The organism is Nonomuraea sp. NPDC049607 (assembly GCF_040675375.1).
Classification (GTDB): domain Bacteria; phylum Actinomycetota; class Actinomycetes; order Streptosporangiales; family Streptosporangiaceae; genus Nonomuraea.
Genome location: NZ_JBFAOV010000011.1, coordinates 110,311 through 164,284, shown reverse-complemented (window position 1 = coordinate 164,284; position 53,974 = coordinate 110,311). Strand labels below are relative to the sequence as shown.

Below are 53,974 nucleotides of genomic sequence, written 5' to 3'. Positions count from 1 at the left end.
CAGGAAGACCTCGGCCGAGCAGACGGGACGCCCGTCGACGTATCCGACCAGGTACCGGGCGGGACAGTCGGCGGTCAGCGACCATGGCGCGGCGTCGGCGAAGAACCGGCGCACGGTGGCGGCGGGCGGGTCCCAGTTCGCAGCCAGAACCGTGGCGTGGTCAGCGAGCTGGGTGGGGGTGGTCGCCAGGCGGATGTCCAGGCCGTCGGCGTGCGCTTCAGGGAGCGGCGCGCGCAGGTCCTTCCACATGCCCGTCTCGGTCTCCGAGGCTTCGAGCCCGGCTGCCCTGAGGCGCTCGGCGAGGCCGGCCGGTGTGGAGGCCGGGCCCACCCACCAGGAGAACGGGCGGCCGGTGGCGGCCAGGGCGCGGACGGTTTCCGCGATGCGGGCCTGGACGGTGTCCGGGGTGAAGCGGGCCGCCGCGACGATGTTGAAGGTGTCGTCGTCCAGGCCGCTGTCGGCGATCAGCAGGTCGCCGGTCTCGGTGACGGACGCGCCTTCCAGGTTCCGGTGCAGGTGGCAGGCGTGCTCGGCGAGATTCTGCTCCATCGCGAGCATGAGCCCGGATTCATCGATCGACGGATTCGTGTCCACGACGATCATTTCAGCATGCCCGGCCCGCGGCGTGGAACTCGACGGCCTGCCGACAGTAGGTCGTGCGTTACGGCCGGTATTGGGGTGTTTCGTTGCTATGGTCGCGCGCATGCGATCGAGCTACCTCTCCTGGGACGATGCCGTTGACCTGTTCGAGCGGCGCGGCCTGCCGAAGGAGACGTACCAGAACCTGTACGAGGAGGAGTACATCCTCGTGCCCGGCCCCGCCGCGGTGACCGGCGAACTCCCCCTCGACGAGCACGGGCGCACGCCGTGGCGGGAGGACACCCCCGAGGCGGCGACCGGCTACATCATCGACGGCGACCTGGTCGTCGACGGGAACGTCACCGACGTGGACGACGGCTCCGCCGCGCTGATCGTCCTGGGGAACCTGCGGACGAGGAACATCTACCTGGCCGGCGACGCCAAGCTGATCGTGCAGGGCCACGTGACGTCCGAGACGTTCGTCGGCGACTGGACCGACAAGCTGGTGATGATCCATGGGGACCTGCGCACCACCGTCTCGATCTTCTGGAACGAGTTCTGCCCTGACCTGGTCGCCGGCACCCTTCACGGCAGGATCCTCGCGCCGGCCTACCTCGACCTGTCCGACGTCCCTGTCGGCGCTCTGGCCGACCCGTCACCGCCGGCCCCGCTCGGCGAGCTTCTCGTGCCCGAACTGCTGATCACCGGCGCCCCTGGCCCCGACGACCTCACCGAGATCGGCGTCCGCGGCGACGCCCTCCGCGACCGCCTGCTGTCCGGCCTCCCTCTCACGATCGCACCATCCACCCCGGACGTCGATCGCGCATGACGGGCGTTTCCGCCACACCGGCCTTGACCCCCAAACCACCCACGACCACAGGTCCCGGTCAGACATATTGACGACGTGCCTTCGACATGGGCCGCGGTTCACGCTTTGGAAGCGAAATCCGCGATCTACCGAAGGATGGTCATGTCATTCCAGCTCAGGAAATGCCGGAACTTACTGTCGGCGGCGGTCACCCTGACCGCGGTGACGGCGCTGACCGGCGCCGCCACCGCGCACGCCGCCACCGCCCAGGCCCCCACCCCTGCCGCTGCCGCCGACCAGAGCGTCAGCACCGTACGGACCGGTGACGGGTTCGACGTGCTGATCGGCGGCCAGGCACGCGTCCACCTCGCACAACCGGAGAAGTCGGACGGCGTCGTGACCGCCGCCGGCCCCGGGCACGTCGCCATCATCCCCGACCACGACGGCTCCCGCGTCGAGGTGCTGGGCCTGTCGGACGACGCGGGCGCGGCGTTCGTGGCCGCCTACCCCGACACGCGCGACGACCGGCGGTACGCGGCCAGTCTGCTGCGGGTCGCGCTCGCCGACGGCTCGGTGACGCCGCTCATCGCGAGCGACCCGGCGCACGGCCAGGTCTACGCCGACTTCCGCCTGGTGAACGGCGAGCGCCCGCTGGTCAGCTTCATCCGCCGTTCGGGGCCGTACCTGTGCTCGGGACGCTCCGAACTCGGGCTCGCCGACCTCGACGGCCGGACCGTGGCCACGTACGGCGACATCAACCAGGTCTACGACACGCGGGACGAGTTCGACGGCCGCGGCTCGTGCGGCCTGACGACCGCCGTCATGACGATGGCCGGCTACCAGCTCAAGGAGTGGGGGCTGTGGGTGAACTACGGCGGCCGCCACTACTCGCCCTACGGCCGCTACGTGACCGACGAGTACCCCTACAACAACACGATCTTCAACCGGACCGCGCCCGACTTCTCCGGCAACGGCTCGTGGATGGGGGCGCACGGCGTGGTCTACGACCCGAGGTGGGGCGCGGACTGGGAAGACATGCGCGACCAGGTGTACGACACCGCCTACCTGCGTCCCGTCCAGCTCTGGGGCAACTGACCCGGCCTGCCCGCCCAAGGTCGGGTTGCTGATATCTCAGCGCCCTCCTACTGTGATCCCAGTTGTTCGCGGACGGGATTCCACATCCCTCCGTCGCGAACGCCGGACACCTTGGACGGAGTATGTCGTGACCACTGCACTCATCATCGGCGACATCCAGCGGGGCATCACGGGCGGTTTCCCGTTCGCCCGGCAGGTCGTGCCACCGCTCACCGAACTGCTCCCCCGCGCCCGAGCCGCCGGTGCTCTCGTGGTGTTCGTGCACTTCGCCTTCCGCGCCAACGGGACCGACGTGCCACCCCACAGCGCGCTGATGAAGTCGTTCTTCGAGGCCGGGGACGCCTTCCACGAAGGGTCGGCCGGGACCGAGCTCGACCTGCCGGTCACCGAGCAGGACGTCGTCGTGCTGAAGCGCCGCGCCAGCGCGTTCGCGGGCACCGACCTCGACCTGGTGCTCCGCGCGCGCGGCGTCACCACGGTGGCCGTGGCCGGGGTCGCGACCAGTGCGATGGTGGCCGCGACGTGCTACGACGCCGCCGACCGCGGCTACCAGGTGTCCGTGCTGCGGGACGGCTGCGGCGACGCCGACCCGGCCATGCACGACTTCTTCATGGACGCCGTCTTCCCGAGCCGGGGCTTCGACGTGGTGTCGTGCGACGGATGGCGCCCGTCGGCCGAAGCCTGAGTGCGGACCTGACGCCGGTCGGGCTCGGGGGCGCGATTGCAAACACTTCTTCGCGAACGACTCTTTGCGAAGAAGTGTTTGCGGTCTAGGCTTCGAGGCATGACCGAACCTCCCGAGAGTGTGGTCGTCCTCGATGCCAAGGGCCTGCGGGCGCTGGCCCACCCCGTACGGGTGCAACTCGTGGACCTGCTGCGCAAACACGGCCCGTCCACCGCCACCCGCCTGGCCGAACGCCTGGGGGTGAACTCGGGCACGGCCAGCTACCACCTGCGCAGGCTCGGGGCCGCCGGGTTCGTGCAGGAGGACACCGAGCGCGGCAACGCCCGCGAGCGCTGGTGGCGTTCGGTCCACCAGGTCACCCGGCTCACCGATGACGAACTGTCGGAGCGGGAGCCCGAGGCGGTGCTGGCCTACATGCAGTCCATCGCCGCCCTGTACAACCTGCGCACCCAACGGACGCTGAACGAGCTGCAGACCATGCCGGCGGAGTGGCGGCGCGTGCTGGACCTCAGCTCCGTCGCGCTGCGCCTCACCCCGGAGGAGGCACAGCGGCTGCGCGGGGAACTGGCGGAGGTCGTCTCCCGCTACCGCCCCGACCTGCCCGGCCAGGACGCGCCCGAGGACGCCGCGCGGGTCTCGCTGATCACCCAGCTTCTGCCCGAGCTGCCCGAGGACGCGTGATGGGGCAGCGCGGGTCGTTACGCCCGATGGCCGGCCTGCTCGCGGCCATGACGGTCTCGCTGACCGGCACGCGGGTGTCGGCCATCGCCCTGCCCTGGTTCGTCCTGACCACGACGGGCAGCGCGGCGCAGACGGGGGTCGTGGCGTTCGCGGAGATGGCCCCGTACGTGCTGGTCAAGGCGCTGGCCGGGCCGCTGGTGGATCGGGTCGGGCCGCGCCGGATCTCGTGGGCCGGGGACGTGGTGAGCGCCACGGCGGCCGGGACGGTCGTCCTGCTGCACGCGCTGGACCTGCTGCCGCTGGGCGCGCTGCTCGCCCTCGTCGCGGCGGTCGGCGCGGCCCGCGGCCCCGGGGACCTGGCCAAGGAGGTCATGGTCCCCGAGGCGGCCGAGCGCGGACGGGTGCCGCTGGAGCGGGCCACCGGGCTGATGGGCGTGACCGAGCGGCTGGCCCAGACGGTGGGCCCCGCGGCCGGGGGCGCGATGGTGGCACTGCTCGGCCCGCTGACCGGCCTGGTCGTGAGCGTCGTCTGCTTCGCGCTCGGTTCGGTGATCGTGGCATGGGCGCTGCCGCGCGGCATGGGCCACAGCGCGCCGGCCCAGGAGGCGCGGGAAGGATACTGGCGGCGGTTCGGCCAGGGGTTCACGTTCCTGCGCGGCGAACCGCTGCTGCTCTCCGTGGTCGTCATGGTCGGCATCACGAATCTGCTCGACGCGGCCTTCAGCCAGGTGCTGGTGTTCGTCTGGGCGAGCGAGTCCGGCCAGGGGGCCGCCGTGGTCGGACTGAACAGCGGTGTGGCGGGGTTCGCGGCCGTCGGCGGCAGCCTGGTCGCGGCCGCCGTGGCGCACCGGATGCCGCGCAGGCCGGTGTTCTTCGTGGCGTTCCTGCTCGCCGGGCCGACGCGGTTCCTCATCCTGGCGGTGGACGCGCCGCTGTGGGTCATGCTGGCGGTGTTCGCGGTGGGCGGGTTCGCCGCCGGATTCCTGAACCCGATCCTCGGGGCGATCTCCTACGAGCGGGTGCCCCGGCACCTGCTGGGCCGGGTCAACGCGTTGCGGGACTCCCTGGCCTGGGCCGGTATCCCGCTCGGCGGGCTGGTGGGCGGGGCGGCGGTGGTGGCCGCGGGGCTGACGCCGGTGCTGCTCGCCGGCGGCGCGGCCTACGCGCTCACCACGAGCCTGACGGGGTTGCGGCCCGAATGGCGGCAGCTGGACGGGCCGCACCGCCAGGGCCCGCCCGCCGTGCCGGCGTCACCCGAAGGCGCCGACCGGGCGGGCGCGGCCGGCGCCGAACGTTCCCCCTGACCTGGAGCCCGTTGTCGCGGGTCAGATCCCCGCCGAGATCTTCAGGAGCACCACGCCGCCGATGATCGCGGCGAACGACGCGAGCTTGGCCGGAGTGATCTTCTCCTTGTAGATGAGGGCACCGAGGACGACCGTGCCGATCGAGCCGATGCCGGTCCAGATGGTGTAGCCGACGCCGACGTCGAGGGTCTTCAGCGCCAGGCTCAGGGTGAAGATGCCGCCGGCGGCCGCCAGCAGGGTGAAGACGGAGGGCCACAGCCGGGTGAAGCCATGGGTGGCGTTGGTGCCGAGCGCGAATCCGATCTCGAAGACGATCGCGATGGAGAGGTAGATCCAGGCCATGGTGACGTTCCTTAGGAAGTGGTGGGTGGTCAGACGGTGGCGGGCTTCGACGCGGACAGGCGGTCGGCGAGCTTGAGCCCGAGGACGCCGCCGATGATCAGGACGAAGGCCAGCGCCTTCCAGACGGTGAGCTCCTCCCCGAAGATCACCGAACCGAGCAGCACGGTGCCGACCGAGCCGATGCCGGTCCAGACGGTGTAGCCGACGCCGACGTCCAGGGTCTTCAGCGCCAGGCTCAGGAAGAAGATCCCGCCGGACGCCGCGGCGGCGGTCAGCAGGGACGGCCACAGCTGCGTGAAGCCTTCGGTGGCGTTGGTGGCCAGGGCGAAGACGACCTCGAAGACGGCGGCGACGAGCAAATAGATCCAAGCCATCTCGGACCTCTCCTTATTTGTATGTATGTGCAAACTTCTGGGCGACAGAGAGAAGCTTGCATGTGCATGTATGCTTTTGTCAATCCCGTCCGAGCGGCCGGGTCCTCAAAGAAGGAGGAGGCTTCCATGGCTCCGACGGCTTCCACCCCACCCCCGGCTCCGGCGCCCTCGGCGCTCTCCGAGGCTTGGAACGACGTCCTGCTGCTGCACGCCCGCGTGGAGAACGCCCTTGCCGTCGTCCTCCAGCGGCGGCACGGCATCGGCCTGTCGGAGTACCGGGCGCTCGGGCATCTCGCCACCTCGGCGGCCGGCGAGCTGCGCATGCAGGAACTGGCCGACAAGATCGGGCTCAACCAGAGCTCGGTGACCCGGCTGGTGACCCGGCTGAACACGGCGGAGTTCACGTACCGGGATGTGTGCCCGGACGACAAGCGCGGGGTCTACACCGTCATCACCGAGTCGGGCCGGACGCGCTACGCCGAGGCGAACGCCACGTACGAGGCGACGCTCAGGAACGTCCTGGAGGAGGCCGGACAGGCGGACCCGCGGCTCGTCCCGGCGCTGTCGGCCCTGGGCCTGCTGGACGGATGACCTGCCCCATGGCCCCGGCCGAACCGATATCGAGGAGTTGAACATGCGCACTGTTCGGATCACCCGCTTCGGCGGCCCGGACGTTCTGACGATCGCCGAGGCGCCCGCGCCCAGGGCACAGGAGGGCGAGGTGCTGGTACGCGTCGTCGCCTCCGCCCTCAACCCGGTTGACGACAAGACCCGTGAAGGGGCCATCGGCGAGGGCGCCCCTCCGCTGCCGATGACCTTGGGCTGGGAGCTTACGGGCATCGTCGTGGACAGCCGGGAGGAGTCGTTGCCCGTGGGTGAGCGGGTCTTCGGCATGTCCCACCAGCTTGACACCGCCCGGGGGACCTGGGCCGACCTCGTCGCCGTGCCGGTCGGCTCGCTGGCCGCCGCGCCGTCGGCGGTCAGCCTGGTGGAGGCGGCGACGCTGCCGTTGCCGGGGCTCACCGCCCTGCAGACGCTCGACTGGCTGGACCTGCGGGCGGGCGAACGGCTGCTGGTGGCGGGCGCGGCCGGCGCGGTGGGCGGGCTGGCCGTGCAGCTGGCGCGGGCGCGCGGCGTACGGGTGGACGCCCTGGTCTCCAGGCCGGCCCAGGTCGAGGCGGCCCAGGAGCTGGGGGCGGAGTGGGCCACGACCGACCCCGCGGATCTTCCGTCCGCCGCCTACGACGCCGTCTTCGACACCTTCGGCGCCTTCGTCACCGGGGCCGTGGCCGACGGGGGCCGCTACGCCTCCGTCGCCACCCAGGCGGGGCCGGTGCCGGACCTGTCCGGCCGGTCGGTCCGCACCACCGTCAACCAGGTGCGCGAGGACGGCCCGGGGCTCGCCGAACTGGCCAAGGCGGTCGACGCGGGCCAGGTCAAGGCCCGGGTCGAGGCCCAGTACGGGCTCCAGGACGTGCGGGCGGCGCACGAGCACTTCCGGCGCGGCCGGCTGACCGGCAAGATCGCCCTCGTGCTCTGAGGCCACGGCGCTCAGATCATGCGTCGCAGCGCGGTCTCCACGGCGTCGATCAGCGGATCGCCCTCGGTCCGCGGATGCCGGGCGAGGCCGAGCTCGACGTCCGGCAGGGCGGGCAGGGCGCCGGGGTCGTGGCAGGCCATGACCGGTTCGAGGTTGCCGGGCATGAGCGCCGCGACGCCGAGCCCGGCCCGCAGCGCGGCCAGCACGCCGGCCAGGCTGTTGCTCTCGAACACCGCCCGCCAGCGCCGGGCGGTGCCGTCCAGCGTCTCGACCACCGACCTGCGCCACGCGCACGTGCCGGTGAACAGCACCACCGGCAGCGGGTCGGCGGTCGGATCGACGCCCTGTCCGATCGCCCAGACCAGCGGGCGGCGCACGGTCCAGCGCGGCGGGCCGGGCAGGTCCGGCACCTCGTCGAGCACGAGCTGGACGCGGCCCGCGTCGTAGGCCTCCCGGATCGCGGGGCCGGAGAGGCTGAGCACCTCCAGTGTCGCGCCGGGGTGCAGCCGGGCCAGGTCGGCGAGGGCCTGCGGGAGGTGCGCCGCGGCCAGGTCCTCCAGCAGCCCGACGCCGCAGCGGCCGGTGAGCGCCCGCCCGGTCGCGGTGAGCGCCTGCGCGGAGAGCGCGAGGATGCGCTCGGCGTACGGCAGCAGCTCCTCACCCGCCCGCGTCAGCGAGACGCCGGACGGCGACCGGTGGAGCAGCGGGCGGCCGACGGCGCTCTCCAGCTTGCGCAACTGCTGGCTGAGCGCGGGCTGCGTGTGCCCGAGCGCGGTCGCGGCGCGGCTGATGCTGCCGGCCCGCACGGCGGTGACGAAGGATCGCAGCAACCCGGTCTCCAGATCTCTGGGCATAAGCATTCATTATGGCCCCTCCAACGAAACAACGACTTCCTATGGCCTGGAGGATGACCTAGCGTCGCCCGGGTGACCGGATACAGACAGGTTCTCGCCGTTCCCGGAATGGCCGCGCTGCTGGGCGTCTCGCTGCTCGCCCGTGCCGCGATCACCGCCGACGTGACGGCGCTGACCATGTACGTCGTGCTGGGCCTGGACCTGGGCTACGTGGCGGCGGGCGGCGTCGTGGCGGCCCTGACCGCCGGGGTGGCGCTGGGCGGGCCGCTGCTCGGCCGCCTGATGGACCGGCGGGGACTGCGCACCGTGCTGCTGGCGACCGTCGCCGCGCAGGTCGTGTTCTGGGCGAGCGTGCCGGTCCTGCCGTACGGGGCACTGCTGGGCGCGGCCGTCGTGGCGGGGCTGCTGATGGTGCCGGTCCAGGCGGTGACCCGGCAGGCGATCGCCGCGATGACGACGCCGGGGCAGCGGCGGCCCGCGTTCGCGCTGGAGTCGGTGCAGGGCGAGCTGTCGTACCTGGTGGGGCCGGCGGTGGTCGTCCTGTGCGCGGCGCAGTTGTCCCCCGAGGTGGTGGCGTGGGGGCTCGGCGCGGTGATCGCGACCGGCGGGATCGGGGTCGCGCTGCTCAATCCGCCGCTGCGGGCCGAGGGCGAGCCGGAGGCCGGTGCGCCCGGGCGTACGCGGCGCCGGGAGTGGCTGGGCGGCCGGATGATCGCCGTCCTGACGATGGGGTTCGGCGCCACGGCGCTGCTCAGCGGCATCGACCTCGCCATCGTCGCCACGCTCAAGGAGGCGGGTCAGGTGTCCTGGGCCGCCGTGGTCGTGGCCGTGTTCGGCGTCACCTCCGTCGCGGGCGGGCTGATCCACGGCGTGCTGCCCCGGTCGCTGCCCACGTGGGCGCTGCTCGGCCTGCTCGGGCTGGTGACGATCCCCGCCGGGCTGGCCCACGACTGGCGCTGGCTGTGCCTGGCCGTCGTCGGCGCCGGGCTGCTCACCGCGCCGACCCTGGCCACGGTGGCCGACGCGGTGAGCAGGCTGGCGCCGGCCGGTGTACGGGGGGAGGCGACGGGTCTGCAGGCGTCGGCGGCCAGCGCGGGCTTCGCGCTCGGAGCGCCGCTCGCCGGGCTGGCGGTGGACGCGTCCATGCCAGGTGGCGGCTTCGCGGCCGCCGGGCTGGCCGGCCTCGCCGCCGCCCTGGCCGGGGGCCTGCTGTCCCGCTCCCGGCGCCCGCGCGGCGGGCCCGGCGAACCGGGCTTCACCGACAGCAGCACCCCGGTTACAGTACGAGGGCCGACACAGGTCTCCTGAGGGCGTGATGCGATGTGATGCCCGACGGACGGGCGGAGGTGTCCCGCGCGGTCGACCGGCGCGTGGCCCTGGCCCGGGAGTGGGACGCGCTGGTCCGGCAGGTCCGCGAGCTCGACGGGTTCGGCGACTTCCTGCGGCCGCCGCAGCCGAGCAGTCTGCTGCCGGCCGCCGCGCACGGCCCGGTCGTCATGGTCAACCTCAGCCAGTGGCGCTGTGACGCGCTGATCGTGACCGCCGACGGCGTACGGGCCGTCCCGCTGCCCGGGGTGACGCTGACAGCGGTCGCCGAGCGGACCGGCGGCTACCTCCGCGTCCTGCGCGCCGTCGACCAGGCCGTCCACGACCTGTACGCCGCCAGGGAGCGCTACGACGACGGCGACCACACCCCGGAGGCGATCAGGCGCTACACCGGCGCCAAGCTCGCGCTCAACCGGGCCGCCGAAACCCGCGAGGCCACGCTCACCGAGCTGCTGGCCTGGCTCTGGGACGAGATCGCCGCGCCGGTGCTCGCCGACCTGCGCCTCACCGCCCCCGTGGCGGAAGGCACGCCCTGGCCGCGTCTGTGGTGGTGCCCGACGGGGCTGCTGACCCTCCTCCCCATGCACGCCGCCGGTCATCACGACGGCACGGGCCGCGCGGTGATCGACCGGGCGATCTCCTCCTACACGCCCTCCCTGCGCGCCTTACGCGCGGCCCGCCGGCCCCTCGACCCGAACCCCGGCGACGAGCGCATGCTGGTCGTCGCCCTTGAGCGGACGACCGGCACGACCCCGCTCACCGACGTGGCACGCGAGCGCGACCTGCTCGCCTCCCTCTTCTCCTCCAGGGCGACGCTGCTGGAGGGCGAGGCCGCCACCACCGGCGCGGTGCGCGCCGAGCTGCCCCGCCACAGGTGGGCGCACTTCTGCTGCCACGGCGGCCAGGACCTCGCCGCGCCCTCGCAGGGCGGCCTGCTGCTGCACGACCGCGTCCTCACCATCGCCGACATCAGCGCCGACCTCAGCGCCGAGCCGTACCGGGGCGAGTTCGCGTTCCTGTCGGCCTGCATGACGGCCACCGGCGGGGTGGACCTCCCCGACGAGGCGATCACGCTGGCCGCCGCCCTGCACCACACCGGCTACCGGCAGGTCATCGGCACCCTCTGGTCGGTGTACGACGACCTGGCGGCCGACGTCGCCGAAGCCGTGTACGCCGACCTGACCGCGTCCGGCCGGTTCGAGCCGGGCCGCGCCGCCCACGCCCTGCACCGGGCGGTCCACGGTCTCCGCGACGCGCGGGGGCTCCCGCCGAGCGCGTGGACGCCTTTCGTGCACCTCGGTCCCTGAAGGAGGATCCATGACGGCCAGCGTCCCTTCGCCGGAGGACGGCGAGCCGCTGCCCTACAAGGAGGTCACCGACGAGGCGTACGCCCGGCTCGCCGCCGGCAGCTTCACGGTGGAGGAGCCGCGTCCGGGCACGCTGATCCTGCGCGGGCCCTGCCCCCGCTGCCGGGCGCCCATCGAGATCCCGCTCGTCAGCGGCATCGTCCGGTCGCCGCGCGCCGCCGGCGAACGGCTGCGCCGCAGGCCGCGACCGCAGCAGCAGACGGTGGAGCCGATGATGTGCACCTGCGAGGACGACCACCCCAACCGGCCGGAGGGCCGCTACGGGTGCGGCGCCTACTGGACGCTCACCGTCTCGGCGGGCCCGCGGTGAGCCACGTCCTCTCCCCCGGTCCGGGCCCCGCCGGTCCGGCCCACCTGCTGGTCGCCCAGGACCGGGAGCACCTGCTCCGTACCGAGCTGCCCAGGGTCCGCGAGGCCGCGGTCGCCTGGCGCAACGGTCTCGGCGGGCTGCTGGCCGCGCTCGTCGGCTTCAGCCTGATCAAGGGCCGGACGGACGTCGGACAGCTCGACCGGGGATGGGCCGTCGTGGTCGGCGTGCTGCTGCTGATCGCGCTGGTCGTCGGCGCCGTGGCCGCGCTGCTGCTCATCCGCGCGGCGCACGGACGGCCCGCGGTCGCCCCGACCAGGACGCTGCCGCCGCGCCGCGCCGCCGACCACCTCGAAGCGCTCGACTCGGCCGCCGCCCTGCGCCGCGGCATCGCGCTGACGCTCCTGTGCGCCGCGCTCCTCGTCGCCGCGATCGGCGCTACCTGGTACGGCCCCGAGGCCGGCAGGCCGTCCCTGTCGGTGACCACCCCGGCGGGCACGACCTGCGGGGCCGTCGTACGCGTCGCAGCGGGACGCGCCGTCCTGCGGACCAGGGGCGGGGAGGTCACCGCCGACCTCGCCGCGGCCACGGCGATCGAGGCGGTCGAGGCGTGTGCGTGACCGTGACAGGAAGGACGCCGACCGGCTCGTCCGGGCCGTGTGGCGGCGGATCTCCCGGTGCGTCGACCGCGGGGACCGCGACGCCTTCGCCGGCCCGTCCGCCCTGGCCGAGACGGCCGCGCTCATGCGGGTCACGGCGCCCGGCGACCTCGGTGACGCGGCCCGGCAGCACCGGCTGGTCGAGACGCTGGGCTGGGCGTGCTGGTGTCTGTATCGTGTCGCGCCGGTCGAGCGGCTGCCGTACCTGCAGCTCGCGCTGGTGTACTTCGAGACCGCGGTCCGGCTCGGGGGCACCCGGCTTCCCGAGCCCCTGAGGTCGGGGTTCGCCGCGGGGGCCGGGCACGCGGCGAACCTGTGGGGAGACCGCGCCCACGCGACGCTGACCGGGACGGCCGAGCCTGACGGACCGGCGCTGGACGAGGCGGTCGAGCTGCTGCGGCTGGCCATCGCCTACGCCCCGGACCACGACAACCCCACGTACGCCGGCGACCTGGCGAACCTGGGCGCCGCGCTGAGCCTGCGCCACCACAGGCGCGGGCACCCCGGTGACCTGCGGGAGGCGATCGCCGTCCTGGAGCGGGTCGCGGCGCGTGACGACGCCGACCTGCCGTCGGTCCTGACCAACCTGTTCCACGCCCAGCTCCGGTCGGTCCGGCTGAACGGCGGGACGACCCGGTACGCGCTCGCCGACACCGCCCAGCGGCTGGTGGACAGCACCGCTCCCGACGCCCCCGAACGCCCGGAGAGACTGATCTACCTGGCCACCTCGCTGGGCAGGGCCGCCGAGCGCACCGGCCGGGTCGAGGACCTCGAACGGGCCATCGCGGCCGGCAGGGAGGCGATCGGCCTCTCCGAGCACCGGCCGGAGCTCCGGCCCGCGGCCTACGGCGCCACGGCGGGCCTGCTCCAGGACCGGTTCGAGTCGACCGGCGACCGGGCACACCTCGACGAGGCCGTGGAGCTCCTGCGCGCGGCCGGCCACATGCCGCCCGCCCCCGGCCTGGACGTCCAGGGGCTCCTGCGCGCGCTGGCCACACTGCTCGCCGACCGGTACCGCGACGGCCGGGCGTCCGCCGATCTCGACGAGGCCACCCGGCTGGCGCACCGGCTGATGGCCGAGGCCCCACCCGGCGGCGAAGACGCCCGCGAGGCACGCACCCTCATGGCGCGCGTCCTGGCCTTCCGCTTCGAGCACACCGGGGAGCTGGACAGCCTGCTGGAGGCCGTCCGCCTGATGCGCGAGGCCACCGGCGTGGCCCACAGCACCCCGGCCGACCACGGGCAACTGGCCGTCGTCCTGCGCAAGCTGCACGAACGCACCGGCAGCCCCGAGGCGCTGCGCGAGGCCATCGCGGCCCACCGCACGGCGATGGCCATGGCGCCCCAGGACGAGCACCGGGCGTCGTCCTCGTCCAACCTGGCCTTCGCGCTGCGCAACGAGTTCGAGCTCAGCGGCGACCGGCAGAGCCTCGACGAGGCGATCAAGGTCGCGGGCGACGCGGTCGAGGCCACTCCTGGGGACACCGTCGAGCGCGTCGACCACCTCGTCAACCTGGCCACCGCGCTGCAGACCCGGTACCAGCACTTCGGCGACTCGGCCGACCTGGAACGCGCGGTGGACCTCTACCGGCGATCACTGACCGGCCCCCTGCCCGGCACCGACCAGCAGGTCACCTGCCTGCTGAACCTGGCGCAGGCGCTGCTCGACCGGCACGCGGCGCGCCGTTCGGACGAGGACCTGGCCACCGCCGTCGCCCTCACCGAACGGGCCGCCGGCCTGCTGCCCGACGGCCATCCCCGGGTCCCGGCGGCCCTGGCCGGACAGGCCCTGGCCCTGGCCGCCCGCGCCTCGGGCCCTGACCTGCGCCGGGCGATCGGCCTGCTGGAACGGGCGGTGGACGGCCTGCCCGACGACGACCCGATGCGCTCGTTCCTCCTGTCCAACCTGGGCAGATTCCTGCGCGACAGGTTTTCCGAAGCGGGCGACCAGGCCGACCTGCGCAGGGCGGTGGAGGTCTCGGAGGCCGGGCTGGCCCACACCCCGCCCGAATCGCCCTTCCACTCGCAACTCCTGCTGAACCTGGGCAGCGCCCACGCCGACCTGTTCGGCCAGTCGGGGGCGTCCGCGTCCGCCGACCGGGCCCTGGACTGCTGGCGGCGCGCCGCCCTGTCCGCCACGGCGGCCACGTCGGTACGGATGACCTGCGCGATCGCCTGGGCCCGGATGTCGGCCCGGCTGTCACCGGGGTCGCCCGGCACGATCGAGGCGTTCGGCACCGCGATCGAGCTGCTGCCCGTGCTGACCTGGCCGGGCCTGCCTCGTGACGACCAGGAACGGATGTTGCGGCCGACGATGCTCCTGGCCGGGGACGCGGCGGGCGCCGCGCTCGACGCCGGTGACGCCGGCCTCGCGGTCGCCTTTCTCGACCAGGGGTGCAGCGTCCTGTGGTCGCACCTGCTCGCCACCCGCTCGGACCTGTCGGAACTGCGCGAGAGGGACCCGGCGCTGGCCGCCCGCCTGGACGCGGTCCGCCACCGGCTCTCCGGCTCCGAACCCGCCACGGGAGGAGGACTGCCGTGACGCGTGAGGAGGACGTACGGGCCGATGTGCCGCGTGAGGAGGAGGTACAGGCCGCCTTACGGCGTTGTCTGGACGTGGCCGGGGACTCCGGGGAGCTGGTCTCGCGGCTCGCCGGAGAGCCGCTGGCGGAGACGGCCGCGTTCGTCCGGCGGCTGCACGACCTGCTTCAGGGCGCCGGGCCCGACGCCGGGGCGGCGGCGACGGTCGTACGGTTGATCGACCGGCGCCGGTCGGCGATGGCCGCTCTGGGGATCGAGCACTCGTTCGGCGAGCATGTGCCCGACGGGGTCCTGGACGGCTGGGACGCGCTGGTCGACGCCGACGGTCTCGCGGCGGCCGCTGCGGCGGTGGTCGAGTTCTCGATGACGGCGCAGGAGGAGTTCGACTCCTTCGCGCAGGTGCTCGTCGCCGACGCGCTGGCCCGCCAGGACGAGGTCAACGCGGTGCGCTACCACGCGCGGTGGGAGCTGCTGCGCGAGTGCCGGGCGATCGGCGTACCCGCGACCCTCGCCCGGCGAAGCATCCCCGGCCTCACCGACGCACTGCACGCGATGACCGCCTACGTGGCAGCCACCCCGCCCCCACCTCCCACCGTGCCCCCGCCTCCGGTCGTGGCCCCGGCGCCGATGGAGGAGGTGCTTCCCCCGGTGGTGCGCGCCCTGCTCCAGGGCGCCGCCGCCCTGGCGCACGCGCTGCCCGAACGGGACGCGACCCCTCTCGACGGCGCCTCTCTGGATGCGGCTGTCGAGCTTGCGCGGTGGGCTCGGGAGGCGACGCCGGATCTGGCGCCGTACGCGCCGCTGCTCCGCGGCTTCCACGCGACACTGCTTCTTGTCCGGCACCGAAGGACCGGCGACAGGAACGACCTGGAGCTCGCCGCCGACGGCCTGCTCGCCGCGGTGGACGAGTCGGCCTGGATCGACCCGTACGCGCCCGTCCTGGTGGCGGCGGCGAACGTGTGCCTCGCCCGCCTCTGGAGGTCGGACGCCACGCACGACCGGCGACGCCTGGACGCCTTGATCGGCTGCCAGCGCGCCGCCGGGACGTTCGCCACGGGCGAGGCCGAGGCGGAGCTGTCGTGGTGGGCCGGCCGGATGAGGGAACTGGCCCGGTCCGGGACCGGATCGGTGACCGCCGCCAACGTCGCACGCCTGGAGAGGGCGCGCACCGCGCTCAGCACCCGCGCCGGACCCGGTGGCGAGCTGCCGATCCCCCTCCTGCCGGGCCTCCCACCGCTTCCCGGATGACCGACGCCCCCTTTCTGCGGAGGCCCGGTCCCGCTCCGCGGAGGCCCGCGAGTGGCCCGGCAGGTCGGCGACGAGCACGGGCGGCCCGGAACGCGGGCGATGACCGCAGGTGGGCCGGCAGACGGGTGCCCGTCTGCCGGCCCGATGGACCCACCGCTGAACCTAGGGACTGATCAGGAGGAAGGAGAAGTCCTGTTTCGTCCTGCGGTTCGGCGGGATGTCGATCTTGACCCGGCGGGCGATCTCGTCCCGGCTGACGCCCAGCCCGAGGCCGATGAGCCGATCGGGACGCAACGGCACGGGATCATCGAAGGTGACCATGACCCGAAGGGGCCACGGACTATCGGGGACGGCGGGCGCGCGGAGTTCCCAGCACCCGTCCCAGTCGAGCGCGTACCGGTTGCGGCGGGCGGTCAACGGGTCGAGAAGGACCTGCGCGGCGAGGGACGGCGAGTTGGCCGAGTAACCGGCCAGCAGGCGGGGGGCCAGCGACCGGACCGGAACCCGGTCGTGGACGGTGAGCTTGCCGGTCCGGTCACAGGAAAGGCAATTGACCAGGAGCCAGACGTCGAGGAGCTTGCCGTTGGCGTTGACCCGGAACCTGCCGTCACCGACGGTGGCGCGGTCGGACGGGCAGGCCACGCACCGCAGGACGAGCAGGGGCAGGCGGGTGCGCCGCACCACCCAGGGCAGCACGATATGAGGATGTGAAGACATGATCTCTCTGAAGACCTGACGAAGAGCACGGAAAACAGAGCCGACGGCGTCCGTCGGCGACCGATGCGCAGGAAGGTGTCAGGTCTAGAGAGCAGGCGGCGTCATGCGCGCGAAGTCCTCACGAAGGGATGGGGGCCGGTGGGGGCAGGGGCTCAGCTCAGGCGGGTGCGCAGCAGGCAGAACTCGTTGTCCTCGGGATCGGCCAGGACGCGCCACGGTTCTTCGCCGGTCTGGCCGACGTCGGCCGGGCGTGCTCCGAGCTTCAGCAGGCGTTCGAGTTCGGCGGCCTGGTCGCGGTCGGTGGCGTTGACGTCGAAGTGCAGTCGCAGCCTGCCTGTCTTGGGCTCGGTGGTGGGGCTGAAGACGAGTGTCGGCTGCAGCCCGCCGAACCCTTCCCGCGGCCCGATCTCCACCGCGCCGTCGTCCTCGGTGTCGAGCACGACGAAGTCCAGCACCTCGCACCAGAAGGCCGCGAGCCGGTGCGGATCACGGCAGGGGACGATCAGTTCGGAGATGCGGCTAGCCATGATCGGCACACTACCGGCGGCGGGTCGCACCCGGCCAACGCTTTACGGCCCGGGGTGACTCCCACGTGCGGCCACCTTCACGATCACTTTTGCTGTGACTTGATCACCGGAGTTCTCTCTTTGGGTACGTGAGCTGATACACCCAGTAAGGGGGAGCGATGACCGTGAGGATAGCCTGGGTCTGCGCGCTGTTGGTCGTGATCGCCGTGGTGGTCCCGACGGCGCTGAAGGCGAAGCCGCGCAAGCAGCCGTCCGCCGCCCGCCCTGACGTGTCCGGCGTCCCGTTCGGGGTGTTCCTCGCCTCAGACTGGCGCGGGCCGCACCTGATGAGCGCGTTCGAGGCGTGGCTGGGAGCGGAGGTCCGGGTGGGGCGGACGTACGTGCCGGGCGAGGCGTGGAACGCGCTGGGCGGGCCCGACTTCGTCCTGCAACCCTGGATGCGGTGGCGGGCCGCCGAGCCGTCGCGCATGCTCGTGCTCAACGTGCCGATGGTCATGCCGAACGAGGGCGACCTCCCGGACGACACGGTGTCGGTGCTGCTGAACGCCGGCGCGGACGGCGCGTTCGACCCGTACTTCGACCGGCTGGCCCGGACGCTGGTCGCCGGGCACGCGCCGGACACGGTGATCGTCCCGGGCTGGGAGATGAACGGCCTGACCTACTCCAGCCGCTGCTCGGCCGATCCGCAGGCGTGGATGGCGTACTGGAGGCGGATCGTCACCGTGATGCGGGCGGTGCCGGGGCAGCGCTTCCGCTTCGACTTCAGCCCCAACCGGGGCCCGGACGCCATCGGCTGGACCGAGTGCTACCCCGGCGACGACGTGGTGGACATCATCGGCATGGACAGCTACGACCAGGGCCCGGGCCAGCAGTTCTCCGACTACGTCGACCAGCCGTACGGGCTGGAGGCGCAGGCCGAGTTCGCGTCCTCGCACGGCAAGAAGATCTCCTTCCCCGAGTGGGGGCTGTTCCGGTACGGCGACCGGCCGGAGTTCGTGCGCGCCATGCTCGACTGGATCGCCCGGCACGACGTGGCCTACCACTCGATCGTGGACTACTGCCCGCACGGCGTCTGGCGTTGCCCGGCCAACCCGAAGTCGTCGCGGGTCTTCCGTCAGCTCATGCGCGACCCGGGCTTCCAGCCGGGGCCGTCCGCGCCGCCGACGTTCCCACCGACCTTTGAGCTGCCGACGCCCCCTCAGCCCAGCCCGGCCGTCTCCTCCGTGGCCGTCTCCTCGGCTGCGGACGTCCCCGCCCCGGCGGCCACGCCGGCTTCGGGCTGACCCGGCCGCGCCAGCCGCAGCGCGTGCGCGGCCAGCCGGTCGAGGGTGACGCCGAGGTCGAACTCGGCCGCCCGCGACAGCGCCGCCCGCTCCTCCTCGTGCCGCATGGCCGGGTCCGTCAGCCGGGCCACGATCGCCACGGCCAGCGCCGCCGGGTCCCGCGGCTCGACGAGCGCGCCGGTCTCCGGGGTGACCACCTCCGTGAGACCGGCGACGGCGGCGGCCACCACCGACCGCCCGGTGGCCATGGCCTCCAGCACGGTCAGCGGCAACCCCTCCCACCGGGACGGCAGCGCCACCAGGTCGGCGGCGGCGTACCAGGGCCGCGGATCGCCGCTCGCCCCCGGCATGAGGACGCCGGGCGGCGCGTCGCGGCGCAGCCGGCCGTAGTCGTCCCCGTCGCCGACGAGGGCGAGGCAGGCGTCCGGGACGCAGGCGGCGATCTGCGGCCAGGACTCGACCAGCAGGTCCTGGCCCTTCTGCCGGGTGATCCGGCCGACGCAGACGACCAGCGGCGCTCGCCGGGAAAGGCCCAGGTCACGGCGGGCGGCGAGGCGCTCGTCGGGCGTGGCGGGCGGGAAGCGGGCCAGGTCCACGCCGTTGCGGACGACGGTCAGCGGGCCGCCCACGCCCGCGTCCCGGGCCTGCCGGTACTCGCCCTGGCCGACGCAGAGCCCGAGCTGCGTCCACCGGGTGGCGACGCGTTCCCAGAGGGTGGACGCGGTGGCGAGCGTCCCCCGGCAGGCCAGCCAGGACCAGCCGTGCGGCTGGAACAGCGTCGGCACGCGGCCACGCAGCACCGCCCGGCCGACCAGCCCGGCCTTGGAGGAGTGCAGATGCACCACGTCGGGACGGAACCGGCGCACGATGCGCCTCAGGGCGACGGCGGCGGCCAGGTCGGCCGGATGCGGCGCCCGTGCGGCGGGCCACGGCAGGTGCGGCAGCCCGATCGCGGCCAGCCGCTCGCCGAGCCGCCCTCGCGGGGGTGCGGCGACGGCGACCGTCCATCCGCGCCGGCTCTGGTCGGCGCAGGCGCTCTCGACGTAGGCGGCGACGCCGCCCTCGGTGGGCTGGGTGACGTGGAGCACGCGCGGCGCCCGTGGGCCGTGCGGGACGAAGGACGTCATCGCGCCCTGCGCAGAACCCGGTCGAGCGCTTCCCACCGTCGGCCGAGCGCGCGGCCGCGCACCCGGTCGAGCGTCGCCCACCGCCCGCGGAGCGTCCGGCCGCCCACCCGGGCGCGGGCCGCGAGGGCGTAGGCCGTCGCGACGGGCGTCCTGGCCAGCAGGAGCCGGTGGCTGACCGCGCACTGTCCGCCCCATTTGGTCTTGTGGGACTCGGCTCCGCGCAGCAGCGACATCGTCGGGCGGCCCAGCTCGTGCGCGAGCCCGAGGTCGGTGCGGAGCAGCAGGGTCACGACGTCCACCTGGGCGCGCAGGTCGGGGTGGGTGCCGTAGAGGTAGCCGCCGACGAAGTCCTTGCCGACGATCACCAGGTCCACCGCGACGACCTGGCCGTCGAGGTGGTACTCGATCAGCCGCGCCTGCTGCTCGGCCACCAGCCGCCGGGCGGCGCGGGCCAGGTGGGCGCGGAAGCGCGGCTTGGTGTGCTCGACGTTGATGCCCCGGCCCTGCCACTGCAGGGCGTGCAGGTCGAGCAGGCGGGCGACGGCGTGCTCGGCCTCGGCGGCCGGGACGTCCCTGACCTGGATGGGGGCCTCGTCCACGCGTCTGAGCTCGCGGCGCAGCTTGTTCCCGTTCTTGCCGGGCAGCCCGGCGAGCAGCCGGCCGAGAGGGACGCCGGGCAGTTCGACGCACGTCGAGGCGGGCAGCCGCCAGGAACGGCCCGGCCAGGCCGCCGCGAGCCGTTCGGCGTCCGCGCCCGGCCGCACCTCGGGCAGGTCGAGCACGTCCCATCCGGGCAGCTCGGCGAGGGCCCGGCCGAGTGCCGCCGGGAGGTCGGGGTCCCCGTCCTCGATCAGGACGTCGGTGAAGTCGGACTGGTCGCCGCCGAGCGGCCGCAGGACGCGCAGCCCCGCCCGGCGCACGGTCATGACGGGGGCGGCGGCCACCAGCCGTCCCCGGCGGCGCAGCAGGACGGCGCTCAGGTTGGCGTTCCGGCCGTAGGTCTCCCACCACGACGACAGCCAGACGTGCGACTGGAACGGCGTCGCGGCCGGGGAGCGGTCGTGCAGGTCGGCCCACTCCCCCGCCAGGGCGCGCAGGCGGCTGGAGCCGGTCACGACCTCGGTGGCCAGGTCAGGGGTCTGCCGGGTCGTGGTCGTCATGCGGACACCGTGTCGGCCGGCCGGCGTGCGGGCGCGGCCTCCTGATCGTCCCGGCGCCCCCGGGCGGGGACCGCCATCCAGATCAGGGCGGCCAGCAGGAGCCCGGCGGCCGTGGCCACGGCGGTGGCGATCAGGGGCTGGGGTGAGCCGGGCGAGGCGGGCGGCACGGCCGGGGCGAAGCTGGACAGGCGGACGCCGGTGTCGGCGCTGTGCCGGTTGGCGTAGGCGGTGAGCGCGCTCGCCACGCTGTTGGCCCGCCTGGCGGCCTCCTCCGGGGTGCCGGCGATGGCGGCCAGCCGGATCAGCGGCGCGTCGGGCGAGGCCGACGCCTGCAGAGTGGTCCGCAGCAGCTCGCCGTCGGCCAGGTAGGCGTCGCCGTTCCCGGCGAGCAGGCCGGGGTGGACGGCCACCCTGGCGTAGGCCTGGGCGAAGTCGGCGTCCTGCGTGGGGACGCCCTGCCGCGCCGAGCTGACCACCGCGTAGGCGTCGGCGGTGTAGACGGGCTCCTGGACCAGCGAGTACGTCAGCCCCGTCCCCATGCCGATCAGCGGGAGCGCGAGCAGGGACCAGGTGCGGAGCGCGCCGGCGGCGCGCTGGACCGGGTGAGTCATGACAGCCTTTCCTGGTGGCGCCTGGCGAGCAGGCGGTCGTAGAGGTCGTGCAGGCGCCGGGCTTGCCGGCGCACGTCGTAGCGGTCCAGGGCGGGGGGTGGCGGCAGGCGCGTGCGGGGCGCGGCGAGGAGCGCGGCCAGCTCGTCGGCCAGCCGGTGTGACGGCACCCGGCGGGCACCGGGCACGGCTCCGGGCGGCAGGTCGTCGATCGCCGGGCACGAGCCGTACAGCACGGGCAGGCCCGCGGCGAGCGCCTCGACGACGGCCAGCCCGAACGTCTCCTCCTGCGAGGGGGCGGCCAGCACGTCCATGGCCGACAGCAGGGCCGGCACATGCGCGGTCTCCCCGGCGAACACGACGCGCCGCTCGACGCCGAGCCGCGCGGCCAGCCCACGCAGCCGGGGCTGTTCAGGGCCGGTGCCGACGAGCAGGAGCACCGCGCCGTCCAGCCGCGGCAGCGCCTCGACGAGCAGGTGGAAGTTCTTGCCCGCGACCAGGCGGCCGACCCCGCCGACGACGAACGCCTCCGGCGGGATCCCCAGGCTCAGCCTGGCCGGTCCGGCGGCCCGCGGATCGTGGCGGAAGGCGGACAGGTCGACACCGTTGGGGATGGTGACCACGCGTGCGGGCGGCAGGCCCCAGCCGTGCAGCCGGTCGGCCACGGCCGGGGAGACCGCGACGACGGCGTGGGTCAGGCGGGACGTCGTGCGGTAGAGCGTGCGGATCGGCGCGGTGACGGGCCGTCCCTCGATGTGCCGGGCCCCGGCCGAGTGCTCGGTGGTGACGACGACCGGCACGCGGGCCAGCCGGGCGGCGAGCGGCGCGTAGACGCAGGCCCGGTACAGGTGCGCGTGCACGACCTGGTAGCGGCCGGCGCGCATGAGGGCGGTGAGCCGGGGCAGCGCGCGCAGGTCCCGGTTGCCGCCCATGCCCACGGCGCGTACGGGCGTCCCGCCGGCGCGGATGGCGTCGGCCAGGGCACCGGGCCGGGTCAGGACGGCGACCTCGCTGGCGCAGTCCATGTGGGGCAGCAGGGTCCGCAGTTGCTGCTCGGCCCCGCCCGCGGCCAGCCCGGTGATGACGTGCAGGACCTTCATCGGGCCAGCCCCCAGCGCAGCCGGTGGCAGGCGTTCTTGGCGAGCAGCCGGGCGGCGGTGTCGCGGTCACCGACGTAGCGGCGCGGCAGGGCGTGCGCCCCGGCGAGCCTGCCCGGACGGACGGCGCAGGCGTGCTCGTACCCGGCCCGTCGGACGGCGGCGACCTCGCGGGCGGTCAGCTCGCCGTAGGGATAGGCGAAACCGGTGACGGGGGCGCCGAGCACGTCCTGGAGCATGAGCTTGCTCGTGGTCAGCTCGTCGGCGAGCTCGCCTGGGGCGGCGGCCGGCAGGTGGGGGTGGCTGTGGGTGTGGGAGCCGACCTCCATGCCGGCGGCGGCCACCCGGCGCAGCGTGTCGGCGTCCATCAGGGGGCGGGGGGTGACGTCGCGGTCCCAGGCGTTGTGGCCGCCGATCCGGCCGGCGACGACGTAGACGGTCGCGGTGAAGCCGTAACCGGCCAGCACCGGGACGACGTCGGTGGCGAAGTCGGCGTAGCCGTCGTCGAAGGTGAGCCCGACGAGCCCGCGCCGGTCGCCCGGATGGTTCAGCAGCTCGTGCACCGAAACGCCGCGCAGCCCGCGCCGGGCGAGCCAGCGGATGTGCGCGGCGAAGCGCTCGGGGGTGACGACGATGTCGAAGGGGTCCTCGTCGCGTTCGGCGACGGAGTGGTACATCCAGATGAGCGGCAGCGCGCCGATGCGCGTGCTCATACGCGCTCTCCTTCCCTGACGGTCGTGACGGCCCTACGGAACGGCGACAGGCCGAGGCGATGGAGACCGGCCAGCATGAGCGCGGCGGTCACGGTGATTCCGACGGCGTTGGCCAGGGCGATGCCGCCCTGCGCCATGCCGGGGACGAGCGCCACGGACAGCGTCGCGGTCAGGGTGAGGCCGGCGGCCATCGCCAGGGCCGGGTACCACAGCTCGCGCCCGCCCCGGGCGCAGAAGTAGGCCCTGCAGACCACGCTCACGACGGTGTGGCCCAGCAGGCCGATCGTGTACAGCCGCAGGACATGCTCGGTGGCGGCGGCGTCCTGGTCGTCGAAGGCGCCGCGGTGCAGCAGCAGGCCCACGACCATCGGTGCGAAGGCGACCAGCAGCGCGGCGGCGCCGACCGTGACGGCCGCCGCCGTCGCCAGGTCGCGGGCCAGCAGCCGCCAGGCCCGTACGGTGTCCCCCGCGGCGATGCTGCGGGCCAGGTGGGGGTAGGTGACGGTGGCCAGCATCAGCGAGACCACCATCGGCACCTGGGCGATCTTCTGGGCGTAGTTGAGATGGGAGATCGCGCCGGCGGGCAGGTCGGCGGCGAGCACGCGTTCGACCAGCACCTGCCCCTGCCGCAGCAGCGTGAAGGCGACGATGGGCAGCAGCGCGGCGACCGGCAGCACCAGGCGGCGGGGCATCCGGCGGGGCAGGCCGACGCGCCGCAGGTACGCCGGCGCCTGCATGCCGACCATGAGGACGGCGCCCACCGCGACCCCCCACGCGGCGGCCCGCACGCCGAGCGTGTCGTGCCAGACGACCAGGCAGCCGACGAGGGCCACGTTGTAGGCCAGGCCGGTGGCCGCGGGCGGGCCGAAGACGTGATGGGCCCGAAGGGCCGCGCTGGCGTATCCCGCCAGCGCGAACGGCAGGACGCAGCCGCAGCAGATCCGCCAGCACTGCACGGCCAGCCCGGCCTGCGGAAGGCCGGGGGCCAGCGCCGCCACCAGCCAGGGCGCGAACGCCGCGGCGCACACGGCGACGGCGGCGAGCGCGGCGGCCAGGGCGGGCAGCGTCCGCTCCACCAGCGCCGCCCGCTGTCCGTCCCCGGTCGCCGTGCTGAACAGCGGGATCAGCCACAGGGCCATCGCCCCTTCGATGAGCAGCGGCGCGGCGGTCTCGGGGACGGTCCAGGCGACCAGGAAAGCGTCGGTGTCGGCGTTGGCGCCGAACAGCGCGGCCATCAGCAGGTCGCGTACGTATCCGAGGGCCGAGCCCGCGCCGACGAGCATCGTGGTGAGGGCCGCGGCGCGCAGGTCGGCCGCGCCCCGGCTCAGCACGCGGGCCGCCGCGACGGGAGCGCGGCGTCGGCGCGTCCCATCGCCAGGCCCAGCATGACCGACATGACCAGGCTGGTCGCGCCGCCGATGTCGGCGTAGGCGAAGTCCACCGCCAGCCACGTCATGAAGCCGGCGGCGGCCAGCCCCGCCGGGCCGGACCGTCCGGGACGGGCGAGCGTGCGCACGAGCACCCCGCCCACGAGCAGCGCGAACGCCGACAGGCCGACGAGCCCCTGCTCGCTGAGCACCAGCAGGTACATGTTGTGCGGGGACAGCAGCGGCTGGCGGCGGTAGCCGCCGGTCGCGTCCTCGATGTCGCTGCCCGAGGACAGGGCCAGCGGCGCGTAGGTGTCACGCCAGGCGGCGAACCCCTTGGGACCGACGCCGGTGACCGGGTGGTCCTGCCACATGCGGGCCGCCGCCTGCCACAGCTGGTACCGGTCCGACACCGATCTGTCGGGCTGGACCACCGAGGAGGAGATGGAGGCGACGCGCTCGGCGACGATCCCGCCGGCGGGCGCGCCCAGGAGCGTCAGGAGCACGGCCCCGGCCGTGGCGGCGACGGCGGCACCCACGGCCGGCCGTGCGCCGCGCAGCACGAGCATCACCGCCACGGCGCAGCCGACCGCGACCCAGGTGCCGCGGCTGAGGGACATGACGAGCGGCGGGCAGAGCGCCGCCGCGGCGATCAGCGCGGCGACGCGCCGGCGAGGGCCGCCGGCGAGCGCGACCGCCAGGGCGATGATCAGTCCGAAGCTGACCATGCTGGCCAGCGCCATGACCTCGCCCGCGCCGAACGTGCCGACCGCGCGGATCGGCAGGCCCGCGTAGGAGGCGCCGCTGCCCGTGAGCGCCTGCCGGCAGCCGATCACGGCCTGGACGAGCGACACGGCGGCGACGGCGCCGCCCACCAGCAGCAGGTCCGACCGCTGCCGTACCGCCACCGTCACGGCGACGGGGACCAGGACGAACACCTGGAGGAACCGGGCCAGGCCGGGCAGCGCGAGCAGGACGTCGGACGCCGTGAGGGCGGCCGCCGTCGCCGCGAGCACCGCGGGTGCGACGAGCAGGGCCCACCTGCCGGGACGCGCACCGCCCCGCGCCAGGCTCACCACCACGGACACCAGCAGCGCCAGCGACATCAGGTCGGCGACCTGCGGCTGGACGACGTCCGCGGCGTGCGGCGCGGCGGGCACGCACACCGCGATCACCGTCAGCGCGGCCCAGAAGCTCGGACGGGCCGGCAGTCGGCCCAGGGACGGCAGGAACGTCCTGATCACGATCGTCCCGGCCACAGCAGGCAACCGACCGTCCGGATCATGATCTTGATGTCCCGGCGCAGGGACCAGGTGTCGATGTAGTGGTTGTCCAGCCGCGCCCGGTCCTCGATCGAGGTGTCGCCGCGCAGGCCGTGGGTCTGGGCCAGGCCGGTGAGGCCGACGGGCAGGCGGTGGCGGCGTCCGTAGTGGTGGTCGCCGCGCGAGAACAGCTCCACGAAGTGCGGCCGTTCGGGCCGGGGGCCGACCAGGCTCATGTCGCCGCGCAGCACGTTCCACAGCTGCGGCAGCTCGTCCACGGAACAGGAGCGCAGCAGCCGGGCGGACCGGGTCAGACTGGGGTCGTCGGCGATGCTCCAGCGGGTGTCGGACTCGCCGGCGCGCAGCGGGGCGAAGGTGCGGAGCTTGACGATCTCGATGGGCGTCCCGGCGATCCCCACCCGGACCTGCCGGAACAGCACCCCCGGTCCTCCCTGCCTGCGCAGCAGCAGCATGCAGGCGAGCAGCACCGGGGCGCTGACGACCAGCCCGGCCGCGGCCAGCCCGACGTCCAGGGCGCGCTTGAGCGGCCAGGACGCGCGCCGCTGCGGCAACGGCCGCATGCGCAGCACCGGGAACCCCCGGACGTGCTCCCCCACGGGGACGAAGTCGACCAGCACGCCGCCGGGCTGCGGCGCCAGGTACACCGGGTAGCCCGCCTGCCGGGCCTGCTGCGCGAGCCGGTGGGTCTGCTCCTCGCCGCCCGGGGGCGGGGCCAGGACCACCACGCGGGCCAGGTGCCTGCGTGCCATGGTGAGCAGGGTCTCCGGGTCGTCCACGATCGGCTCGTACGGGGCCTGGCCCAGCACGTCGCCGGCGCCGCCGACGGGCAGCAGGCCGTACTCGGTGTGGCGCAGCAGGGTCAGCGCGAGGTTCCTGGCGTGCGCGCCGGAGCCCACCACCAGCGTGGGCACCAGTGCGCCGCGGCGGCGGGCCTGGCGCAGCACCGCGTAGACCAGTCCGCGCCCGGTCAGCGTCAGCCCGAGGTAGGCGACGACGACCCGCGACGACTCGCCCGTCCAGGTGATCAGCGTCGTCTCGTGGTCCAGGGCCACGACGGTCAGCGCGCCGGCGATCGCGGTGGCGCATCCCCCTCGCCACATCCATCCGTCCATGACGGACGGCGACAGCCGGATCCGGTACGTGCCGCCCGCCAGGTTCAGCAGGACGAGCAGCCCCGCCGCCAGGCAGGCGAGCAGCACGCCGTACCCGGCGTCGAGAACGGGCGCGGCCAGCGCGACGGCGTCGACGCTCGCGTCGGCCAGGGAGCAGATGGTCCAGCATGTCACCGGACGCCGCCGGCCGGGGGCGCGGCGGGAGGCGCCTCGCTGCGACAGCAGCATGCCCTTTGACGGGGAGTGCGGGAAGGGTTCTTCTTCCCGAAGGGGTGTGACCATATCTGCTCCATTGCAAAAAGACAACGGCGATCCATAAAGAGTGCGATATCCACGAACAGGGGATGGATATGACTGTCCTACTTATCGCGAAAATTCGCTCATCTTTGGCCTCCATTCCGATAATCGCCCTGATTCGCGGGCAGCGACCAACTTACTTGGCGGGTTCACAGGTACGGCCGTGTGGACGGGATGGCGTCCCACAAAGATTGCGAATTTTCGGGTGTCGCGAAGCTAGGCCATTTGTCCCGGTTCGCCGTTCAGGTAGCGATGAAGATCTTTGCCGGGGCATGGCGACGGTATGACGCAACCGGACGGACGGGTTCAGGAGGCGGGTTTCGGGAGGTCCGCGAGGGTCCGCGCGCCGGCCGCCCGGCGGTGGCGGGCGGACCCGCTGGACAGTCCGAATGGGCATTACCGCCACACTTGGGGAGCCGGGCGGCTAGGCTCCCCAATCGCCACTGGCCCCCGTCCGCCGATTTCAGTACGTTCTCACTGGTCCCTACGGAAGCCCCCATGCCGTCATTACGTTCGCGTGAAGAGAACTCGCGCGACGGCGAGGACGACAGCTCGCCGCCGCGCCAGGACGCTCCGCGCGCCATCGCGGCCGAGACGGCGCTGAGCACTCTGGTGGGTGTGATCGTCACCCGGATATGGACGGATTTCACCGCTTTTGTGGAACAAATCCCCGGCGGCTACTACGTCGGGGTGTCTCTGCTCACCGGGGCGGTCTTCCTGACGATCTGGGCCGCTTCGAGACTGAGCCCGGCACGGGTCCGGGCCGCGGCCGCCGAGCGGGGCGCCCGCGCGTGGCGGTGGATCTGGCGGAAGACGCCTCGGGGTCTGCGCCGGGCCGCGCGGGTGTTGCGCCTCAACCGCGCGGTCCGGCTGCTGCTGGCGGTCTACCTGGCCGCCGTCGCGGGGGCGTGCGTGGTCGCCGTGGGCGCGGGCGGCGTGTGGGCGTACCGGCGGCTGGGTCTCGGACCGTGCGATCCCCCGCAGGAGCTGACCGTCATGACCGCACCGGAGAACGTGAGCGCGCTGCGGATCGCCGCCGAGGCGTTCGTCGGGAGCCGGTCGGAGCACGGTTGCGCGTTGCACCGCGTCTCGGTCTACCCGGAGGCGTCCGTCGAGGAGCTGGCCTACGGCTTCGACAACGACTGGCAGCGGGACGGCTACAACCAGAACGGCGACCCGTACACGCGGCTGCTCACCCCGCGTCCGGACCTGTGGGTGGCGACCACGGCGGCGGAGCTCGGCCTGGTGTTCGGCGGGGACGACCGGCTCAGGGCCGCGCCCGTGCGGATCGAGCCCCTGGGCGACGCGGGCGCCGACCGGCTGACGCTGGCGGTGTCGAGCTCCCGCTACGGCGTGCTCAACCAGATCCTGCCCGCGCGCGGGCCCGGCCGCGGTCTCGACGCGGCGCTGGCGGCCGCCCGGGGCCGGCAGCGGATGCGCCTGACCTACCCCGAGCCGAGCCTGTCGGTCGCCGGGCTGGTCGCCGCCGCGCGGGTCGTGGACACCGACAGCGGCAAGGAGATCGCCCGCAGCGCCGGCCTCGGGGGAACCGTCGGGGAGACCTTGTGCCGGTTCCGCACGGGGTCGAAGGACGAGCGCGACGACCTCGCCTTCCTCGTGCCGTCCCGTGCCGTCGTGGACCTCAACGCCGGCCTGCCGGGCTCCACCCCCTGCCCCGGCAGGCAGCTCAGCGGCGGCGACGCCCTCATGGACGTGAAACCCGAGGCCGGCACGCTGATCACGCATCCCGTCCACGGGGTGAGCTGGCCCGGGGACGCGCCCGCGCGCATGGAAGCCGTGCGCGACCTGGCCGCCTGGCTGTCCCGGACGCGCCCGCTCGACACCCGCCCCGACCCGGCCGGCAAGGCGACCCAGGACGACCTGGGCATGGTCCGCGAGCGGATCGCCGCCAAACTGCCGTCGGTGAGCGTCCAGGTGGCGCTGGACGGGTCGGGCTCGATGGCGGAGTCGCCCTCCTCCCTGCTGGCCAGGGTCCGGGACGCGCTCTCAGCCGTACGCGGCTCACTGGGCAACGACGACCGGCTGTCCGTGAGCCTGTTCCACCGGCCAGAGCAGGGCGGGCGGGTGGTCAGGTTCGAGCCCGAGGTCTACCACCGGCAGGACTGGGAGCGCCTGCAGTCGCGGCTCGCCGAAGCGCCGCGCGGAGCCAGGGACGCGCCGATCTCGCAGGCGTTGAGGGACCTGGGCCACGAACTGGACCCGCCCGGCAGGCCGGTCGTCGTGATCACCGACGGCGGTCCCTTCAGGTCCGACGAGAAGGACGACGACAAGGTGGCGCAGGCCCTCGAACGGGCGGCGCGCGACGCGGCCACCGTTCTGGACGTGCACGTCCTGGTGGTCGGCGACGCCGCCTGCCCGCCCGGACTCGGACCGGGGCCCGTCCCGGCCGGCGGGGTGACCTGCACCGCCGTGGCCCACAACAACCTGGAGGACGCCTTGCGCAACCTGATCTCGGTGATCAGGGGGCGGCCCTGATGTCCGGCCGGCCGGTCGCCGAACGGGTCGCGGCGGGCGTCGCGTTCGTGGTGACGGTGTGCCTGCTGGCGTACCTGCTGGTCGCCGACCGCACCGCCCGGCCGGACCGCGTGTGCCCGTCCCATCTCCAGGAAGGGCTGCGGGTGGCGGCGGGTGACGACATCAGTGCCAGCACCTACCGGCGCGAGCTGTTCGACGAGTGGAACGCCCACCACCAGCCCCGCGTGACGCTGGTGGAGATGGGCGAGACCACCGACGACGAACGCAAGGAGATGGTCACCGCGGCCCAGGCGGGGCGATGCGCGTACGACGTCCTGGTCATGGACGTGGCCTGGGTGCCGGAGTTCGCCCGCAACGGCTTCCTGCGGGAGACCCCGCTGACCCCGCAGGAACGCGCGGCCTTCGTGCCGCAGGCCCTGCGCACCGGCGAGGTGGACGGCACGCAGTACGCCGTCCCCTTCGGCACCAACGTCCCGCTGCTGTACTACAAGTCGGGCCTGCCCTACCCCCGCACCCTGGACGAGTTCCTGGACCTGGCCTCCCGGCACCGCTACGCCGCCCAGCTCGACGACTACGAGGGCGGCACGGTCAACCTGCTGGAGGCGATGCTCTCCGGCGGCGGCGAGATCATGCGGGACGACCGCGTGGTGCTGGACGAGCCGGGCAACGCGGACAAGGCGCGGACGGCGCTGGCACGGTGGAGCACGATGACCCGCGCCGTCCTGGAGGACCGGCCGCGGTACGCGAGTCTGCAGGAGCGTACGAGCATGCGCGAGTTCCGCCGGCCGGACGTCGGCTACCTGCGCGACTGGGCGTTCTCCTTCCACGAGCTGGCCGCCGACCCGGCCCTGCGCCCCGCCTCCGGAACCCTGCGCTTCAAGGTCGGCAAGTTTCCCACCCACGGCACCCTGGGCGGTTTCAACCTGGCCATCGCCAGGGACTCCCCGCACGCGAAGGAGGCTATGGAGCTCATCCGGTTCCTGACCGGGCAAAAGCGCCAGAGCAGGCTGTTCGCCTGCGGCGGCTACCCTCCGGTGATCGAGGCCGTGTACGCCGAGTTCCGCGACCGGCCGACGGCCTGCCGGAAGACGACCACGGACCCGCCCGGCGACACCGTCGGCCCCCGGGAGCTCAGCGCGCTGGCCGGGGCCGTCCACGCCGGTCTCCAGGACACCGTCACCCGGCCCGCCTCCCCGTACTATCCGGCGTTCAGCGAGGTGTTCCGGGGCTGTGTCCGCCAGGCGGTGCTGAAGGGCCCCGACTCACCGCCGATCGACTACCCGGCCTTCGCCGCCGCCCTCCGCGCCGCGCTGGACGGCCGTCCCGCCGACCGGAACGCCTGCTCAGGCTCCACCTGAGGGCGCCTGAGGCCGTCCGAACAGCCGTCCGAGCTGGTGTTCGACGAGCGCCGCGGCGTCCTCGGCGGTGTAGTGGCCGATGACGATCGGGTTCACCAGGCCCTGGGCGAAGGCGAACAACATGGCCGCCTCCTTGACGGCGTCGACGTCGGCGGCCACCTGACCGGCCGCCTGGGCCGCCCTGAGCTGACCGGCGTAGAAGTCGAGGACGATCGGCAGGCCCGCGCGCAGCAGCGCCGCCAGCGGCTCGGCCACCACTGAACGCGCGAGGAAGGCCAGCCCGACGCGCGCCTCGAACCGGCGCTCCTCGTCCAGCGGCAGGAGTTCCAGGAGCGCCACGCGCAGGAGGCCGAGGGGGGTGCCGTCGTGCGCGGCGGCGGCGACCCGGAGGCTGATCCGGGTGTTGAGGTGTTGCAGGGCGAGCGTGAGCATCTCGTCCTTGCTGGCGAAGTAGTGCTGCACCGCGCCCATGGACATGCCCGCCTCGGCCGCGACCTCGCGCAGGCTGACGCTGTCCATGCCCTTGGCATCGATGACGCGGTGCACGGCGTCGGCGATGTGCCGCCGGCGCGTCTCGTGGTCGACGATCTTCGGCATCGGTTCCCAGTTTTTGTCATGCGGTCGCATTGCGAAGCGAACGCCCGCCTTTTACCATGCGAGTGCATGATAAACGAGGGCGAGGTGGACGTCGTGCGCGTACTGATCGTCGGGGTGGGCACGCGGGGTGACGTGGCCCCGTACACGGGGCTGGGCGTACGGCTGCGGGAGGCCGGGCACGAGGTGGCCGTCGCCTGCCACCAGCCGTACGCCGACCTGGTGACCACCGCGGGTCTGGAGCATCGGGACATCCCGGGCGACCTGTTCCCCCTGCTGCCCGCGGGCAAGGGCGGCGCGCGGGTCTCCCCGGCCGCCAAGCTCGCCCTGTTCGCCGAGTACGGCAGGCAGGTCTCCGGCGGCATCGTCCGGGCCGCCGCGGCGGGGACCGACGTCCTGCTGCTCAACGTGGCCGCCTCGGCCGGGTACCACGTGGCCGAGGCGATGGGCGTCCCGAGCATGGGCGTGCACCTGCAGCCGGTGGAGCCCACGGGGGACTTCCCGCCGGTCATGAGCGTCGTGCGCCGCTCGCTCGGCCGGTGGGGCAACCGGACGGCGGCCCGCCTGGCGTTCGCGCTGCCCTCGCCCGCGCACGCCGGGTCGGCCAAGGAGTTACGGGCCGCGCTCGGGCTGCCGCCGATCGGCTCGCGGGAGGCGTACCGGCGGCGGGAGGCCGCGTGCTGGCCGGTCCTGCACGGGTTCAGCCCGTCGGTGCTGCCCCGACCGGCCGACTGGCGGGCGGGGCTGGAGGTGACGGGCTACTGGTGGCCGGTACGTCCGGCTGGCTGGCGGCCCGACCCGCGCCTGCGCGACTTCCTCGACTCCGGCCCGCCCCCGGTGTTCGTGGGCTTCGGCAGCCAGGCGGGCCCGCGCGCCGACCACTACACCGACCTGGCCCTTCACGCCCTGCGGCTGGCCGGCCTGCGCGGCGTGCTCCAGACGGGCGTGCCCGGAACGCTGAACGACGACGTGCTGGGCGTCGCGGACGTGCCGCACGAGTGGCTGTTCCCGCGCATGGCCGCCGTCGCCCACCACTGCGGCAGCGGGACCACGGGGGCCGGGCTGCGGGCGGGCGTGCCCGCCGTCGGCCTGCCCGCCCTGGCCGACCAGCCGTTGTGGGCGTCCCGGCTGGCCGCGCTCGGGGTCGGCCCGGCCGCCGTCCCCTTCCGCCGCCTGTCCCCGGAACGGCTCGCGGCCGCCCTGCGCGCGGCCGTGAGCGAGCCCTCGTACGCACGGCGGGCCGCGGAGCTGTCGGAACGCATCAGGGTGGAGGACGGGGGCGCGGCCGTGGTGGCGGCGGTGAACAGCCTGGCATGACCGCCCGCCGCATCCCGGCCTCCTGGCGGGCATAATGCGTTGATCGCCGCGAGGAGAGGCAGGATTCAGGATGGATCAGCCGAGTTTCGCCCGGACCGGCCGGACGATGGTGGTCGCCACCCTCGTGTCGAGGATCACCGGCTTCCTCCGGACGCTGGCACTGGTCGCCGCTCTCGGGCTGGGCACGCGGCTGCTCGACGCCTACACCGCCGCCAACGTCCTGCCCAACAGCATCTACGAGCTGGTGATGGGCGGAGCGGCCGCGAGCGTGCTGGTCCCGCTGCTGGTCCGGGTGACGGCCGACGACGACGTCGACGCGGACCTGTTCACCCAGCGGCTGCTGTCCCTGGTGTTCTACGGACTGTCGGCGGTCGTCGTCGTGACGATCTGCGCGGCCCCGCTCATCGTCGACCTGACCGTCCCCGGGTTCAGCTCCGCCCAGCGGGAGCTGGCCGTCGACTTCGCCCGGATCTTCCTGCCCCAGATACTCTTCTACGGCCTCGGCGCGACACTCACCGCGATCCTGAACGTCCGAGGCCGGTTCGCCACCCCCATGTGGGCCCCGGTGGCCAACAACGTGGTGGTCATCGCCACCGCCGGGACGTTCCTGCTCGCCGGCGGAACCGGCCACCTGGAGAGGCTGCCCCAGGGGCAGATGTTGCTGCTGTCGATCGGCACCAGCGCCGGGGTCGTCGCCCAGATGATCGTCCTGGCGGTCGTCACCCGCCGGGCGGGCCTCCCGCTACGGCTGCGCGCCGACCCGCGGGGCATCGCGGTACGCAGGATCCTGGCGATGGCCGGCTGGACGCTCGCGTCGGTGACCGCGGCGCAGATCGCGCTGATCGTCGTCAACCGGCTGGCGTCGCAGGCCGGGCCGGGGGCGGTGGGTGTCTTCTCCAACGCATACACCTTGTTCCAGCTGCCGTACGCGGTCATCGCGGTGACCGTGATCACCGGCCTGCTGCCCCGCATGAGCCGGTCGGCCGGCGAACGGAACCTGGCCCAGATCACCGCCGACCTGTCGCACAGCCTGCGGGTGACCGGCGTGATCCTGGTTCCCGTGGCCGCCGCGCTCGTGGCGCTGGGGCCGCAGCTGGCCATGCTGCTGTTCGCGCACGGGAACGCCTCTCCCCGCGCCGCTCATCTCACCGGTGTCGTGCTGGCCGCGTACGGGCCGGCGCTGGTTCCGTTCGCGGGCTACCAGATACTGCTCCGCGTCTACTACGCCCTCGGTGACACGCGCACGCCCGCACTGGTCAGCGTGATCGTCTCCGCCGCCCTGCTCGTCACGAGCCTGGTCGCCGCGCGCCTCTTCCCGGGCACGGACATGGTCGTCGCCCTCGCCGGCTGCACGGCCGTCGCCTACGCCTTGGGGTTCGTGATCGTCGCCCAGCTGTTGCGGCGCCGGATCGGCCGCATCGACGGCCATCGGCTGCTCAGCTCGTACGGGCGCATGTCGGTGGCCGCGGTGGTCGCCGCCGGTCTCGGGCTGGCCGTGGGGGCGGGGCTCGGCGGTCCGCTCGCCGTCGTGTCCGCCACGACCGTCGTCGGCGCCGGCCTTTACGTGTTGATCGCCCGCCTTCTCCGCATCAGCGAGTTCGCCGTCCTGACAGCCGGCCTGCGCCTCCCCCGCCTCTGACCAGGGCGCGGCCGCGGTCGTCACGCCGTTCTCCGTGTGGGAGGTGCTGATCGGCCACCGGCTGCTCGTACGGCCGGGCCGGGCGACGGGCGGCGCTGCGGGCACCACCAGGCAGAATGTCGGCCATGAAGGTCCTGACGGCCACGCGGGACGCGGCGCTCTTCCTGATGTCCGGGGCGGGCGCCGCGCTGCTCGCGCTGCCGCTGTTCTGGCTGGTCGGCTGCGTCGCGCTGCTGAGCCTGGCCGGGGTCGGCCTGCCCCTGATCCCACCGGTGACGCGGCTGGTCAGGCGGCTGGCCGGGTGGCAGCGCCGCCGTCTGGGGATCCGGGTTCCGCCGTACCTGCCGCTTGAGGGGACGCTACCGGTACGCGTGCGCGCGGCCGTGGGCGACCCCGCCACGCCGCGGGAGGTGCTCTGGCTTCTCGCGCACGGTCTCACCGGCAGCGTGCTCGGCTTCCTGGCGCTGGGCCTGCCGCTGGCGGCGCTCAACGCGGCCACCCTGCCGCTGTGGTGGTGGCTCCCGCCGGGCAGCCCGCCGTCGGTGCTCGGCTACGCCGTCGACTCCTGGCCGACGGCCCTGACGGGCCCGTTCGTCGCCGCGGCGTACGTGGGCGTGGCCCGCCTGGTCCTGCCGAACGCCGCCGTCCTGTCCGAACGACTCAGCCGACGCCTGCTCGAACCCGTCGGCCGGGTACGGCTGGCGCAGCAGGTGGCGATGCTGACCGCGGCCAGGGCCTCGGCGCTCGAAGCCCACGCGCAGGAGCTCAGGCGCATCGAGCGCACCCTCCACGACGGCACGCAGAACCGCCTGGTCGCCGTCGTCATGCACCTCGGCATGCTCGAACGTGCCCTGGGCGCCGCCCCCGAGAGCACCCGGCAGCTGGCCGTACGGGCCCAGGACGCGGCCTCCGACGCGCTGGTCAACCTGCGTGACGCCATCCGGGCCATCCACCCGCCCGTCCTCACCGAGCACGGGCTCGACGGCGCGCTCGCCGCGCTGGCCGCGCGCAGCCCGGTCCCCTGCGTCGTCGAGGTCGCCGGCTTCCCCCGCCTGCCGGCGGCCGTCGAGGCGGCCGCGTACTTCACCGCCGCCGAAGCGCTCACCAACGTCGCCAGGCACAGCCGTGCCGGCAAGGCGGCGCTACGCGTGCACCTGGACGGCGGCCTGCTGATCGTCGAGATCGAGGACGACGGGGTGGGCGGCGCCAGGAGCGGCGCCGGAAGCGGCCTGACCGGAATCGACCACCGGGCCGCCGCCTTCGGCGGCCGGAGCACCCTGACCAGCCCGCCCGGCGGGCCGACCGTGTTGACAGTGGAGTTGCCATGCGGGTTGTGATCGCCGAGGACGACGCGCTGCTGCGCGAGGGGCTGGCGCTGCTGCTGGCCGCCGAGGGCATCGAGGTGCTCGACGCCGTCGACAACGCCGCCGACCTGCTCGCCGCCGTCTCGGCCGAGACGCCCGACGTGCTCATCGTGGACGTACGGCTGCCGCCGGACTTCCGCGACGAGGGCCTGCGCGCGGCGATCGAGGCCAGGCGGACGCGGCCCGGGTTGCCCGTCCTGGTGCTGTCCTCCTACGTGGAGGACACCTACGCGTCCGCCCTGCTCAGCGAGGGCGGCGTGGGCGTCGGCTACCTGTTGAAGGAGCGCGTCGGCAAGGTGCAGTCCTTCCTGGACGCGTTGCACCGGGTGGCCGACGGCGGAACCGCGATCGACCCGGAGGTGATCGCCCAGCTCCTGGTGCGCCGCCGGGCCGGTGACCCGCTCCACGCGTTGACCGCCCGGGAGCGGGAGGTGCTCGCGCTCATGGCCGAGGGGTTGTCCAACACCGACATCGGCGTCCGGCTGGTGATCAGCGAGGGCGCGGTCAACAAGCACATCAGGAACATCTTCGCCAAGCTCGGCCTGCAGCCCTCCGACAGCGGCCACCGCAGGGTGCTGGCCGTGCTCGCCTACCTCAGGGCCTGACCCGCGGCCGGCCGTTGCCCGGCGCAGAGGGCGGTGTCGAGGAAGCGGTCGAGCCGCTTGTCGCCCTCCGCCGTGAGCGACTTCTCGGTCGCGGTGACGGTGGCCGAGCGGCCGCCCTCGGTGACGCCGCCGCGGGTCGAGTATCCGCCGACGTCACCGCTGTGCCCCCAGGCGAGGCCGCCGCAGCTCAGCGAGATCTTCGTCAGGCCGAGCCCGTACCCCCACCCGCGCGGGGCCCCGGGCACCGGGACGGTCCGCTTCATCTGCTCCAGCATGGCCGGCTTGAGGAGCCGGCCGCCGAGCAGCGCGCCCAGGAACCGGTTGACGTCCCGCGGCGTGCTGACCAGCTGCCCGGCCGCCCATCCCCGCGACGGGTCCATCTCCGACACGTCCACCGGCTCGCCGCCCGGCTCACCGGTCCTGGACTTGTAGGCCCTGGGGTGGGCGCCCCGGATCCGCTGCTCGCCGGGGTTGGGCCAGTAGGTGTCGCCGAGCCCCAGCGGCGTGATGATCCGGTCGGTGATCTCCGCGCCGATCGGCCGGCCCGTGACCTTCTGCACCAGCAGGCCGAGCAGGACGTACCCGGAGTTGCTGTAGCTCCAGCCCTTGCCGGGCGGGAACAGCGGCTGCAGCGTCAGCGCCAGGTCGACCAGTTCCCTCGGCTCGAAGTAGCGGTGCCGGTTGTCGAAGAACGTCCCCGGGATGGCCTTGCTGTGGTCCGGCAGGCCCGAGGTGTGCTGGAGCAGCTGCCGGACCGTGATCAGGCGGCCGTCGTGCCCGTTGCCGCGTACCAGCCGCGGCAGGTACCTCTCGACCGGCGCGTCCAGCTCGACCTTGCCCTCGCCGGCCAATTGCAGGACGACCGCGGCGGTGAAGGTCTTGGTGGTGCTGGCGATGCGTACCTGGCCGTTGACCGGCACCTTCGCCCGGGTGGCCAGGTCGCCGACCCCGGCGGTGTAGTCCCGGCCGCGTCCGCCGGGTTCTCTCACCGCGGCCAGCGCGCTCGCGAACTCGCCGCCGCCGGCCAGCTCGTCCAACGCCGACCGTACGGCGTCGCCCGGACGGCTGCGCGGAGCGGCGTCGGCGGCGGCCGGGGTCGCGGCCCCCAGCGCGAGGGCCAGCACCACCGCGGCGCTGCGGAAGGTGACGGCAGGATGCTGAGACATCCGGAAACTCCCTTGATGACGTGGTTGCGATGTCCTTCAGCATGTCGGCGCGACCGGCACACGATCGATCCCACGCGTGGGTGTCTCCGCACTACAGCCAGCACCACCCCGCCCGTCCTCGACCGCGCGGGGCGGGTCCTCCTCCGGGCGGGGTGCTAGGCTGCCGTTCGTCCGGTGTCGGATCAGTGCTGGAAGGGAGGTGAGGTTCGATGACCGCGGTGAAGACCGCTGCCATGGGCAGCGCCCGCGCCGACCTCACGTCCCGGGCCTCGGGCTGACCCACTTCTTCCCCCGGCCTTGAGCCATCCGGCTCGCCGGGCGGGGTGATTCCGCGTCTCACCCGCGCGCCACCTTCGGGTTCCGAGGCTCCGCGACGATTCACCCTTCACCAGCACTTCGGCCATGTCCCGCATCCGCAGAAGGACGAGGAGACGATCCCGACCATGACCTTTTCCTGGACCACCCGTTCCGAGAGCTCCGGCGACGTCGCCGCCATCCGCGACGTCAATCTCGCCGCCTTCCCCACCCCGTACGAGGCCGACCTCGTCGAGGCGCTGCGGGCCGACCCGGAGGCGTGGCTGCCCGGCCTGTCCTGGCTGGCCGAGTCCCCCGGCGGCGAGCTCGCCGGATACGCGCTGCTCACCCGCTGCACGGTCGGCGGCACACCCGCCCTCGCCCTGGGCCCGTGCGCCGTCAAGCCCGAGCACCAGCGGCGGGGCGCCGGTTCCGCGGCCATCCGCGCCGCCCTGCACGCGGCCCGCGAGCAGGGCGAGAACCTGGTGGTCGTGCTCGGCCACGCCGAGTACTACCCGCGCTTCGGCTTCACCCGGGCCTCCGGGTACGGCATCCGCCCGTCCTTCGACGTCGAGGACAAGTACATGATGGCGCTCGCCCTCGACCCTGAACGGCCGGTCCCGAACGGCGTCATCCGCTACGCGACGGCGTTCGGCATCTGATCCCCCGCTCCCGGAACGCGGCGAACGGCCCTCAGCGCGGCTGGGGGCCGTTCGACCGTGCGGCCTCACGAGCCCGCGAGGGCGCGTCAGGGGATCGTGATCTCGATCTGGGCGAGGTGGGCGGCGATGATCTCGTCGAACGCGGCGCGACGGTCGACCCCGAGGGGACGGATCTCGCGGGCGAAGTGGGACAGCGCCGGGAAGCGGTCGGGGTCGGCGCCGAGGACCGCGACCCGGAACTGCTCCATGCCCTGTTCGTACTCCTCGGGAAGGAGGGCGCCGACGCCGGCCTCGGAGGCGATCAGCGCGGTGACGAGGATCACGATCCGGTGGTAGCGGGCCGGGATCTCCTCATCGGGCAGGCCCGAGGCCCGCAGGGCCTGTAGCACCTCCTCCATGACCAGCCGGGAACCGGGGCCGCCGGACCCGTAGCGCCCCCAGATCGCGGCGACCTGGGGGTGCTGCCCGAACGCCTCCCGCAGGCGCAGCGCCGTGGCGGTGAGGCGCTCTTTCCAGCCGTCCGGGGGGCGGTAACCGTCCATCGCGGCTTCGAGGGTGCGGTCGGCGACCGCGCGCAGCAGCTCGGTCTTGTTGCGGAAGTGCCGGTAGAGGCTGGAGGAGTCGGTGCCGAGCGCCGCGGCGAGCTTGCGCACGCTGAACGACTCGGCATCGCTCGTACGCAGCAGTTCCGCCGCCGTGCCCAGGATCTCGTCCGTCGTCCAACGCCTTCGGCCTGTCATCGTGCCCCTCTCGTCCGCGTCCAGACTAGCACCAGCCTGTGCACTTGCTGTTGCACGCAGTGCGTGCATAATGGGGAGCCCACCGGCGAGAGACCGGCTCGGAGAAGGAGAGACGGGGACATGAGCGAGACCACCACTGTGCGACGGCCGCCGGAGCCGGACTTCCCGGCGCTGACGACCGAAGAGCTGATCACCTACCGCACCGAGGAGAATCGCTGGCGGGCGTCCGGCGCGGCGCGGGCGATCCTCGGGGAGCCCGACCCCGGGGCCGCGATCGAGTGGCAGCACCTCGCGCTGCCGGGCCGCGACCTGCCGGTCCGGGTGTACCGGCCGGTGTCGCACGACGACGGCGAGGCCGCCGCCCTGCCGCTCGTGATCCACGTGCACGGAGGCGGATTCGTGGGCACGGCCGCGCAGTGCGACTGGACCAACAGCCACCTAGCCGCCCGGCTGCCCGCGGTCGTCGTCTCGGTCGAGCACCGCCTCGTCGCCCCGGACAGCCCGATCGCGAACGCCGCCGACGACGGCTGGGACGTACTCCGGCACGTCATCGAGCACGCCGAGCAGTGGGGCGTCGATCCGGCGCGCACGGCCGTCTTCGGTGAGAGCTTCGGCGCGCTGATCAGCGCTCTGACGGCCCTGCGGGCCCGGGAGGCCGGGCTGCGGCTCAAGGCGCAGGTGCTGGTCAACCCCGTGGTCGAGGTTACCGAGACGATGTGCGACCACCCGTCCGTGGCCGAGTACGCCCACAGCCCGAGCCGCGCCCTGCCGCTGCTGCGGTTCCTGCGGCGGCTCGCCGTCCCGCCGGGGACCGACGCCCGCACGTTCTCGCCGTTGTACGCGGAGGACCTGAGCGGGCTCGCCCCCGCGCTGCTCGTGGTGCCGACCCAGGACGCGGTCGCCGACCACGGCCGCCGCTACGCCGAGCGGCTGTGGTCGGCGGGCGCGTCCGTGCAGGTCACCGAGTACCCGGGGGCGCGGCACGCGTTCCTCACCCTGCCGGGGATCGAACCGCAGGCCGGAGACGCCCGGACGGAGATCTTCGAGTTCCTCCGCACGGCCCTGGCCGGGTGACGGCGGCCGGTTCTCAGGACGGGGGTTCGTAGCGGGCGGCGAGCGCGGCGGCGCGGTCGCGCAGGGAGGTGCGCAACCACTGCGGGGCCAGGGCCTCGGCGTCCATGCCGAGCTGCCACAGCGCCCAGACGGCGTGTCTTCGGTCCTGGAAGGTCACCTCCAGCCGCAGCCGGCCGTCCGCGTCGGTCTCCTCGGCGAGGACGGCCAGCGCGGTGCCCAGCAGTTCCTCCCGCCGCGCCGGGTTCATCCGTACCAGCACGGCGACCTGGTCGCCGCCGGTGCGGAACCGGGTGCTGCGGTCCTGCCAGGCCCGGTCCAGGTCGACCCGGTCCGGCCGCTGCGCGGGTTCGGGCAGCTCCTCGGCGGCCGCGATCCGCGACAGGCGGTAGGTGCGGTCCGCGCCGGACCTCGTGGCCAGCAGGTAGCCCCGGTCGCGGATGGTGACCAGGCCGATCGGGTCGACCGTGCGCCACTCCGGGGCCTGGTCGGCGGCCGCGTAGTGGATCCGCAGCCGGCGTCCGGCGAACACCGCGCGCAGGACCTCGGCCGCGATGGCGTCGGGCACCTCCTCGGCGGACAGGCGGCGTGACAGCAGGTCGGTCTCCGGATCGATGAGCAGCCGCTCGGCCGCGCCGGCCGCGGTGTCCCGGTAGCTCTCGGGCAGCGCGTCGACCACCTTGAGCATCGCCGACGCGAGCGCCGAGCCGAGGCCGAACGCCTGCGCGCCGCGCCGCGATCCGGCGACCAGCAGGGCGAGGGCCTCGTCGGGGTTCAGCCCGGTGAGCTCGGTCCGGAAGCCGGGCAACAACGCGAAGCCGCCGTGCCGGCCGCGCTCGGCGTAGACCGGGACGCCCGCCGCCGACAGCGCCTCGATGTCGCGCAGCACGGTGCGGGTGGACACCTCCAGCTCGCGGGAGAGCGTGGCCGCGGACAGACGGCCGTGCTGCCGCAGCAGCAACACCAGCGAGACCAGCCGATCGGCACGCATTCGAAAACTCTACCGAAATACACGACACAGGATGTCGTGATTCGTTGGGAGGCTGATCACCATGACGTCAGAAATCGTGACATCGAATGGAGCTGATGTGGCAATGGAACGAACGGCGATCAACCCGGTGACGTGGTCGGTGGAGATGGGGTTCAACCAGGGAGAGCTCGTCACCGGGCACACCCGGACCCTGTACTGCTCCGGGCAGACCGCGACGGGCGATGACGGCAAGCCCCTGCATGACGGTGACATGGCGGCGCAGCTGGCACTGAGCCTCGACAACCTTGAAGCCGTTCTCGGCGAGGCCGGCATGTCCCTGGCGGACCTCGTCCGGCTCAACGTCTACACCACCGACGTGGATCTGCTCTTCCAGCACTACGGCGTGCTGGCCGCGCGGCTGGGCGGGGCCCAGGTGGCGCCGGCCACCACGATGCTCGGGGTGACCCGCCTGGCGATCCCGACCCTGATGGTCGAGCTTGAGGGGACCGCCGTCGCCTGACGTGATCGATCCGCCCCCGGCGGGCCGGGCAGGTGAGTCCCTCAGTCGAGGGACAGCCCCGCGGCCGGGGTCACCCGCGCGGCCTGCCGTGCCGGGACGCCGTCCACGGGGATGGCCCGTTCGACACCGGCGGTGTGCCGTACGCGGTCGAGGAGGTCGGCGGCGATCGTTCCCCCGGCGGAGGTCAGGGAGGCGTCGACGGGGTGCTGTCTGTCGCGTTCCGCCTCCAGCGCCGTGCTCGCCGTGGCCATCCCGGTGAGCACGGCGGACGTCACGGTGACGCCGACCAGCAGGGAGGCGGTGGTGGCGGTGGTCCGGCGCGGATGGCGGACGGCGTTCCTGGTCGCCGGCCGCCCGGCGGGGCCGAGCAGCGCGCCGGTGATCCGGATCAGGCGGGGAACGAGCACCGGACCGAGAAGGAGCACGCCGGTGAACACCGAGCCCCCGCCCGCCACCATGATCGGCGTGCTGTCCTGGACCATCGCCGCGCCGAGCAGGGCCGGCCCGACGACCAGCAGGAGCCCGGCGAGCGTCAGCCGCACCCGGCCCGACGACCAGCAGGAGCCCGGCGAGCGTCAGCCGCAGCCGGCCCGCGGCCGTGTGCGCGTCGACGGGCGCGTCCGGGCGCAGCGCCGCCAGCGGGCTCACCCGGACCACCCGGCAACCAGGACGCCACCATGGTGACCACCAGGCCGACGGCGAACCCCGCCGGCAACCAGGGCAGGGGCAGCGCGGCGGCGCCCATCGGGGCGGTGGGCGCGAGGCTGTTGATCAGGGCGATCAGCCCGTGGCCCAGGCCGAGGCCGACCACCTCCAGGTCGGCCGCCGTGGCGCCCTCGCCGATCCGGACCCGGTCGCCGACCGCGACCTGCCTGGCCCGGGCCAGCCACACGTCCACGACCGCCTCGCCCGTGGCCGCCGGGAAGCGGCCCGAGCCGAGCTGCTGCCAGCGCAACAGCGCCGAGGGGGCGACCGGCCCCACGGCGGTCTCCGGGTACGGACGGCCGCCCGCGCGCATCAGCAGCATGACCCGGCCGATCGCGGACGCGTTCTCGCCGTGCCGCTCGGCCGGCGCGATCGCGGCCTGAGTGCCCAGCCCGGAGATCACCTGGTCGGCCCCGCGGTACGGCGCCCCGAAGCCGTTCATCAGCTCGCTCCGGGCCCCGGACGTGAGCACGCCGACCATGACGACGAAGGCGACGCCGGCGCTGATCGCGATCGCCGCCGCGGCGTACCTGCGGACATGGTTGCGCAGCGAGGCGAGGAACACGGTACGCATCAGGCGATCCGCCCGTCCTGCGGGGTGATCACGTGGTCGGCGTAGGCCGCCGCGTCCCGCTCGTGGGTGACCATCACCACGGTCTGGCCGAGTTCGCGCGCCGAGCGGCGCAGGTGGTCCAGCACCTCCGCCGACGTGGCGCTGTCCAGGTTTCCGGTGGGCTCGTCGGCGAACAGCAGGTCGGGCTGGGTGATCAGGGCCCGGGTGATCGCGATCCGCTGCTGCTGGCCGCCGGACAGCTCCGCGGGGCGGTGGCCAGCCGGTCGCCTGGTCGAGGCCGGCCAGGCAGTGCATCAGCGTGGACTTGCCCGACCCGCTCGGTCCCATGATCGCCGTGAACCCGCCGCGTGGCAGGTCGAGGTCGATGCCGCGCAGGGCCCGCACCCGGGTCTCGCCCCGGCCGAAACACCCCGGCGGCGTCAGCCGGGGTTCGGCTGGGTGCGGCGGGCGTAGGCGCGGGCGGCGCGGGCGCGGTCACCGCATCTGGTGGAGCACCAGTGGCGGCGGCCGTGACGCAGCAGGTAGCGGTTGCAGGGAGGAGAGCCGCAGCTGGTGAGGCGTTCGGCGTCGGGGCCGGTGAGCAGGTCGGCGGTGTTGGCGGCGATGGTCGCGAGAGCGCGGTCGAGGATCTCGTTGGTGGGGCACGGCGCCGCGCGGTAGGGGCCGTTCCTCTCGTCCCAGTACAGCAGGGCGGCCGTGGGGGCCTTGCTCAGCGCGTCGTTGACGGCGGACAAGGCCGCGGGCAGGGCGGGCAGTCCGTCGACCTGGGCGGCGAACAACACCCTGACGTGCTCGCGCAGCGAGCGCAGCTGAGCCGCGCACATCTCCCGCACCCCGGCGTCGGCCGGCGCGAGGCCGCGTTCGGTGAGCCAGCGATTGGTCGCCGCGGGGGTGCCGAGGAGATCGACGAACTGCCCTCCCGGCAGCGCGATGGCGCTGTTGACGAAGTCGAGGGCGAGGTGGTCCGCCGCCCCCGGCGCGGGCGGCAGCACGGACTCGGCGGTCGGGGTCTCGCTCATATGTCTCATGGTACGGGTTGCGCTCGTCCGTGAGACACCGTTACCTTCATCACGGATAAACCGCTTCTCATCCGTGAGGTGTCTGAATGGCCAGTTCCAGTGCGACCACCGAGCAGCTCCCCGTACGCGTCTTCGGCGGTCCGACCGCCCTCTTCGAGTACGGTGGCCTGCGATTCCTGACCGACCCGACCTTCGACGCCCCCGGCGACTATCACGTGCCGGGCGGACGGCTGACCAAGACGGCTCCCGCCGCCGCCGTCCCCGCCGACCTCGGCCGGATCGACGTGGTCCTGCTCTCCCATGACGAGCACCCCGACAACCTGGACGACTCCGGCCGCGCGCTGCTCGCCGACGTCCCGCTCACGCTCACCACGCCCGGCGGCGGCCGGCGTCTGGGGGACGGCGCCAAGGGGCTGGCCGACTGGGAGCCGGTCGAGCTGGACCGCCGCGACGGCGGCACGATCACCGTCACGGCCGTTCCCGCCATTCACGGCCCCGGCCCGCGCGAGGAGGTCGAACCGCTCACCGGCCAGGTCGTCGGATTCGTCCTGACCGGGGAGGATCTGCCCACGATCTATGTCAGCGGCGACAACGCCTCGCTCGACGTGGTCAAGCAGATCGCCGACCGCTTCGGCCCGGTGGACACCGCCGTCCTGTTCGCCGGAGGCCCCCGGATCCCCGTGCTGTTCGGCGGCGAGCTGATCGTCCTCGACAGCGCGCAGGCCGTCGAGGCTACCGGGATTCTCGGCGCCCGCCGGGTGGTTCCCGTCCACTACGACAGCTGGGCCCACTTCACCGAGGGCCGCGACGAACTGGTCGCCGCCTTCACCGCCGCCGGCCTGCTCGACCGCCTTGACCTGGGCGTCCGAGGTTGACCACATGACCGGCCGGGCCGGCCTCCCTCCGGCCCGGCCTGCACGACAATCCGCGCCCGCCCACCGAAGCCCTCGGCGACATCTCCCCTTCCGAAAGAACTCTCGTGACGACCAATGTGCCTGTCCGGATACACGACGTCCCGCGCCTTCAGGCACAGCGCCGCTCCCTGACCGTTCTGGTCATCGCCCAAGTCCTCAGCGGCGTCGGGCTGGCGGCCGGCGTGACCGTCGGCGCCCTGCTCGCGCAGGACCTGCTCAGCTCCACCGGCCTCGCCGGCCTGCCCAGTGCCGTGGGCACCGCCGGCTCCGCCCTGGCGGCCGTCGCCGTCGGGCGCGTCTCCCAGGCCCGCGGGCGCCGGCCCGGCCTCGCCCTCGGGTATCTGGCGGGCGCCGTCGGCAGCTTCGGCGTCATCGCCGCCGCCGTCGCCGGTAGCCCCGTCCTGCTGTTCCTCGCCCTGTTCCTGTACGGCGCCGGCACCGCCACCAACCTCCAGGCCCGCTACGCCGGAGCCGATCTGGCCGCCCCCGAACGCCGGGCGGGCGCGGTGTCCGTCGTGCTGGTGGCCACCACCCTGGGCGGCGTGGTCGGGCCCAACCTCGCCGCCCCGACCGGCGGCCTCGCCCGCGCCTTCGGCATCCCCTACCTGGCCGGGCCGTTCCTGCTCGCGGGCGCGGCCTACGCGCTGGCCGCCCTGGTCCTGGCCGTCTGGCTGCGTCCCGATCCACTGCTGCTGGCCCGCGCCCTGGAGGACGGTCCCGCCGCCACACCGGACGCCGTCGGCCGGATGCCTCCGGCCGTCGCGCGGCGCGGGCCCGGCGTGCTGGTCGGCGCACTGGTCATGGTGATCACCCAGCTCGTCATGGTCGCGATCATGACGATGACCCCCGTCCACATGCACGACAGCGGGTCCGGGGCGGCCGCCGCCGGCCTCGTCATCGCCGTCCACATCGGCGCGATGTACCTGCCCTCGCCCCTGACCGGCTGGCTGGTCGACCGCTACGGCCGCCTCACGGTCGCCACCGCCTCCGGCCTGGTGCTCCTGGCCGCCGGACTGGTCGCGGCCGGCGCGTCCGACGACTCCGTCGCCGCGTACGCGGTGGCGCTCGCGCTGCTGGGGCTCGGCTGGAACCTCGGTCTCGTCGCCGGCACCGCGATCATCACCGACGCCGTCCCACCGGCCATCCGTGCCAGGACGCAGGGCCTGGTCGACGTCTCCATCTCCGTGTCCGGCGCCGTCGGCGGCCTGGTCTCGGGCCTGGTGGTCGCCGTGGCCGGCTACCCTCTCCTCGCCGTCGGCGGCGGCGTTCTGGCGCTGGTCGTCGTGCCGGTGGTCGTCGTCGCAGCCCGCAACCGGTGAGTGCCTTCCATCCGGACGGATCAGGTTCACCGGCTTGGGGCGCCCGCCCACCGCGTCAGGGCGTCGGCGAGGCCGGAGGCGTCGGCGATGGAACCGGCCCAGCAGACGTAGCCGTCGGGCCGCACCAGCACGCCGTCCGCGCCGAGCTCGGCCTTCACGTGCGCCCGGCCGACCCTGGCCGACCACGGCCCGGCGGCCTCGGCGAACGCGGCCTCGTCGGCGGTCGTCAGCAGCAGGCCCCGGCCGTCGCGCAGCAGCTCCGCCACGCGACCGGGCCCGGCCGCCGTCACCACGTCGAGGTCGGGGACCTGGCGTCCCAGCAGGTCGTGGCGGCGGCCGGGCAGGTCGTGGCGGACGTCCAGCCCCGAGATCATCCCGGCGACGATCCGGTTGGCCTCGGGCACCCGGACGAGTTGCTCGACGATGTCCCGCAGGGCCAGGTTCTGCTCGTCGTGCACGATCAGCACGGCCTGGGCGCGGGTGTTGGCGAGGACGCGCGCGCCGACCGGGTGCCGTTCGGAGTGGTAGGTGTCGAGCAGTCCCTCGGGCGCCCACCCGGCGATCTCCCCGGCCAGCTTCCAGCCCAGGTTGAACGCGTCCTGCAGACCGAGGTTGAGCCCCTGACCGCCCATGGGCGAGTGGATGTGCGCGGCGTCCCCGGCCAGCAGGACCCGCCCGTGACGGTACCGCTCGACCTGCCGCGAGGCGTCGGTGAACCGGGAGGCCCATCGCACGCCCGTGAGCCGGACGCCGGGGCCGAACTCGTTGTGCAGGGCCCGCTGCACCTCGTCCTCGGTGATCGGGGTGTCGCGGGACAACCGCTGCTGCTCGGCCCCGTAGAACAGGAACCGGTGGACGCCGTCGCCGATAGGAGCGATGTAACCCTTGCCGGTCTTGTCGGGCGTCATGACGGGCAGCGTCCAGGTCTCCGGCACGGCGCCGTCGGGGTCGGAGATCGTGATGTCGGCGACCACCGAGAGCAGTCTGCCGTCCAGGCCGGGAAAGCCGATGCCCAGCAGCTCGCGGACGGTGCTGCGGCCGCCGTCGCAGCCCACCAGGAAGCGGGCCGTGAGCCGTGACTCGCCCGCGGGCCCGAGCAGGGTCGCCTCGACCCCGTCGGCGTCCTGGGACAGCCCGGTCACCTCCTGCCCGCGCAGGACCTGAACGCCCAGCTCGCCGAGCCGTTCCTCCAGCAGCGCCTCCACGCGCCCCTGGGGGATGCCGATCGAGTACGGGTGCCGGGTGTCCCAGGCGGTGTAGTCCAGGCGGAGCCCCGCGAAGTGCCCGCCGGGCACCCGCTGGATCGCCCGGTCCATGAGGGGCTCCAGGAGCCCGCGTAATTCGAGCGCCTCCGCGGAGCGCGGCTGGATGCCGAGCGCCTTGGACTGCCCGCTGCGCCGCGCCAGCCGTTCGACGACCACGGCCCGCACCCCGGCGAGGCCCAGTTCCGCGGCGAGCATGAGCCCGGTCGGCCCGGCTCCGACGACGACCACATCGACGTTCATCACGGATGCTCCGTTCGACAGGGATCGGTGATGAGGTCACCGATCGCTGCGCAGACGGTAACGGCGGACGGGCCGGTTCCCGCAACGATAGTCACCCCGACAGGCTGTCCACTTCCGGATTTTTCTCCGGCACGGACGGATTTTCTCCGGCACGGATGTAGAGACCGGGACGGTCGCCACGACTCCACTGCGAAGCGCCCCACCAGGGGGCGGCCGACGGCGGGGAGCCGACATGGGAACGCTGGAGAAGAAGAGCGCACTGGTGACCGGCGGGTCGCGCGGAATCGGGCGAGCGATCGTGACGAGGCTGGCCCGCGAGGGCGCGACCGTGTTGTTCACCTTCAACCGCGACCAGGCCGCGGCCGAGGACGTGGTGGCCGAGGTGGCGGCCTTCGGCGGCCGGGCGATCGCGGTCCGGGCCGACCAGGGGCGCCTGGAGGACGTGAAGCACCTGTTCGGCGAGGTCGACCGATGCCTGGACGGTTTGCACGTGGTGGTCAACAACGCGGCGGTCAACCCGATGGGCATGATCTGCGACGCCACTGAGAGCGACTTCGACGACGTGATGGCCGTCAACACCAAGGGGCCGTTCTTCGTCATGCAGGCCGCTGCCGAGCGGCTCGGCGAGGGCGGCCGGATCGTCAACATCACCTCCGCCGGTGAGGCGCCGGGGCTGGCCCTGTACTTCGCCAGCAAGGCCGCGCTGGAGTCGATCACCGTGGTCGCCGCCCGCGAGCTCGGGCCGAGGGGCATCACGGTCAACAACGTGATCCCGGGTGCCACCGAGACGGACATGATGCGCGCGGCCGCCGGGGAGAACCTGCAGCAGGCCGTCGACCACGTCGTGACCATGACGCCACTGCGGCGGCTGGGCCGCCCCGAGGACATCGCCGACGTCGTCGCCTTCCTGGCCGGGCCCGACTCGCGCTGGATCACGGGCCAGAGCCTGCGCGTCTCCGGCGGCCTGATGATCTGACCGCACCGGACAGATCCTCAACGGATCCTCAACCGGCACCGGCCTAGCGTCCTTCTCGACAGGCACGACGGAGAAAGGGACGGTCTCATGGCTTCAGTCAGCACACGGCTCATCACCCTCATCGGCGTGGCCGGCGCGGCGTCCGCGCTGGTCGCGGCGCCCGGCTCGGCGACGGCGCGGACGACCCCCACCACCACGGCGGCGACCGCCGCCGTGGCGCAGAAGTGGAGCTACGCTCAGCCCCTGGCCACCCAGCCACGCACGGCGGCGGCCGGCGCCTCGGCCAAGCGCTGCCTCACGCTGCTGCGTCCCTGGGGAAGGTACGAGGGCGGCAAGTGGCGCATGTACGGCACCGTCCGGGCTCACTGCAAGGGCAGCAGGAACGGCGTGTGGTGGATGGCGCTGCAGAAGAAGACGAAGATCCTCGGCATCCCGCACTGGCAGCGGCTGGCCGGCAGGACGCTGCGCAGCGACCAGACGGGGGCCTTCCACGTCCGGGCGACGTGCAAGAGCATGAAGAAGAACACCTTCCGCGTGGTCACCAGCGGCACCACCGTGCTGAGCAGCCCCACCCTCACGGTCAAGTGCTGACCTCACCAGCTCACGGTGGATGATCGGCCCGCGCCGGCATGTGCGTCCTTTTACCTGGAACGCCGGGGGCGGCCGGGCCGATCATCTGGTGTGCTCCTCAGCAACCGGGCCGTCTTCGCCAGCTCCGACCTCGACGAGGTCCGCGGCGAGGTCGCCAAGGTGTTCTGCCCGCACCGGCTGGACCTGGCCGGGGACGCGAACCTGCTGTCGGCCAGGTTCAACTCCGTGCAGCTCGGCTCGGTCCGGGTCAGCTACCTGGACTACGGCGCCGACGTGCACATCGAGCCGGGCGACCTCGACACGTTCTTCCTGGTCATGATCCCGCTCGCCGGACGCAGCCTGATCCGCGCCGGCGACGAGGAGGTCGTCTCCAGCCCGTCCCTGGCCACGCTGCCCTCGCCGACCCGGCACCTCGACATGCGCTGGGCCGCCGGCTGCCCCCAGCTCCTGGTCAAGTTCGAGCGCTCCGCGATCGAACGCTCGCTGGAGCAGATGCTCGGTGAGCAGCTCGGCGGCCCGGTCGTCTTCGACCTCGGCATGGACCTGACGACGGGCTGGACCCGGTCCTGGCGCGACATGGCCGACCTGCTCGTCCGGGAGGCCGAACGCGACGACGGGCTGGCCGGCCACCCGCTGGCCGTCGCGCACCTGGAGAACGCCCTGATCACCCTGCTGCTGACCATGCAGCCCTCCAACTATCTGGAACGGCTGACGGCGCCGAGGCCGCCCGCGCTGCCGAAGGTGGTGCGCCGGGCGATGGAGTTCATCGAAGGGCACGCGCACCTTCCGCTGAGCACCACCGACATCGCGGGCGCGGTCGCGGTCAGCAGCCGCTCCCTCCAGGAGGGTTTCCGCGCGCACCTCGGCCTGTCCCCGATGGCCCACCTCCGGCAGGTACGGCTGGCGCGCGTGCACGACGAGCTCAGGACGGCCGACCCCGCCAGGGCCACGGTGACCACGGTGGCCGCCCGATGGGGCTTCCTGCACCAGGGGCGTTTCGCCGCCCAGTACCGCGAGAGGTACGGGCAGCCGCCGTCGAAGACGTTGCGAAGGGGTCCCGCGTCAGGCGGATGAGATCCGCGCTCAGCGGATGGCCCGGGCGGACCCACCGCCCGTACCGTTCTTGTCAGGCGCCGATCAGATCCCGTACCCGACACCCGAAGGACACCACCCATGCGCGACATCCTCGTCGTCGGCGCCGGTCAGGCCGGTCTCCACCTCGCCATCGGCCTGCTCCGGCACGGCTACGACGTCACCGTCGTCTCCAACCGCACCCCCGAGTCCATCCGCGACGGCCGGGTGATGTCGGGCCAGGCCATGTTCGGCACCGCGCAGGCTCACGAGCGCGAGCTCGGCCTGGACTGGTGGGCCGACGTCTGCCCGCCCATCGAAGGCATCGCCCTCACGGTCCCGAGCCCGGAGGGCGGCAAGGCCCTGGACTGGGCGGCGCGGCTGGACGTCCCGGCCCGCTCGGTCGACCAGCGGCTGAAGATGCCGGCCTGGCTGGGCGAGTTCGAGCGGCTCGGCGGCAAGCTCGTCCTGCACGACGCCACCCCCGAGGACCTGGAGAGCTACGCGGCCCGGTACGACCTGGTCCTGGTCGCCGCGGGCAAGGGCCAGATCGCCTCGCTCTTCGAGCGCGACCCCGCCCGCTCCCCGTACGCCACCCCGCAGCGCGCGCTCGCGGTCACCTACGTCAACGGCCTCGCCCCGCGGCCCGGCCACTCGGCGGTCTGCTTCAACCTGCTGCCCGGCGTGGGCGAGTACTTCGTCTTCCCCGCGCTCACGCACACCGGCCCCTGCGACATCATGGTGTTCGAGGGCGTGCCGGACGGTCCCATGGACTGCTGGAGTGACGTCCGCGGCCCCGCCGAGCACCTGGCCCGCAGTCGCCGGATTCTGGAGACCTTCTTCCCGTGGGAGGCCGAGCGCTGCGCCGGGATCGAGCTCACCGACGCCAACGCGGTGCTGACCGGCCGTTTCGCCCCCACGGTCCGCCGTCCCGTGGCCGTGCTGCCGTCCGGGGCGCCGGTGCTCGGCGTGGCCGACGTCGTGGTGCTCAACGACCCGATCACCGGGCAGGGCAGCAACAACGCCGCCAAGTGCGCCGCCACCTACCTGCGGGCCATCGTGGAGCGGGGCGACCGGCCGTTCGACGCGGACTGGATGCGGCAGACGTTCGACCTGTTCTGGACGCAGGCCCGGCACGTCACGAACTGGACCAACGCCCTGCTCGCACCGGCCGAGCCCCACCACCTGGCCCTGCTGGCCGCCGCCCAGCAGCGTCCGGAGATCGCCTCCCGGTTCGTCAACGGCTTCGACGACCCGGCCGACTACGCCGACTGGTTCATGGACGCCGGCCGGGCCGAGACCTATCTCGGCGGGGTGACGGCATGAGATCGCTCCGTGACGCCTTCGGGCAGTTCGCGACCGGGGTGGCGGTGATCACGACGGCGACCGCCGACGGGGAGCGGGCCGGGGTCACCGTCAACTCCTTCACCTCGGTCTCGCTCGATCCGCCGCTGCTGCTGTGGTGCCTGTCGAACCGGGCGCCCAGCGCTCGGCTCTTCCTGCGGGCCGGGCGGTTCGCCGTCAACGTCCTGGCGGCCGGGCAGGGGCACCTGTCCAGGCGCTTCGCCGCCCCCGCTGCCGACAAGTTCGCCGGGGTGGAGCTGGTGCCGGGCACGCCGTTGCCGGTGCTGGCCGGGACGCTGGCCGGGTTCGTCTGCCGTACCGAGCGCGTCCACGACGGCGGCGACCACCATATCCTCGTCGGAGCGGTGGAAGGCCACCAGCGGACCGGAGGCGAGCCGCTGGTCTTCCACTCCGGCCGCTACCGGGAGTTCTGGCCCGAGATGACCACCGGCGAGGGCCGCCTGCCCAGCCGCGTGTGACGTTCCCCCAGGCCACGCCGGGTCACTCCCGCCCGGGTGGCACGGCCGCGATCGGGCGCCGGCAGACGTACGTGCGGCAGGTTGCGCCAGACGGTCCTGGTCGTCAGCACCTCGTCGAAGGCCGCCCCAGCTCCGGCACGGTCGGCGCGCCGCGCTTGGGCACCACCTCGACCAGTTGCGCGGCCAGCGGCTCCCCCGTGGGGGGGCGAACGCGCCGATCACCAAGGGCCTGCGCCTTCAGGAAGACGCCGAGGTCAGATCGCATGCAATGACGCCAGTGACGCGGTGGTCCGGCCGACTCCTGCCTGGTGGCGATCTCCCGCCTCCGACCATCAGCCGGGCCCGGCGGCCTGCCCGGCGTGCCGGGTCCTCCACGCGGAGGACCGGTCCGGCCTGCCGGCCGCCCGTTCGCGGACGGGGGCGCGGGTGCTACGCGCCTCGCCCTGACTCCCGCGTCGCGGACCCGGCCGCTGCCGGGAGGGCCCCGGCGACGCAGTCGAGGACACGCTGGAGCCCGTGCCGGAACTGGTCGTCGCGGCTCAGGTGCGGCCGGCCCGCCTGCATCACGATCTTCGTGAAGATCGGGTACTCCCCGCTGTTCACCAGTTGCTCGATGCGCGGGCCGCTGCGCGCCATCCACTCCGACTCGCTGAGCCCGCTGCGGCGGAACTCCCCGGCCGAGCTGATCTCCTCGCGGACGGCGCCCTCGATGTAGCCGTTCAGCAGGGCCATCAGGGTGAGGTTCTCGTCGATGGGGACGTAGGCGTCGAGCACGCCCATCAGCCGTTCGATCAGGAGCACCTGGTTGGGGCCGAAGCTGGGGAGCGACCGCTGCACGGTGGCGACCCACGGGTGTCTCAGCCACATGGCCCGCAGCTCGTCGGCGTAGCGGGTCAGGTCGGCGCGCCAGTCGCCCGAGGGCAGGCCCGTGACGTCGATCTCGCCCGTCAGCCGGTCGGCCATGAGCTCGACCAGGTTGTCGCGGTTCGGGACGTACCGGTAGAGGGACATGGCGCCGGTGCCGATCTCGGCGGCGATCCGCCGCATGGTGGCGGCCTCCAGCCCCTCGGTGTCGGCGATCCGGACGGCCGCCTCGGTGATCTGCGCGCGGCTGTAGGCGGGCTTCGGCCCGCGGGCGGGGCGCTCCGGCCGCATCCAGATGTTGACGTACTCGGCGTCGGTCACCGTTCCACCTCCGTGTTGCGTACATCGTACCCAGTGGTTTAGCGTGACTGCCAGAAACCGCGTACAACGTACCCAGTGGAGGGGTTCATGCCTGATCCGATCGTGGTCGCCGAAGGACTGCACAAGTCCTTCGGCGACACCCATGCCCTGCGCGGCCTGGACCTGAGCGTCCCGGCGGGAACGGTCTGCGGCCTGCTGGGGCCCAACGGCGCAGGGAAGACGACCGCCGTTCGCATCCTGGCGACCCTGTCCGATCCCGACGCCGGGCACGCCCGCGTCGCCGGGCACGACGTCGTCCGCGAGCCCGACCAGGTGCGCGCCAAAATCGGGCTCGCGGGCCAGTACGCCGCGGTGGACGAGAAGCTCACCGGCCGCGGCAACCTGCGCCTGTTCGCGCGCCTGTCCCACCTGTCCCGGCGCGACGCGCACCGGCGGGCCGACGAGCTGCTCGAACGCTTCGGCCTGGTGGACGCGGCCGATCGCCAGGTCGCCGGC

Annotated in this window: 55 protein-coding genes and 1 pseudogene (2 of these 56 running past the window's edge); 31 read left to right on the top strand and 25 right to left on the bottom strand. The window is 73.6% G+C overall.

Features of this window, described 5'->3' with window-relative positions; translation table 11 throughout:
- On the bottom strand, positions 1-594 hold the 5' portion of the coding sequence (locus AB0J97_RS23105) for a GNAT family N-acetyltransferase (RefSeq protein WP_364091783.1). The gene continues 213 nt to the left of window position 1, outside the view; 594 of the gene's 807 nt are visible here — the first part of the coding sequence; its start codon is at positions 592-594; its stop codon lies off the left edge, out of view.
- Positions 595-703: 109 nt separating this feature from the next.
- On the opposite strand from AB0J97_RS23105, the gene AB0J97_RS23100 reads away from it, so the two are divergent.
- From AB0J97_RS23100 to AB0J97_RS23080, 5 genes are all read left to right on the top strand, one after another.
- Positions 704-1,408: a hypothetical protein gene (locus tag AB0J97_RS23100; protein WP_364091781.1), complete on the top strand. Its 705-nt coding sequence runs from the start codon at positions 704-706 to the stop codon at positions 1,406-1,408.
- Positions 1,409-1,549: 141 nt separating this feature from the next.
- Positions 1,550-2,482, top strand: a complete 933-nt coding sequence (locus AB0J97_RS23095) for a hypothetical protein (protein ID WP_364091779.1) — start codon at positions 1,550-1,552, stop codon at positions 2,480-2,482.
- A 127-nt stretch (positions 2,483-2,609) separates the two neighbouring features.
- A complete protein-coding gene (locus AB0J97_RS23090) occupies positions 2,610-3,167 on the top strand; it encodes an isochorismatase family cysteine hydrolase (protein ID WP_364091777.1) in 558 nt (185 codons plus the stop codon).
- Positions 3,168-3,266: 99 nt separating this feature from the next.
- On the top strand, positions 3,267-3,848 hold the full coding sequence (locus tag AB0J97_RS23085; protein ID WP_364091775.1) for a winged helix-turn-helix domain-containing protein: 582 nt from the start codon (positions 3,267-3,269) through the stop codon (positions 3,846-3,848).
- Positions 3,848-5,152, top strand: a complete 1,305-nt coding sequence (locus AB0J97_RS23080; protein ID WP_364091774.1) for an MFS transporter — start codon at positions 3,848-3,850, stop codon at positions 5,150-5,152. Before AB0J97_RS23085 ends, AB0J97_RS23080 begins: the two co-directional genes overlap by 1 nt.
- Positions 5,153-5,173: 21 nt before the next feature.
- Here AB0J97_RS23080 and AB0J97_RS23075 read toward each other — a convergent pair whose 3' ends face one another.
- Together AB0J97_RS23075 and AB0J97_RS23070 are read right to left on the bottom strand one after the other, a co-directional pair.
- On the bottom strand, positions 5,174-5,494 hold the full coding sequence (locus AB0J97_RS23075; protein WP_357708955.1) for a multidrug efflux SMR transporter: 321 nt from the start codon (positions 5,492-5,494) through the stop codon (positions 5,174-5,176).
- Positions 5,495-5,523: 29 nt separating this feature from the next.
- Complete coding sequence (locus tag AB0J97_RS23070; protein WP_357708957.1) at positions 5,524-5,868, bottom strand: multidrug efflux SMR transporter; 345 nt, start codon at positions 5,866-5,868, stop codon at positions 5,524-5,526.
- A 126-nt stretch (positions 5,869-5,994) separates the two neighbouring features.
- Between AB0J97_RS23070 and AB0J97_RS23065 the strand changes: the two genes are divergently transcribed.
- Positions 5,995-6,459 carry a MarR family transcriptional regulator gene (locus AB0J97_RS23065; protein ID WP_357708959.1) on the top strand — a complete coding sequence of 155 codons (465 nt, stop codon included), beginning with the start codon at positions 5,995-5,997 and terminating at the stop codon, positions 6,457-6,459.
- 43 nt (positions 6,460-6,502) lie between these two features.
- Positions 6,503-7,408, top strand: a complete 906-nt coding sequence (locus AB0J97_RS23060) for an NADP-dependent oxidoreductase (RefSeq protein WP_364091771.1) — start codon at positions 6,503-6,505, stop codon at positions 7,406-7,408.
- A gap of 11 nt (positions 7,409-7,419) precedes the next feature.
- Here AB0J97_RS23060 and AB0J97_RS23055 read toward each other — a convergent pair whose 3' ends face one another.
- The gene (locus tag AB0J97_RS23055) at positions 7,420-8,262 is read right to left on the bottom strand and encodes a LysR family transcriptional regulator (RefSeq protein WP_364091769.1); all 843 of its coding nucleotides are present in this window, start codon (positions 8,260-8,262) and stop codon (positions 7,420-7,422) included.
- A 72-nt stretch (positions 8,263-8,334) separates the two neighbouring features.
- On the opposite strand from AB0J97_RS23055, the gene AB0J97_RS23050 reads away from it, so the two are divergent.
- The 6 genes from AB0J97_RS23050 to AB0J97_RS23025 are packed head-to-tail and all read left to right on the top strand — an operon-like array spanning position 8,335 to position 15,710.
- The gene (locus AB0J97_RS23050) at positions 8,335-9,570 is read left to right on the top strand and encodes an MFS transporter (RefSeq protein ID WP_364091767.1); all 1,236 of its coding nucleotides are present in this window, start codon (positions 8,335-8,337) and stop codon (positions 9,568-9,570) included.
- Between the two features lie 17 nt (positions 9,571-9,587).
- Positions 9,588-10,895, top strand: a complete 1,308-nt coding sequence (locus tag AB0J97_RS23045) for a CHAT domain-containing protein (protein WP_364091765.1) — start codon at positions 9,588-9,590, stop codon at positions 10,893-10,895.
- Positions 10,896-10,905: 10 nt separating this feature from the next.
- Positions 10,906-11,265 carry a hypothetical protein gene (locus tag AB0J97_RS23040; protein ID WP_364091764.1) on the top strand — a complete coding sequence of 120 codons (360 nt, stop codon included), beginning with the start codon at positions 10,906-10,908 and terminating at the stop codon, positions 11,263-11,265.
- Positions 11,262-11,882, top strand: coding sequence for a hypothetical protein (locus AB0J97_RS23035; RefSeq protein WP_364091762.1), 621 nt, complete (start codon positions 11,262-11,264; stop codon positions 11,880-11,882). Before AB0J97_RS23040 ends, AB0J97_RS23035 begins: the two co-directional genes overlap by 4 nt.
- The gene (locus tag AB0J97_RS23030) at positions 11,875-14,463 is read left to right on the top strand and encodes a hypothetical protein (RefSeq protein WP_364091760.1); all 2,589 of its coding nucleotides are present in this window, start codon (positions 11,875-11,877) and stop codon (positions 14,461-14,463) included. Before AB0J97_RS23035 ends, AB0J97_RS23030 begins: the two co-directional genes overlap by 8 nt.
- A complete protein-coding gene (locus tag AB0J97_RS23025; RefSeq protein ID WP_364091758.1) occupies positions 14,460-15,710 on the top strand; it encodes a hypothetical protein in 1,251 nt (416 codons plus the stop codon). The genes AB0J97_RS23030 and AB0J97_RS23025 overlap by 4 nt, the downstream gene beginning before the upstream one ends.
- A gap of 162 nt (positions 15,711-15,872) precedes the next feature.
- On the opposite strand, the gene AB0J97_RS23020 is transcribed toward AB0J97_RS23025, so the two are convergent.
- Together AB0J97_RS23020 and AB0J97_RS23015 are read right to left on the bottom strand one after the other, a co-directional pair.
- Positions 15,873-16,406 (bottom strand): DUF1062 domain-containing protein, encoded by a 534-nt coding sequence (locus AB0J97_RS23020; RefSeq protein WP_364091756.1) that lies wholly within the window; start codon positions 16,404-16,406, stop codon positions 15,873-15,875.
- Between the two features lie 173 nt (positions 16,407-16,579).
- Positions 16,580-16,954, bottom strand: a complete 375-nt coding sequence (locus tag AB0J97_RS23015) for a VOC family protein (protein WP_364091754.1) — start codon at positions 16,952-16,954, stop codon at positions 16,580-16,582.
- 158 nt (positions 16,955-17,112) lie between these two features.
- Between AB0J97_RS23015 and AB0J97_RS23010 the strand changes: the two genes are divergently transcribed.
- Complete coding sequence (locus tag AB0J97_RS23010) at positions 17,113-18,237, top strand: glycosyl hydrolase (RefSeq protein WP_364091752.1); 1,125 nt, start codon at positions 17,113-17,115, stop codon at positions 18,235-18,237.
- Here AB0J97_RS23010 and AB0J97_RS23005 read toward each other — a convergent pair.
- Genes AB0J97_RS23005 through AB0J97_RS22970 form a run of 8 tightly spaced genes read right to left on the bottom strand, consistent with a single transcriptional unit; the run spans position 18,153 to position 26,986 of the window.
- The gene (locus AB0J97_RS23005) at positions 18,153-19,364 is read right to left on the bottom strand and encodes a glycosyltransferase (RefSeq protein WP_364091750.1); all 1,212 of its coding nucleotides are present in this window, start codon (positions 19,362-19,364) and stop codon (positions 18,153-18,155) included. The two genes, AB0J97_RS23010 and AB0J97_RS23005, sit on opposite strands and share 85 nt — an antisense overlap.
- A complete protein-coding gene (locus tag AB0J97_RS23000; protein WP_364091748.1) occupies positions 19,361-20,524 on the bottom strand; it encodes a GNAT family N-acetyltransferase in 1,164 nt (387 codons plus the stop codon). The genes AB0J97_RS23005 and AB0J97_RS23000 overlap by 4 nt, the downstream gene beginning before the upstream one ends.
- Positions 20,521-21,135: a hypothetical protein gene (locus AB0J97_RS22995; RefSeq protein WP_364091746.1), complete on the bottom strand. Its 615-nt coding sequence runs from the start codon at positions 21,133-21,135 to the stop codon at positions 20,521-20,523. The genes AB0J97_RS23000 and AB0J97_RS22995 overlap by 4 nt, the downstream gene beginning before the upstream one ends.
- On the bottom strand, positions 21,132-22,232 hold the full coding sequence (locus tag AB0J97_RS22990; protein WP_357708994.1) for a glycosyltransferase: 1,101 nt from the start codon (positions 22,230-22,232) through the stop codon (positions 21,132-21,134). Before AB0J97_RS22990 ends, AB0J97_RS22995 begins: the two co-directional genes overlap by 4 nt.
- On the bottom strand, positions 22,229-22,942 hold the full coding sequence (locus AB0J97_RS22985; RefSeq protein WP_364091744.1) for a polysaccharide deacetylase family protein: 714 nt from the start codon (positions 22,940-22,942) through the stop codon (positions 22,229-22,231). The genes AB0J97_RS22990 and AB0J97_RS22985 overlap by 4 nt, the downstream gene beginning before the upstream one ends.
- A complete protein-coding gene (locus AB0J97_RS22980) occupies positions 22,939-24,273 on the bottom strand; it encodes a lipid II flippase MurJ (protein WP_364091742.1) in 1,335 nt (444 codons plus the stop codon). The genes AB0J97_RS22985 and AB0J97_RS22980 overlap by 4 nt, the downstream gene beginning before the upstream one ends.
- Positions 24,267-25,568, bottom strand: coding sequence for an O-antigen ligase family protein (locus AB0J97_RS22975; RefSeq protein ID WP_364091740.1), 1,302 nt, complete (start codon positions 25,566-25,568; stop codon positions 24,267-24,269). The genes AB0J97_RS22980 and AB0J97_RS22975 overlap by 7 nt, the downstream gene beginning before the upstream one ends.
- Positions 25,550-26,986, bottom strand: a complete 1,437-nt coding sequence (locus tag AB0J97_RS22970; RefSeq protein WP_357709273.1) for a sugar transferase — start codon at positions 26,984-26,986, stop codon at positions 25,550-25,552. Before AB0J97_RS22970 ends, AB0J97_RS22975 begins: the two co-directional genes overlap by 19 nt.
- A gap of 513 nt (positions 26,987-27,499) precedes the next feature.
- Here AB0J97_RS22970 and AB0J97_RS22965 point away from each other — a divergent pair.
- The gene (locus tag AB0J97_RS22965; RefSeq protein WP_364091737.1) at positions 27,500-29,497 is read left to right on the top strand and encodes a vWA domain-containing protein; all 1,998 of its coding nucleotides are present in this window, start codon (positions 27,500-27,502) and stop codon (positions 29,495-29,497) included.
- Positions 29,497-30,855 carry an extracellular solute-binding protein gene (locus AB0J97_RS22960; protein WP_364091735.1) on the top strand — a complete coding sequence of 453 codons (1,359 nt, stop codon included), beginning with the start codon at positions 29,497-29,499 and terminating at the stop codon, positions 30,853-30,855. Before AB0J97_RS22965 ends, AB0J97_RS22960 begins: the two co-directional genes overlap by 1 nt.
- Here the strand turns inward: AB0J97_RS22960 and AB0J97_RS22955 are convergent.
- Complete coding sequence (locus AB0J97_RS22955; protein ID WP_364091733.1) at positions 30,841-31,452, bottom strand: TetR/AcrR family transcriptional regulator; 612 nt, start codon at positions 31,450-31,452, stop codon at positions 30,841-30,843. The two genes, AB0J97_RS22960 and AB0J97_RS22955, sit on opposite strands and share 15 nt — an antisense overlap.
- A gap of 66 nt (positions 31,453-31,518) precedes the next feature.
- Here AB0J97_RS22955 and AB0J97_RS22950 point away from each other — a divergent pair, with 66 nt between their 5' ends.
- The 4 genes from AB0J97_RS22950 (at position 31,519) to AB0J97_RS22935 (ending at position 36,374) form a co-directional block, all read left to right on the top strand.
- A complete protein-coding gene (locus AB0J97_RS22950; protein WP_364091731.1) occupies positions 31,519-32,766 on the top strand; it encodes a glycosyltransferase in 1,248 nt (415 codons plus the stop codon).
- A gap of 70 nt (positions 32,767-32,836) precedes the next feature.
- Entirely contained in the window at positions 32,837-34,405 is a 1,569-nt protein-coding gene (gene murJ / locus AB0J97_RS22945; protein WP_364091729.1) for a murein biosynthesis integral membrane protein MurJ, read from the top strand.
- Positions 34,406-34,530: 125 nt separating this feature from the next.
- Positions 34,531-35,742: a sensor domain-containing protein gene (locus AB0J97_RS22940; protein WP_357709255.1), complete on the top strand. Its 1,212-nt coding sequence runs from the start codon at positions 34,531-34,533 to the stop codon at positions 35,740-35,742.
- Entirely contained in the window at positions 35,730-36,374 is a 645-nt protein-coding gene (locus tag AB0J97_RS22935) for a response regulator transcription factor (protein ID WP_364091726.1), read from the top strand. Before AB0J97_RS22940 ends, AB0J97_RS22935 begins: the two co-directional genes overlap by 13 nt.
- Here the strand turns inward: AB0J97_RS22935 and AB0J97_RS22930 are convergent.
- Complete coding sequence (locus tag AB0J97_RS22930) at positions 36,359-37,540, bottom strand: serine hydrolase domain-containing protein (RefSeq protein ID WP_364091724.1); 1,182 nt, start codon at positions 37,538-37,540, stop codon at positions 36,359-36,361. The genes AB0J97_RS22935 and AB0J97_RS22930 overlap by 16 nt on opposite strands.
- Positions 37,541-37,983: 443 nt before the next feature.
- Between AB0J97_RS22930 and AB0J97_RS22925 the strand changes: the two genes are divergently transcribed.
- Positions 37,984-38,496 carry an N-acetyltransferase gene (locus tag AB0J97_RS22925; RefSeq protein WP_364091722.1) on the top strand — a complete coding sequence of 171 codons (513 nt, stop codon included), beginning with the start codon at positions 37,984-37,986 and terminating at the stop codon, positions 38,494-38,496.
- Between the two features lie 86 nt (positions 38,497-38,582).
- Here AB0J97_RS22925 and AB0J97_RS22920 read toward each other — a convergent pair whose 3' ends face one another.
- Positions 38,583-39,236 (bottom strand): TetR/AcrR family transcriptional regulator, encoded by a 654-nt coding sequence (locus AB0J97_RS22920; protein WP_364091720.1) that lies wholly within the window; start codon positions 39,234-39,236, stop codon positions 38,583-38,585.
- Between the two features lie 120 nt (positions 39,237-39,356).
- Here AB0J97_RS22920 and AB0J97_RS22915 point away from each other — a divergent pair, with 120 nt between their 5' ends.
- Positions 39,357-40,310: an alpha/beta hydrolase gene (locus tag AB0J97_RS22915; protein ID WP_364091718.1), complete on the top strand. Its 954-nt coding sequence runs from the start codon at positions 39,357-39,359 to the stop codon at positions 40,308-40,310.
- Between the two features lie 13 nt (positions 40,311-40,323).
- On the opposite strand, the gene AB0J97_RS22910 is transcribed toward AB0J97_RS22915, so the two are convergent.
- Positions 40,324-41,298 (bottom strand): WYL domain-containing protein, encoded by a 975-nt coding sequence (locus AB0J97_RS22910; RefSeq protein WP_364091716.1) that lies wholly within the window; start codon positions 41,296-41,298, stop codon positions 40,324-40,326.
- Positions 41,299-41,401: 103 nt separating this feature from the next.
- Between AB0J97_RS22910 and AB0J97_RS22905 the strand changes: the two genes are divergently transcribed.
- The gene (locus AB0J97_RS22905; protein ID WP_364091964.1) at positions 41,402-41,797 is read left to right on the top strand and encodes a RidA family protein; all 396 of its coding nucleotides are present in this window, start codon (positions 41,402-41,404) and stop codon (positions 41,795-41,797) included.
- A 41-nt stretch (positions 41,798-41,838) separates the two neighbouring features.
- Here AB0J97_RS22905 and AB0J97_RS22900 read toward each other — a convergent pair whose 3' ends face one another.
- The 4 genes and pseudogenes from AB0J97_RS22900 to AB0J97_RS22885 form a co-directional block, all read right to left on the bottom strand.
- Complete coding sequence (locus tag AB0J97_RS22900) at positions 41,839-42,339, bottom strand: hypothetical protein (RefSeq protein ID WP_364091714.1); 501 nt, start codon at positions 42,337-42,339, stop codon at positions 41,839-41,841.
- Positions 42,330-43,076 carry an ABC transporter permease gene (locus AB0J97_RS22895; RefSeq protein WP_364091712.1) on the bottom strand — a complete coding sequence of 249 codons (747 nt, stop codon included), beginning with the start codon at positions 43,074-43,076 and terminating at the stop codon, positions 42,330-42,332. Before AB0J97_RS22895 ends, AB0J97_RS22900 begins: the two co-directional genes overlap by 10 nt.
- Positions 43,076-43,499 (bottom strand): annotated as a pseudogene (locus tag AB0J97_RS22890) (ABC transporter ATP-binding protein). The gene AB0J97_RS22895 and the pseudogene AB0J97_RS22890 overlap by 1 nt, the downstream one beginning before the upstream one ends.
- Positions 43,496-44,095: a CGNR zinc finger domain-containing protein gene (locus AB0J97_RS22885; protein WP_364091710.1), complete on the bottom strand. Its 600-nt coding sequence runs from the start codon at positions 44,093-44,095 to the stop codon at positions 43,496-43,498. The pseudogene AB0J97_RS22890 and the gene AB0J97_RS22885 overlap by 4 nt, the downstream one beginning before the upstream one ends.
- Before the next feature lie 86 nt (positions 44,096-44,181).
- On the opposite strand from AB0J97_RS22885, the gene AB0J97_RS22880 reads away from it, so the two are divergent.
- Both AB0J97_RS22880 and AB0J97_RS22875 read left to right on the top strand, forming a co-directional pair.
- Positions 44,182-44,970, top strand: a complete 789-nt coding sequence (locus tag AB0J97_RS22880; protein ID WP_357709209.1) for an MBL fold metallo-hydrolase — start codon at positions 44,182-44,184, stop codon at positions 44,968-44,970.
- 104 nt (positions 44,971-45,074) lie between these two features.
- Positions 45,075-46,328, top strand: coding sequence for an MFS transporter (locus AB0J97_RS22875; RefSeq protein WP_364091707.1), 1,254 nt, complete (start codon positions 45,075-45,077; stop codon positions 46,326-46,328).
- Between the two features lie 26 nt (positions 46,329-46,354).
- Here the strand turns inward: AB0J97_RS22875 and AB0J97_RS22870 are convergent, their stop codons facing one another.
- The gene (locus AB0J97_RS22870; protein ID WP_364091962.1) at positions 46,355-47,833 is read right to left on the bottom strand and encodes an FAD-dependent monooxygenase; all 1,479 of its coding nucleotides are present in this window, start codon (positions 47,831-47,833) and stop codon (positions 46,355-46,357) included.
- A gap of 232 nt (positions 47,834-48,065) precedes the next feature.
- On the opposite strand from AB0J97_RS22870, the gene AB0J97_RS22865 reads away from it, so the two are divergent.
- The 5 genes from AB0J97_RS22865 to AB0J97_RS22845 all read left to right on the top strand — a co-directional run bounded on the left by AB0J97_RS22865 (position 48,066) and on the right by AB0J97_RS22845 (position 52,294).
- Positions 48,066-48,809 (top strand): SDR family oxidoreductase, encoded by a 744-nt coding sequence (locus AB0J97_RS22865; protein WP_357709203.1) that lies wholly within the window; start codon positions 48,066-48,068, stop codon positions 48,807-48,809.
- Positions 48,810-48,896: 87 nt separating this feature from the next.
- Positions 48,897-49,400: a hypothetical protein gene (locus tag AB0J97_RS22860; RefSeq protein ID WP_364091705.1), complete on the top strand. Its 504-nt coding sequence runs from the start codon at positions 48,897-48,899 to the stop codon at positions 49,398-49,400.
- A 90-nt stretch (positions 49,401-49,490) separates the two neighbouring features.
- Positions 49,491-50,474 (top strand): AraC family transcriptional regulator, encoded by a 984-nt coding sequence (locus AB0J97_RS22855; protein WP_364091703.1) that lies wholly within the window; start codon positions 49,491-49,493, stop codon positions 50,472-50,474.
- A gap of 99 nt (positions 50,475-50,573) precedes the next feature.
- Complete coding sequence (locus AB0J97_RS22850; RefSeq protein ID WP_357709194.1) at positions 50,574-51,797, top strand: styrene monooxygenase/indole monooxygenase family protein; 1,224 nt, start codon at positions 50,574-50,576, stop codon at positions 51,795-51,797.
- Complete coding sequence (locus AB0J97_RS22845; protein ID WP_364091700.1) at positions 51,794-52,294, top strand: flavin reductase family protein; 501 nt, start codon at positions 51,794-51,796, stop codon at positions 52,292-52,294. Before AB0J97_RS22850 ends, AB0J97_RS22845 begins: the two co-directional genes overlap by 4 nt.
- Before the next feature lie 103 nt (positions 52,295-52,397).
- Here AB0J97_RS22845 and AB0J97_RS22840 read toward each other — a convergent pair whose 3' ends face one another.
- Together AB0J97_RS22840 and AB0J97_RS22835 are read right to left on the bottom strand one after the other, a co-directional pair.
- Positions 52,398-52,559 (bottom strand): hypothetical protein, encoded by a 162-nt coding sequence (locus tag AB0J97_RS22840; RefSeq protein WP_364091697.1) that lies wholly within the window; start codon positions 52,557-52,559, stop codon positions 52,398-52,400.
- Positions 52,560-52,723: 164 nt separating this feature from the next.
- On the bottom strand, positions 52,724-53,479 hold the full coding sequence (locus AB0J97_RS22835; protein WP_364091695.1) for a TetR/AcrR family transcriptional regulator: 756 nt from the start codon (positions 53,477-53,479) through the stop codon (positions 52,724-52,726).
- 87 nt (positions 53,480-53,566) lie between these two features.
- Here AB0J97_RS22835 and AB0J97_RS22830 point away from each other — a divergent pair, with 87 nt between their 5' ends.
- Positions 53,567-53,974: the beginning of an ATP-binding cassette domain-containing protein gene (locus AB0J97_RS22830; RefSeq protein ID WP_364091693.1), read on the top strand. 537 nt of this gene lie beyond the right edge of the window; only the first 408 of its 945 coding nucleotides appear in the window; it begins with the start codon at positions 53,567-53,569; its stop codon lies beyond the right edge, outside the window.

Coding starts and splice junctions, on each gene's coding strand:
- AB0J97_RS22970 (WP_357709273.1), bottom strand. CDS start 26,986: ATGGTCACACCCCTTCGGGAAGAAGAACCCTTCCCGCACTCCCCGTCA.
- AB0J97_RS23085 (WP_364091775.1), top strand. CDS start 3,267: ATGACCGAACCTCCCGAGAGTGTGGTCGTCCTCGATGCCAAGGGCCTG.
- AB0J97_RS23005 (WP_364091750.1), bottom strand. CDS start 19,364: ATGACGTCCTTCGTCCCGCACGGCCCACGGGCGCCGCGCGTGCTCCAC.
- AB0J97_RS22995 (WP_364091746.1), bottom strand. CDS start 21,135: ATGACTCACCCGGTCCAGCGCGCCGCCGGCGCGCTCCGCACCTGGTCC.
- AB0J97_RS23095 (WP_364091779.1), top strand. CDS start 1,550: ATGTCATTCCAGCTCAGGAAATGCCGGAACTTACTGTCGGCGGCGGTC.
- AB0J97_RS23070 (WP_357708957.1), bottom strand. CDS start 5,868: ATGGCTTGGATCTATTTGCTCGTCGCCGCCGTCTTCGAGGTCGTCTTC.
- AB0J97_RS22950 (WP_364091731.1), top strand. CDS start 31,519: ATGATAAACGAGGGCGAGGTGGACGTCGTGCGCGTACTGATCGTCGGG.
- murJ (WP_364091729.1), top strand. CDS start 32,837: ATGGATCAGCCGAGTTTCGCCCGGACCGGCCGGACGATGGTGGTCGCC.
- AB0J97_RS22985 (WP_364091744.1), bottom strand. CDS start 22,942: ATGAGCACGCGCATCGGCGCGCTGCCGCTCATCTGGATGTACCACTCC.
- AB0J97_RS23010 (WP_364091752.1), top strand. CDS start 17,113: ATGACCGTGAGGATAGCCTGGGTCTGCGCGCTGTTGGTCGTGATCGCC.
- AB0J97_RS22960 (WP_364091735.1), top strand. CDS start 29,497: ATGTCCGGCCGGCCGGTCGCCGAACGGGTCGCGGCGGGCGTCGCGTTC.
- AB0J97_RS22885 (WP_364091710.1), bottom strand. CDS start 44,095: ATGAGCGAGACCCCGACCGCCGAGTCCGTGCTGCCGCCCGCGCCGGGG.
- AB0J97_RS22895 (WP_364091712.1), bottom strand. CDS start 43,076: ATGCGTACCGTGTTCCTCGCCTCGCTGCGCAACCATGTCCGCAGGTAC.
- AB0J97_RS22840 (WP_364091697.1), bottom strand. CDS start 52,559: ATGCGATCTGACCTCGGCGTCTTCCTGAAGGCGCAGGCCCTTGGTGAT.
- AB0J97_RS23065 (WP_357708959.1), top strand. CDS start 5,995: ATGGCTCCGACGGCTTCCACCCCACCCCCGGCTCCGGCGCCCTCGGCG.
- AB0J97_RS23015 (WP_364091754.1), bottom strand. CDS start 16,954: ATGGCTAGCCGCATCTCCGAACTGATCGTCCCCTGCCGTGATCCGCAC.
- AB0J97_RS22845 (WP_364091700.1), top strand. CDS start 51,794: ATGAGATCGCTCCGTGACGCCTTCGGGCAGTTCGCGACCGGGGTGGCG.
- AB0J97_RS23040 (WP_364091764.1), top strand. CDS start 10,906: ATGACGGCCAGCGTCCCTTCGCCGGAGGACGGCGAGCCGCTGCCCTAC.
- AB0J97_RS22930 (WP_364091724.1), bottom strand. CDS start 37,540: ATGTCTCAGCATCCTGCCGTCACCTTCCGCAGCGCCGCGGTGGTGCTG.
- AB0J97_RS22935 (WP_364091726.1), top strand. CDS start 35,730: ATGCGGGTTGTGATCGCCGAGGACGACGCGCTGCTGCGCGAGGGGCTG.
- AB0J97_RS23000 (WP_364091748.1), bottom strand. CDS start 20,524: ATGACGACCACGACCCGGCAGACCCCTGACCTGGCCACCGAGGTCGTG.
- AB0J97_RS23060 (WP_364091771.1), top strand. CDS start 6,503: ATGCGCACTGTTCGGATCACCCGCTTCGGCGGCCCGGACGTTCTGACG.
- AB0J97_RS23080 (WP_364091774.1), top strand. CDS start 3,848: ATGGGGCAGCGCGGGTCGTTACGCCCGATGGCCGGCCTGCTCGCGGCC.
- AB0J97_RS22990 (WP_357708994.1), bottom strand. CDS start 22,232: ATGAAGGTCCTGCACGTCATCACCGGGCTGGCCGCGGGCGGGGCCGAG.
- AB0J97_RS22965 (WP_364091737.1), top strand. CDS start 27,500: ATGCCGTCATTACGTTCGCGTGAAGAGAACTCGCGCGACGGCGAGGAC.
- AB0J97_RS22955 (WP_364091733.1), bottom strand. CDS start 31,452: ATGCCGAAGATCGTCGACCACGAGACGCGCCGGCGGCACATCGCCGAC.
- AB0J97_RS22915 (WP_364091718.1), top strand. CDS start 39,357: ATGAGCGAGACCACCACTGTGCGACGGCCGCCGGAGCCGGACTTCCCG.
- AB0J97_RS22905 (WP_364091964.1), top strand. CDS start 41,402: ATGGAACGAACGGCGATCAACCCGGTGACGTGGTCGGTGGAGATGGGG.
- AB0J97_RS22860 (WP_364091705.1), top strand. CDS start 48,897: ATGGCTTCAGTCAGCACACGGCTCATCACCCTCATCGGCGTGGCCGGC.
- AB0J97_RS22940 (WP_357709255.1), top strand. CDS start 34,531: ATGAAGGTCCTGACGGCCACGCGGGACGCGGCGCTCTTCCTGATGTCC.
- AB0J97_RS23100 (WP_364091781.1), top strand. CDS start 704: ATGCGATCGAGCTACCTCTCCTGGGACGATGCCGTTGACCTGTTCGAG.
- AB0J97_RS22865 (WP_357709203.1), top strand. CDS start 48,066: ATGGGAACGCTGGAGAAGAAGAGCGCACTGGTGACCGGCGGGTCGCGC.
- AB0J97_RS22920 (WP_364091720.1), bottom strand. CDS start 39,236: ATGACAGGCCGAAGGCGTTGGACGACGGACGAGATCCTGGGCACGGCG.
- AB0J97_RS23055 (WP_364091769.1), bottom strand. CDS start 8,262: ATGCCCAGAGATCTGGAGACCGGGTTGCTGCGATCCTTCGTCACCGCC.
- AB0J97_RS22910 (WP_364091716.1), bottom strand. CDS start 41,298: ATGCGTGCCGATCGGCTGGTCTCGCTGGTGTTGCTGCTGCGGCAGCAC.
- AB0J97_RS23075 (WP_357708955.1), bottom strand. CDS start 5,494: ATGGCCTGGATCTACCTCTCCATCGCGATCGTCTTCGAGATCGGATTC.
- AB0J97_RS22870 (WP_364091962.1), bottom strand. CDS start 47,833: ATGAACGTCGATGTGGTCGTCGTCGGAGCCGGGCCGACCGGGCTCATG.
- AB0J97_RS22850 (WP_357709194.1), top strand. CDS start 50,574: ATGCGCGACATCCTCGTCGTCGGCGCCGGTCAGGCCGGTCTCCACCTC.
- AB0J97_RS22925 (WP_364091722.1), top strand. CDS start 37,984: ATGACCTTTTCCTGGACCACCCGTTCCGAGAGCTCCGGCGACGTCGCC.
- AB0J97_RS22880 (WP_357709209.1), top strand. CDS start 44,182: ATGGCCAGTTCCAGTGCGACCACCGAGCAGCTCCCCGTACGCGTCTTC.
- AB0J97_RS23045 (WP_364091765.1), top strand. CDS start 9,588: ATGCCCGACGGACGGGCGGAGGTGTCCCGCGCGGTCGACCGGCGCGTG.